This is a genomic window from Stenotrophomonas sp. LMG 10879, assembly GCF_002750935.1.
Classification (GTDB): Bacteria; Pseudomonadota; Gammaproteobacteria; order Xanthomonadales; family Xanthomonadaceae; genus Stenotrophomonas; species Stenotrophomonas lactitubi_B.
The window spans coordinates 286,139-342,980 of the sequence record NZ_PEJT01000005.1; the positions used below are offsets into that span (position 1 = coordinate 286,139).

General features: G+C 66.5%; 54 protein-coding genes (2 of these 54 cut by a window edge). 16 read left to right on the forward strand and 38 right to left on the reverse strand.

Annotation, left to right across the window (positions count from 1 at the left end):
* From CR919_RS09935 to CR919_RS10005, 16 genes are all read right to left on the reverse strand, one after another.
* Positions 1-824, reverse strand: partial view of an AMP-binding protein gene (locus CR919_RS09935; RefSeq protein ID WP_099819883.1) — the beginning only. It extends 865 nt beyond the left edge of the window; 824 of the gene's 1,689 nt are visible here — the first part of the coding sequence; its start codon is at positions 822-824; its stop codon lies beyond the left edge, outside the window.
* Positions 817-1,368: a hypothetical protein gene (locus tag CR919_RS09940; protein WP_099819884.1), complete on the reverse strand. Its 552-nt coding sequence runs from the start codon at positions 1,366-1,368 to the stop codon at positions 817-819. Before CR919_RS09940 ends, CR919_RS09935 begins: the two co-directional genes overlap by 8 nt.
* Before the next feature lie 22 nt (positions 1,369-1,390).
* On the reverse strand, positions 1,391-1,648 hold the full coding sequence (locus CR919_RS09945) for an acyl carrier protein (RefSeq protein WP_025878014.1): 258 nt from the start codon (positions 1,646-1,648) through the stop codon (positions 1,391-1,393).
* Positions 1,649-1,664: 16 nt separating this feature from the next.
* Complete coding sequence (locus CR919_RS09950; RefSeq protein ID WP_005411610.1) at positions 1,665-1,922, reverse strand: phosphopantetheine-binding protein; 258 nt, start codon at positions 1,920-1,922, stop codon at positions 1,665-1,667.
* Positions 1,909-2,706 carry a lysophospholipid acyltransferase family protein gene (locus tag CR919_RS09955; RefSeq protein ID WP_099819885.1) on the reverse strand — a complete coding sequence of 266 codons (798 nt, stop codon included), beginning with the start codon at positions 2,704-2,706 and terminating at the stop codon, positions 1,909-1,911. Before CR919_RS09955 ends, CR919_RS09950 begins: the two co-directional genes overlap by 14 nt.
* On the reverse strand, positions 2,699-3,445 hold the full coding sequence (locus tag CR919_RS09960; RefSeq protein ID WP_099819886.1) for a beta-ketoacyl synthase chain length factor: 747 nt from the start codon (positions 3,443-3,445) through the stop codon (positions 2,699-2,701). Before CR919_RS09960 ends, CR919_RS09955 begins: the two co-directional genes overlap by 8 nt.
* A gap of 229 nt (positions 3,446-3,674) precedes the next feature.
* On the reverse strand, positions 3,675-4,688 hold the full coding sequence (gene cydB / locus CR919_RS09965) for a cytochrome d ubiquinol oxidase subunit II (RefSeq protein WP_025878022.1): 1,014 nt from the start codon (positions 4,686-4,688) through the stop codon (positions 3,675-3,677).
* Position 4,689: 1 nt separating this feature from the next.
* Complete coding sequence (locus CR919_RS09970) at positions 4,690-6,087, reverse strand: cytochrome ubiquinol oxidase subunit I (protein ID WP_099819887.1); 1,398 nt, start codon at positions 6,085-6,087, stop codon at positions 4,690-4,692.
* Positions 6,088-6,219: 132 nt separating this feature from the next.
* Positions 6,220-7,419 carry an ABC transporter permease gene (locus CR919_RS09975; protein ID WP_099819888.1) on the reverse strand — a complete coding sequence of 400 codons (1,200 nt, stop codon included), beginning with the start codon at positions 7,417-7,419 and terminating at the stop codon, positions 6,220-6,222.
* 1 nt (position 7,420) lies between these two features.
* Positions 7,421-8,719, reverse strand: a complete 1,299-nt coding sequence (locus tag CR919_RS09980; RefSeq protein WP_099819889.1) for an ABC transporter permease — start codon at positions 8,717-8,719, stop codon at positions 7,421-7,423.
* 33 nt (positions 8,720-8,752) lie between these two features.
* Entirely contained in the window at positions 8,753-9,571 is an 819-nt protein-coding gene (locus CR919_RS09985; protein WP_099819890.1) for a hypothetical protein, read from the reverse strand.
* On the reverse strand, positions 9,568-10,779 hold the full coding sequence (locus CR919_RS21055; RefSeq protein ID WP_133119603.1) for a hypothetical protein: 1,212 nt from the start codon (positions 10,777-10,779) through the stop codon (positions 9,568-9,570). Before CR919_RS21055 ends, CR919_RS09985 begins: the two co-directional genes overlap by 4 nt.
* Positions 10,780-10,830: 51 nt before the next feature.
* A complete protein-coding gene (locus CR919_RS21060) occupies positions 10,831-11,142 on the reverse strand; it encodes a hypothetical protein (protein ID WP_133119604.1) in 312 nt (103 codons plus the stop codon).
* 277 nt (positions 11,143-11,419) lie between these two features.
* Entirely contained in the window at positions 11,420-11,635 is a 216-nt protein-coding gene (locus CR919_RS09995; protein ID WP_099819892.1) for a hypothetical protein, read from the reverse strand.
* Positions 11,632-12,285, reverse strand: a complete 654-nt coding sequence (locus tag CR919_RS10000) for a sigma-70 family RNA polymerase sigma factor (RefSeq protein WP_099819893.1) — start codon at positions 12,283-12,285, stop codon at positions 11,632-11,634. Before CR919_RS10000 ends, CR919_RS09995 begins: the two co-directional genes overlap by 4 nt.
* Before the next feature lie 37 nt (positions 12,286-12,322).
* The gene (locus CR919_RS10005) at positions 12,323-12,652 is read right to left on the reverse strand and encodes a hypothetical protein (protein WP_099819894.1); all 330 of its coding nucleotides are present in this window, start codon (positions 12,650-12,652) and stop codon (positions 12,323-12,325) included.
* Between the two features lie 167 nt (positions 12,653-12,819).
* On the opposite strand from CR919_RS10005, the gene CR919_RS10010 reads away from it, so the two are divergent.
* The 7 genes from CR919_RS10010 (at position 12,820) to CR919_RS10040 (ending at position 21,709) form a co-directional block, all read left to right on the forward strand.
* The gene (locus tag CR919_RS10010; protein ID WP_099819895.1) at positions 12,820-15,192 is read left to right on the forward strand and encodes a S9 family peptidase; all 2,373 of its coding nucleotides are present in this window, start codon (positions 12,820-12,822) and stop codon (positions 15,190-15,192) included.
* Positions 15,189-15,608, forward strand: coding sequence for an NUDIX domain-containing protein (locus tag CR919_RS10015; protein WP_099819896.1), 420 nt, complete (start codon positions 15,189-15,191; stop codon positions 15,606-15,608). Before CR919_RS10010 ends, CR919_RS10015 begins: the two co-directional genes overlap by 4 nt.
* Positions 15,609-15,638: 30 nt before the next feature.
* Positions 15,639-16,202, forward strand: a complete 564-nt coding sequence (locus CR919_RS10020) for a hypothetical protein (RefSeq protein ID WP_099819897.1) — start codon at positions 15,639-15,641, stop codon at positions 16,200-16,202.
* A 35-nt stretch (positions 16,203-16,237) separates the two neighbouring features.
* Positions 16,238-17,383 carry a hypothetical protein gene (locus tag CR919_RS10025; RefSeq protein ID WP_099819898.1) on the forward strand — a complete coding sequence of 382 codons (1,146 nt, stop codon included), beginning with the start codon at positions 16,238-16,240 and terminating at the stop codon, positions 17,381-17,383.
* Positions 17,384-17,522: 139 nt separating this feature from the next.
* Complete coding sequence (locus CR919_RS10030; protein ID WP_133119605.1) at positions 17,523-19,124, forward strand: hypothetical protein; 1,602 nt, start codon at positions 17,523-17,525, stop codon at positions 19,122-19,124.
* 40 nt (positions 19,125-19,164) lie between these two features.
* Positions 19,165-20,061: an oxygen-dependent coproporphyrinogen oxidase gene (gene hemF, locus CR919_RS10035; protein ID WP_099819900.1), complete on the forward strand. Its 897-nt coding sequence runs from the start codon at positions 19,165-19,167 to the stop codon at positions 20,059-20,061.
* Positions 20,062-20,188: 127 nt separating this feature from the next.
* The gene (locus CR919_RS10040) at positions 20,189-21,709 is read left to right on the forward strand and encodes a hypothetical protein (RefSeq protein ID WP_099819901.1); all 1,521 of its coding nucleotides are present in this window, start codon (positions 20,189-20,191) and stop codon (positions 21,707-21,709) included.
* A 55-nt stretch (positions 21,710-21,764) separates the two neighbouring features.
* Here CR919_RS10040 and CR919_RS10045 read toward each other — a convergent pair whose 3' ends face one another.
* Together CR919_RS10045 and polA are read right to left on the reverse strand one after the other, a co-directional pair.
* Positions 21,765-22,247, reverse strand: coding sequence for a YetF domain-containing protein (locus tag CR919_RS10045; protein ID WP_089237785.1), 483 nt, complete (start codon positions 22,245-22,247; stop codon positions 21,765-21,767).
* Between the two features lie 315 nt (positions 22,248-22,562).
* On the reverse strand, positions 22,563-25,337 hold the full coding sequence (polA, locus tag CR919_RS10050; protein WP_099819902.1) for a DNA polymerase I: 2,775 nt from the start codon (positions 25,335-25,337) through the stop codon (positions 22,563-22,565).
* Positions 25,338-25,434: 97 nt separating this feature from the next.
* Here polA and CR919_RS10055 point away from each other — a divergent pair, with 97 nt between their 5' ends.
* Positions 25,435-25,719: a DUF2782 domain-containing protein gene (locus CR919_RS10055; protein ID WP_099819903.1), complete on the forward strand. Its 285-nt coding sequence runs from the start codon at positions 25,435-25,437 to the stop codon at positions 25,717-25,719.
* Positions 25,720-25,927: 208 nt separating this feature from the next.
* Here CR919_RS10055 and CR919_RS10060 read toward each other — a convergent pair whose 3' ends face one another.
* The 4 genes from CR919_RS10060 to CR919_RS10075 all read right to left on the reverse strand — a co-directional run bounded on the left by CR919_RS10060 (position 25,928) and on the right by CR919_RS10075 (position 30,997).
* Positions 25,928-26,374, reverse strand: a complete 447-nt coding sequence (locus CR919_RS10060; protein ID WP_025878044.1) for a universal stress protein — start codon at positions 26,372-26,374, stop codon at positions 25,928-25,930.
* 219 nt (positions 26,375-26,593) lie between these two features.
* Entirely contained in the window at positions 26,594-27,610 is a 1,017-nt protein-coding gene (rtcA, locus tag CR919_RS10065) for an RNA 3'-terminal phosphate cyclase (RefSeq protein ID WP_099819904.1), read from the reverse strand.
* 82 nt (positions 27,611-27,692) lie between these two features.
* The gene (locus CR919_RS10070) at positions 27,693-28,919 is read right to left on the reverse strand and encodes an RtcB family protein (RefSeq protein ID WP_099819905.1); all 1,227 of its coding nucleotides are present in this window, start codon (positions 28,917-28,919) and stop codon (positions 27,693-27,695) included.
* Between the two features lie 530 nt (positions 28,920-29,449).
* A complete protein-coding gene (locus tag CR919_RS10075; RefSeq protein ID WP_099819906.1) occupies positions 29,450-30,997 on the reverse strand; it encodes a VWA domain-containing protein in 1,548 nt (515 codons plus the stop codon).
* A gap of 187 nt (positions 30,998-31,184) precedes the next feature.
* Between CR919_RS10075 and rtcR the strand changes: the two genes are divergently transcribed.
* A complete protein-coding gene (gene rtcR, locus CR919_RS10080) occupies positions 31,185-32,780 on the forward strand; it encodes an RNA repair transcriptional activator RtcR (RefSeq protein WP_099819907.1) in 1,596 nt (531 codons plus the stop codon).
* A 75-nt stretch (positions 32,781-32,855) separates the two neighbouring features.
* Positions 32,856-33,002 (forward strand): hypothetical protein, encoded by a 147-nt coding sequence (locus tag CR919_RS21205; RefSeq protein ID WP_165781013.1) that lies wholly within the window; start codon positions 32,856-32,858, stop codon positions 33,000-33,002.
* Positions 33,003-33,096: 94 nt separating this feature from the next.
* On the opposite strand, the gene CR919_RS10085 is transcribed toward CR919_RS21205, so the two are convergent.
* From CR919_RS10085 to dnaQ, 8 genes are all read right to left on the reverse strand, one after another.
* Positions 33,097-33,651, reverse strand: a complete 555-nt coding sequence (locus CR919_RS10085) for a hypothetical protein (RefSeq protein ID WP_099819908.1) — start codon at positions 33,649-33,651, stop codon at positions 33,097-33,099.
* A gap of 108 nt (positions 33,652-33,759) precedes the next feature.
* Positions 33,760-34,086 (reverse strand): low molecular weight protein tyrosine phosphatase family protein, encoded by a 327-nt coding sequence (locus CR919_RS10090; protein ID WP_099819909.1) that lies wholly within the window; start codon positions 34,084-34,086, stop codon positions 33,760-33,762.
* A gap of 146 nt (positions 34,087-34,232) precedes the next feature.
* Positions 34,233-36,425, reverse strand: a complete 2,193-nt coding sequence (uvrD, locus tag CR919_RS10095) for a DNA helicase II (RefSeq protein WP_099819910.1) — start codon at positions 36,423-36,425, stop codon at positions 34,233-34,235.
* A gap of 9 nt (positions 36,426-36,434) precedes the next feature.
* Positions 36,435-37,856 carry an FAD/NAD(P)-binding protein gene (locus CR919_RS10100; protein WP_099819911.1) on the reverse strand — a complete coding sequence of 474 codons (1,422 nt, stop codon included), beginning with the start codon at positions 37,854-37,856 and terminating at the stop codon, positions 36,435-36,437.
* 24 nt (positions 37,857-37,880) lie between these two features.
* Positions 37,881-39,299, reverse strand: coding sequence for a cardiolipin synthase (gene cls / locus CR919_RS10105; protein ID WP_099819912.1), 1,419 nt, complete (start codon positions 39,297-39,299; stop codon positions 37,881-37,883).
* A gap of 205 nt (positions 39,300-39,504) precedes the next feature.
* On the reverse strand, positions 39,505-39,672 hold the full coding sequence (gene rpmG / locus CR919_RS10110; RefSeq protein ID WP_170272460.1) for a 50S ribosomal protein L33: 168 nt from the start codon (positions 39,670-39,672) through the stop codon (positions 39,505-39,507).
* 10 nt (positions 39,673-39,682) lie between these two features.
* Positions 39,683-39,919: a 50S ribosomal protein L28 gene (rpmB, locus tag CR919_RS10115; protein WP_005411638.1), complete on the reverse strand. Its 237-nt coding sequence runs from the start codon at positions 39,917-39,919 to the stop codon at positions 39,683-39,685.
* Positions 39,920-40,314: 395 nt separating this feature from the next.
* Entirely contained in the window at positions 40,315-40,824 is a 510-nt protein-coding gene (gene dnaQ / locus CR919_RS10120) for a DNA polymerase III subunit epsilon (protein WP_099819913.1), read from the reverse strand.
* A 203-nt stretch (positions 40,825-41,027) separates the two neighbouring features.
* Here dnaQ and CR919_RS10125 point away from each other — a divergent pair, with 203 nt between their 5' ends.
* Positions 41,028-42,260 (forward strand): glycosyltransferase, encoded by a 1,233-nt coding sequence (locus tag CR919_RS10125; RefSeq protein ID WP_099819914.1) that lies wholly within the window; start codon positions 41,028-41,030, stop codon positions 42,258-42,260.
* Here CR919_RS10125 and CR919_RS10130 read toward each other — a convergent pair.
* A complete protein-coding gene (locus tag CR919_RS10130) occupies positions 42,229-43,122 on the reverse strand; it encodes a LysR family transcriptional regulator (RefSeq protein WP_099819915.1) in 894 nt (297 codons plus the stop codon). The two genes, CR919_RS10125 and CR919_RS10130, sit on opposite strands and share 32 nt — an antisense overlap.
* Positions 43,123-43,233: 111 nt before the next feature.
* Here CR919_RS10130 and CR919_RS10135 point away from each other — a divergent pair, with 111 nt between their 5' ends.
* The 5 genes from CR919_RS10135 to CR919_RS10155 all read left to right on the forward strand — a co-directional run bounded on the left by CR919_RS10135 (position 43,234) and on the right by CR919_RS10155 (position 49,986).
* A complete protein-coding gene (locus CR919_RS10135; RefSeq protein ID WP_099819916.1) occupies positions 43,234-43,632 on the forward strand; it encodes a RidA family protein in 399 nt (132 codons plus the stop codon).
* Positions 43,633-43,916: 284 nt separating this feature from the next.
* Positions 43,917-44,261, forward strand: coding sequence for a hypothetical protein (locus CR919_RS10140; protein ID WP_099819917.1), 345 nt, complete (start codon positions 43,917-43,919; stop codon positions 44,259-44,261).
* A 56-nt stretch (positions 44,262-44,317) separates the two neighbouring features.
* A complete protein-coding gene (locus CR919_RS10145; protein ID WP_099819918.1) occupies positions 44,318-45,571 on the forward strand; it encodes a TolC family protein in 1,254 nt (417 codons plus the stop codon).
* On the forward strand, positions 45,568-46,767 hold the full coding sequence (locus CR919_RS10150; RefSeq protein ID WP_099819919.1) for an efflux RND transporter periplasmic adaptor subunit: 1,200 nt from the start codon (positions 45,568-45,570) through the stop codon (positions 46,765-46,767). Before CR919_RS10145 ends, CR919_RS10150 begins: the two co-directional genes overlap by 4 nt.
* A gap of 9 nt (positions 46,768-46,776) precedes the next feature.
* Complete coding sequence (locus CR919_RS10155; protein WP_099819920.1) at positions 46,777-49,986, forward strand: CusA/CzcA family heavy metal efflux RND transporter; 3,210 nt, start codon at positions 46,777-46,779, stop codon at positions 49,984-49,986.
* Positions 49,987-50,085: 99 nt separating this feature from the next.
* Here CR919_RS10155 and CR919_RS10160 read toward each other — a convergent pair whose 3' ends face one another.
* The 7 genes from CR919_RS10160 to CR919_RS10190 all read right to left on the reverse strand — a co-directional run.
* Entirely contained in the window at positions 50,086-51,858 is a 1,773-nt protein-coding gene (locus tag CR919_RS10160) for a DUF885 family protein (RefSeq protein ID WP_099819921.1), read from the reverse strand.
* Positions 51,859-52,256: 398 nt separating this feature from the next.
* Positions 52,257-52,604 (reverse strand): lipid-A-disaccharide synthase N-terminal domain-containing protein, encoded by a 348-nt coding sequence (locus tag CR919_RS10165; RefSeq protein WP_025878793.1) that lies wholly within the window; start codon positions 52,602-52,604, stop codon positions 52,257-52,259.
* Entirely contained in the window at positions 52,604-53,326 is a 723-nt protein-coding gene (locus CR919_RS10170; RefSeq protein WP_099819922.1) for a glycosyltransferase family 2 protein, read from the reverse strand. Before CR919_RS10170 ends, CR919_RS10165 begins: the two co-directional genes overlap by 1 nt.
* Positions 53,327-53,416: 90 nt before the next feature.
* On the reverse strand, positions 53,417-54,382 hold the full coding sequence (locus CR919_RS10175; protein WP_099819923.1) for an NAD-dependent epimerase/dehydratase family protein: 966 nt from the start codon (positions 54,380-54,382) through the stop codon (positions 53,417-53,419).
* A 64-nt stretch (positions 54,383-54,446) separates the two neighbouring features.
* Positions 54,447-55,172: a suppressor of fused domain protein gene (locus CR919_RS10180; protein WP_099819924.1), complete on the reverse strand. Its 726-nt coding sequence runs from the start codon at positions 55,170-55,172 to the stop codon at positions 54,447-54,449.
* Positions 55,173-55,314: 142 nt separating this feature from the next.
* Positions 55,315-56,235, reverse strand: a complete 921-nt coding sequence (locus CR919_RS10185; RefSeq protein ID WP_089237881.1) for a ParB/RepB/Spo0J family partition protein — start codon at positions 56,233-56,235, stop codon at positions 55,315-55,317.
* Positions 56,235-56,842, reverse strand: partial view of a ParA family protein gene (locus tag CR919_RS10190; protein WP_032976776.1) — the 3' portion only. The gene runs 190 nt beyond the window's last position; 608 of the gene's 798 nt are visible here — the last part of the coding sequence; its start codon lies off the right edge, out of view — the gene reads right to left on this strand; it ends in the stop codon at positions 56,235-56,237. Before CR919_RS10190 ends, CR919_RS10185 begins: the two co-directional genes overlap by 1 nt.

The window sequence follows — 56,842 nt, forward strand, 5'->3', positions numbered from 1 at the left end:
TCGCTGCTGCCGTAAACCTCGGTGGGCGCCACGCCCAACCACTGGCGGACCTGGCGCGCGGCGTCCTCGGGCAGCGGGCCGCCGGAGGAAAACACCGCACGCAGGCGACCGTGCAGGCTGGCCCAGTCGAGCTGCTCGGGCAGGCGCTTGAGATGGGCCGGGGTGGCGACCAGCACCGTATCGGTACCGGCCAGCGCGCCCACCAGATCTTCGTGGAAGAAGCGCCGGGGCTGGATCGCACGGCCGGCGGCCAGCGGCCACAGCACGCGGAACAGCAGGCCATAGATATGCTGGTGGGACACGGTGCCATGCACCTGGGCGCCATCGAGCTGGGCGCCGAACGCGGCCTGCAGGGCATCGACCTCGCGCGCCAGCTGGTCCAGCCGCTTGCTGATGGCGCTGGGCTGGCCGGTGCTGCCGGAGGTGAACACGCACAGTTCGCAGGCGCGCTCGTCCAACGGCAGCAGCGCCGCATCGTCGGCAGCAGCGGCAGTGGCCTGCAAGGGCTGGTAATCGGCCGACAGGTCACCGGCAAAACCACTCACCTGCGGCTGCAGCGCCTGCAATGTCGCGGGCAGGTTGTCGGCAGCCAGGAAGACCCGCTTGCCGGCATGCCAGGCACCGAACAACGCCGCAGCGAAGGCCACGGTGTCATCGAAGTAAAGCGCCCAGTCGCGGCCTTCGGCAGTGCTGAAAGCGTCACGCCAGGCCAGCACGCGCAGGCGGAAGGCGACGTGGTCGACGGCAATGCCATCGCAGACACCGATGTCGCGGCCGGGCTGCGCCGTGATCAGCAGCCGATCCAGGGCGATCCAGTCAGCCATGCGCGTGCGCTGCCTTGACCCGACGCCGTACCAGCCATTCGCCCCCGAACAACAATCCCATCATCACGTACGCCAACAATCCGTTGTAGAGCATCCAGACCCGGTCCGACGCATACAGCGCGGTGAGCAGGGCGAGACCACCATTGAGAACGAAAAAGCCGCACCACACCTGGGTGACGCGACGGGTATAGGTCACCGCGAACGGTGGCAGGTCCGGCTCCTGCAGGCGCGCCAGGCGTTCCACCAGCGGCGGACCGAAGCGCAGGCTGGTGGCGAACACCGTCAGCATCACCACGTTCACCAGCGCCGGGTACAGCTTCAGCGGCAGGGCCTGGTTGAGCACGGTGGCCAGCCCGGCCAGCAGGCCCGCGCCGGCGGCAGCGGCCCACCACAAGGGTTGCCGGGTGCTCAGCGCGCGCAGCAGGGCCAGCGCGAACAGCAGCAGCGCCAGCCAGCGCGGCTCGAAGCGGCCCATCGCCACGTAGACCAGTACAGGATAGGCAAGCGAAATCGCTGCCACCACGACCATGCGTGCCCGTGCCATGGTCGCGGCGTCCGTGCTGCTGTCAGGCAGCGGCCTGACCGGGCAGCAGGCCGTGCACGACATCAACGATGTCCTGCACGGTGCGCACGGCCTTGAACGCTTCAGGCTGCAGGTTGCGGCCGAGCAGCGGCTTGAGCTGCACGATCAGGTCCACCGCATCGATGCTGTCGATGTCCAGGTCGTCGTACAGGCGCGACTCCGGGCTGATCCGCGCCGGCTCGATCTCGAAGCTGTCGGTCAGGATGCGGACGATGCGCTCGAACAATTCATTCTTGGTCATGGCAGTTCCTGGCGCCTTACGACTGGCGGGCGGCGACGAACTCGCCGAGCGCGCGCACGCTGGAGAAATGGCGACGGGTTTCTTCCGAGTCGGCCGAGAGGCTGACACCGTACTTCTTCTGCAGCGCCAGGCCCAGTTCCAGCGCATCGATCGAGTCCAGGCCGAGGCCTTCCACGAACAGAGGCGCGGTCGGATCGATGTCCTCCGGGGTGATGTCCTCCAGTGAAAGCGAGGAAATGATCAATTCCTTGATCTCGTGCTCAAGTGCTTGCACGGGTCGGATCTCCAGACAGGTCGAAATAACGAGTGAGGTGGTCGGTGACGCGACGGGCCGCCAGGGCATCCCCCCTTGGCGAGTCATCTTCGGCCAGGAACGGCGCGATCGGGATATCTTCGCCGATCTGCAGCTGAACGTGAAAACGACGTGAGGGTACACGATACCACTTCTGGCCCTTGGTCAACGTCGGCGGGGTGCAGGTGATGCGCACCGGGGTGATGTCCAGGTGCCCGCGCACGGCGATGTTGGCGGCGCCACGCTGCAGCCGCAGCGGCTGCCCGGGCACGCTGCGGGTGCCTTCCGGGAAGATGACCAGGGTGCCGCCGGCATGCACGGCCGCCGCGCAGTCATCGACCAGGCCGGCGCCGTCGTCATTGGAGATGTAGCCCGCCGCACGCACCGGCCCGCGCATGAACGGGTTGCAGGCCACCGCCCGCTTGACCACGCAGTCGGCGTTGGGCAGCAGGGCGATCAGGCACACCACGTCGATCAGGGTCGGGTGGTTGGCCAGCACCAGCAGGCCGTCGCGCTGCAGGCGTTCGCGCCCTTCCACCTGCAGGGTCATCACCCCCAGCCGGCACATCAGCCACACGTGGCTGGCGAAGGCGCGCTGGACCAGCCGGCGGGCCCGGCGTCGACGCGCGACCGGGTCACGCATCAGCAACAGCACCGGCATGACCAGGACGCCCAGCAACAGGCCGCCGACGCCAAACGCGGCGAAGCTGAGGCCGGTGCCGAACACCCGCCAGGCATGATCGAGGCGGCGCAGCGCCTCAGCCACGGCGGCGCCAGGACCAGCGCTGGCCTTGGGTCACGTGCTGCAGCAGCGGATCCCCGGCCAGCAGGAAGCGGTGCAGGTCCAGCGCATGCGGCAACACGCCCGGCGCGCTCGGATCGACGTCGCCGGCGACCTGCCAGGACAGCGAAAGATCGGTGCCACCGGCGGTGCCGACGGGTGCCAGACGCCAGGACCAAGCGAAGAACGGGTCGGGTTCGTCGGCGAATTCGGCGTAAACGTCGGGCAATGGCGACTCATACACTACGATCCGCACTTCACGGGCACCATCACCGAGCAGGCCGACGGCCTCCAGGCACGCCGCTTCCACCGTCGACTGGCCGGCCGACAGCGCCAGGTAGTTGCCACGGTGGCCGCGGGCGATCGAATACAGCGCGGCGATCGCGTTGTGCACCGACAGGCCGAAGCCGGTGGGCGACAGCGGCTGATCGGCCACCAGCGAGCCCAGCAGGTCCATCGAACGGGCGACATCGCCATGGCGGCTGGCGAACACCAGCGGCACCTGGCTGTCAGCGCCCTGCCCGTCCTCGCACCAGCACGCCGCCTGGATCGCCATGCGGCCCAGGCGCTCGATACGGCGGCGCTGCATGGCCGGAATCTCGGCCAGCGCCGGCGTGTCCTCGCCCTGCGGCAGGAACGGCGACCCGGCCCAGCCCATCCATTGGCTACGCTCGGTCAGGCCAGGCGCCCAGGCGGCCCAGTCGACAACGGAAAATTCGATCATTACCGGTGATGTTTCGATGGGCGAACGAGAGTCTCGAGCCATTACGGCGACACGCGGCTGCCCCCCATTCCTGCAGCCATGCATCCGTCCAGGACGTCGCCGGCTGCCCCCCTGGCTGCCGGAAAGGAGCGCACGCTAGCACGTCCGACACAGGGATGACATGTTTCACAAACCACAACGGGGAGCGGTCAGCGACCGCCCCCCGCGTGGACTGCACCAGCGAACGGAGTCAGTGGTAGCCGGCGTCGGCGCGCACCTTGCCGCGGAACACCCGGTAGGACCAGGCCGTGTAGCCCAGGATCACCGGCAGCAGCACCACCAGTCCGACCAGGGTGAAGCCCAGCGAAGAGGCCGGCGCGGCGGCCTGCCACAGCGTCATCGACGGCGGCAGCAGGTACGGCCACATGCCCAGCACCAGACCGGCGAAGCCGAGCACGAACAACGCCAGGCTGAGCAGGAACGGCGGCAGGTCGCGACGCGGATGGGTGGCACTGCGCCACAGCGCGATGGCCACCGCCAGGGTCAGCAACGGCACCGGCGACAGCCACCAGAAGTTGCCGTCGCTGAACCAGCGGTCCATCAGCCGCGACTGCAGGAACGGCAGCCAGCTGCTGACCAGGCCCATCGCCGCGATCACCGCCACCACCAGCGGGCGGGTCATCTGCCGGGCCAGCGCCTGCACACGACCTTCGGTCTTCAGGATCAGCCAGGTACTGCCCAGCAACGCGTAGCCGGCCACCAGCGCGGCACCGGTCAGCATCGCGAACGGGCTGAACCAGCCGAACGCGCCACCCTGGTACACCCCATCGACCAGCGGCAGGCCCTGCACCAGCGTGCCGAGGATCACACCCTGGGCAAAGGTGGCCAGCAGCGAGCCGAGGCCGAACGCCACGCTCCACAGCCGCCGCGAACGGTGCGCCTTGAAACGGAACTCGAAGGCCACGCCACGGAACACCAGCGCCACCACCAGCAGCAGCACCGGCAGGTACAGCGCCGACAGCAGCACCGCGTAGGCCTTCGGGAACGCCGCCATCAGGCCGGCGCCGCCGAGCACCAGCCAGGTCTCGTTGCCATCCCAGATCGGCGCGGCGGTGTTCATCATCAGGTCCAGCTGTTCCTCGTCTTCGGCGAACGGCGCGAGGATGCCGATGCCGAGCACGAAGCCGTCCAGCACCACGTACATCAGCACGCCGAAGCCGATCACCGCGAACCACGCAACCGGCAGCCAGGTCATCAGGTCCATGTCAGCGCTCCTCCAGCGGTTCGTCGGCGGCCGACAGCGGCCGCGCCGGGGTGTGGCTGCCATGGTCCAGCGACGGGCCTGCGTCGTACGGCTGTGGGCCATGGCGCAGGATCTTCACCAGGTACCAGATGCCCCAGCCGAACACGAAGGCGTAGCCGACCACGTACACCGTCAGCGACAGTGCGGTCATCCATGCACTCTGCGGGCCCACCGCATCGGCGGTGCGCAGCACACCGTAGACGACCCACGGCTGCCGTCCCATCTCGGTGACGAACCAGCCCGATATCAGCGCGATGAAGCCACTGGGCAACATCCAGTTCCAGCCGCGCAGCAGCCACGGCGAATCCAGCAGCTTCTTCCGCCACAGCTGGAAGGCCGAGACCCAGGCCAGCACCAGCATCAGCGTGCCCAGCCCGACCATGATGCGGAAGGCGAAGAACACCGGCGTCACCGGCGGCCGCTCGCTGGCCGGCACCGAGGTCAGCGGATCGAAGGTGCCGTCCAGGCTGTGGGTGAGGATCACGCTGCCGAGCTTCGGGATGGCCACTTCGAAGTCGTTGCGCCCTTCCTTCTCGTTGGGCAGTGCGAATACCACCAGCGGCACGCCCTCGCCCTCCTTGGTCTCATGCCAGTGCGCTTCCATCGCCGCGATCTTCATCGGCTGGTGCTTGAGCGTGTTCAGGCCATGCATGTCGCCAACGAAGATCTGCACCGGCACGGTCAGCGCGGCGAACGCGACGGCGGCGATCAACATGCGTCGGCCCGCTTCCACGTGCTGGCCACGACGCAGGTACCAAGCACCCACGCCACCGATCACGAAACAGGTGGTGATGAACGAACCCAGCGCCATGTGCGCCAACCGGTACGGGAAGGACGGGTTGAACACCACCTGCCACCAGTCCACGGGATGGACGATGCCGTTGACCATCTCGTAGCCGGCCGGCGTATGCAGCCAGCTGTTGGACGAGAGAATCCAGAAGGTGGAGAACAGCGTGCCCAGCGCCACCATGCAGGTGGACAGGAAATGCAGGCGCGGCGACACCCGGCCCCAGCCGAACATCATCACGCCGAGGAAGCTGGCTTCGAGGAAGAACGCGGTCAGCACTTCGTAGGTCAGCAGCGGGCCGATGACCGTACCGGCCACTTCGCTCAGCCGCGGCCAATTGGTGCCGAACTGGAAGGCCATCACGATGCCGCTGACCACGCCCATGCCGAACGACACCGCGAAGATCTTCTGCCAGAAGAAATACAGTTCGCGCCATACGGGCAGCTTCGTGCGCAGCCAGCGCCATTCGATGAAGGCCAGCCAGCTGGCCGTGCCGATGGTGAAGGCCGGGAACAGTACGTGGAAACTGATGACGAATCCGAATTGGATCCGCGACAACAACAACGCGTCCAAGGGACGCCTCCTGCCAGGAGCCGGTGGGATACCAGACCACTTTAGGGGGATATCGTTAAGCCGGGATGCGACAGGGTGACGCGCTGCTTCACTTTGTCGCAGGTGGAGGTGGGTGAAGGGAGGGATGAATGGCTAGAAGGGCTTCAGCAAGGTCAACGGCTGCTCTTTGGCGATTCGCAGGGCCCTGGGCACCAAGGCAGCGAAACAGGCCGACATCACCAGCGCTGCAGCGATCAATCCCAGGACCCATGGTGAACCAGGAACGTCGTCCTGTGACGACCACACCCACGGCAACGTCATCGCGCCGAGCACAGCGCCAAACGTTGTAAACAGTGAAACCTCGAACATGATTTCTGCAAAGATCACGGACCCGCGAGCACCCAATGTGCGTCGGATCCCGATGGAGTGCCGACGTCGATCAAGCCACGCGCCTACGACTCCGGAAACACCGGCCATCAGCACACCGAGAACAACGGCCGTCATGATTGCGAGCACGGACGTAGCGAAGCGATCAGCTTTGACGTACGCGTCGCGATATCCCGCCAGCGTATCGATACCGGCCGGATTCACGATCCGATATGGCCGCTGCAGTACGTCGACAACGCGATCAAGCGATGACCGATCGACCTCCGACATCCACTTCGCCAGATAATAGCGACTCGCGCCCACGGGAAGTCCCGGAAGCAGCGCCCACTGCGAGTCTCGCTCATTGCCTACTGGTGCCGGCCCGGAAACAGATGCGAATACGCCCACGACGACCCGACTGCTGCCGGGGCCGAAATGCAGGTGCCGGCCAACGGCACTCTCCGTTCCGAACAGACTGGCAGCCAGTGCTTCACTGATCAGAACCACCTTGGCACCTTCAACCATGTCGTCCTCTGTGACAGCCCTTCCCAGGACGATTCCCGCGCCCAGCATCGACAGCAAGCCAGAGCTGGCAGTTACCACGGGAATGCGATCACATCCAGCAACGTCTGTCGTGCCCGCGTTCATCGAGTACGCCATAGCGGATTCACTGGTGCACACGCCGTATCGATTGGCTCTTCCTCCGAACGGAACAGAGTCGCTCACAACCGTGTCCTGTACACCGGGCAGCCGGATGGCGGACAGGTCTGCTCGTAACACTGCAGCATCCACGCCCTCTTCGGCATCCGAGACCCTGACCACACCAATCGATGCTGCCTCCCGGATGTTCCGAGTGTTCAATCTGGAGAAGCTGTCCAAAGCGGACTGCAGTGCGAATGCACATGCCAGGCTTGCAAGCCCTGTTTGTACTGCTAGAAGCGCGGCGCTCCCCATGTGCCGTCGGGTCTCCCTCATCGATTCGAACATTTCAGGCAGCCCCTTTCGCGAAGGTACTCGACAATGAGCTACCCCTGCAGATCTCAAACGATGGGAACAATGAACAGAGCAACGTCGTGGCGACCCCCAGGCCCGCCGCCGTCAGCATTGCCCCAGCATGCATCGACGTTATCGCACTGGGCAGAACGTCTCCCGAAGCAACCAGAAGGATTCCCAGCGTATAAGTGACCACAGCGAGCGCACTGCTTGCGAGTCCCGCTGCGATGGACTCCCACATGAGCTGGATGAACACGTCTCGGCGTCGCGCTCCCAGTGCACGTCGTATCGCGAGCTCCCGCCGACGACGACCCAGACTGAAGCTCAGCAACGCCGCAGCGTTGACAATGCACACGCAGAGAAGGATCAGTGACAGTCGGAGCTGCATCCTCGCCCGCTCCGGAACCAATCCCAGCCTGTCCAGCCAATCCATCAACGGCCAGAGTGCAACCTGCTTGGTGCCTGGCTCGATCCCAAGCCCCTTCTCCCTCGCATAGGCGTTCAGACTCGCGCTGTAAGCGGCGACATCGTGTGCGGTGGGCAGCCACACCCACAGTTGAAGCCAGGAAACGTTGGGCCCTGCGGGATCTGTGTCCTGATCACCTCCCCAGATCGTCGTTCCATCCACAACGGTCAGCTCGTCCGCGATTGCGGTTTCGACCGGCAGATAGATCTCATCGGGTCCCACAAAGGGTCGGCGTGTCAGATCTCCCTGAAACATGGGCACCGGATGCCAGTCCTCCGCGACACCCACCACGGTATAGGTGCGCATGTTCAGTTCCAACTGATGGCCCATGCAGTCACGCGCGCACTCCCGCTCTGCAAGCGCGCGTGAAAGGACCACCGTTCTGCTCGCGGCATGCCCCTCCTCGGCGGACCATGCCCGCCCTTGAACAACGGCAATGCCCAGGACACTGAAGACGTCGGATGTAGCGAACCTCGCGCGCAGTCTTGCGCTGGATTCTCCGGGCCGGGAAAGCGTTACCGCGCCTCCCGCCATAGCTGCCTGCTTCCACGTCCGGCCCTGGTTCAGAAGCGCCTTCGCGTCTGGCCAGGTCAATGCCTGCCCAGGATCCGGGGAGGCATTGCGCAGGGCATCTGGACGTGCGTCAAGATACGGGCGGAACAATGCGGAGCTCCGCTCTGGAACGGGATCCGAAGATGCCTGAAGAACAATGGAGAGCATCACAGTCGTGATCCCTACTCCGACACCCAGCATGAGAGCGATTGCGAGATGTGTGCCGATTCGTTGCTTGAATCGAATCAACGACATCTTGATGTAGTAACCGTGCACCTACCCTCCTTGGCCTTTGCAGAGCCCTCAACCTCAATTCGAAGGAACTCCCCGTAGAAGAAGTTGCTTCCCTTCTCTCAGCTCACCTACTCCTGCCATGTAAGGACTGCAGGCGCAGAAGGTCAGGATTTCATCCTCTTGGTACACCAGTATCTCGCCCATCCTGCTGTCGAACAGTTCCCGGCATGCGGATACGAGACCAGGAAAAGCCCCAAGATCCACCTCAGGCCATCCTCTCGGAAAACTCAGTGCGAACGCCTCTCCGTGATAGCTACACACGATTGGGATGCCCTGCGGCTGCTCGACGAAGAATGGATGCCACTGCTGCTCATCTTCTGCGACGTCAGAATCGCCATTCCACCGAAAGTAGGACCAGACCGACTTCTGCACGAATTTTTCCAGATGCGAGATATCGGGCATTCGATGACCGAACCCAAAGGCGAACTGTGGCGTCTTGATGCCAGGGATACGCCCGGAAAGAAGCTTCCATTGCACGTTCAAGGGGAGAAGCGATCTACTCACGCCGCGAGGACCAATACCGTGTGCCAGCGCGTGCGCTCGCGCCAGAACAGAGCCCAAAGCTGCGTGCGCCCAGTTCTCATGCAGACCAAATGCTCGAAGACGCAAGCCAATCTCGGTGCGAGAGAGCTCGAAGACCCTGTTGATGATGTAGGCAGAGCACAGGCTCGGAATCGACTGTTCCAGTACCGGTTCAATTACCTCAGCCTCCCGAACGCACCAGCTTCGAGTCAGCTCGTCCAGATGAATTACACTCACGCCCTGAACATCCCCAAGCAAGGCTGCGACAACGTCTTCCGGATCGGAGTGGATGACAATGGTTGGCGTCTTCATGCCACGTTCTCCAGCTTGTACTTCGGCATTCTTTGGCTGTACTCAGTCCTGATCTTCTCCTGAATTTCATTCACGACCGCCATCAGCTGCGGCGAAGCGGGTGACTCCAGTACGAATAGCGTGGAGATCTTCCGTTCGATGCAGAATCCGCCTGCAACGTGCATCAGTCGTCGCTTCATTCTCTTGCCGGCTTCTTCTCCAATGCCAGCTCCGATATCAACCAATATCCCGAGGAGCTGATGTATGGCGTAGTAGACAAAAACCGCGTGTGCCAGTGAATGGTTTGGAATGAAGTTGCCAGACCATGGTGAAACCGGGCGAACCCTGATTGCGCCTGACATGAACTTCCCGTGCACCTCTTCGTAGGCGGAAAGGTACGAGTGGATGGACTCATGCAGAATTGCCTCTGCGCAGAGATCCACGGTCATTTCTGGCCTATGGACATTGAGGATTCGGATGCAACCTGCATGAATCGGCCGATACTCGGACCCAAGATTCAGAGGTGAAACCTGATCACCCGGCTGGATCGACTTCCTCACAAGCACACGCCTTGTGAATGTTCGAATCAGGAGACCTAGATGTGGAGTGGCTTCGTCCACAAGCCCTATGGCTGCTTCCAGCTTCTCCTGGATTACGACAAGCTCTTCTGATGAGATACTCAGGAATGGATTGCAGAACGTTCCACTCTCTGGCTCGTTTCGACGCGCCAGCCCACTATCCACGTCCAGAGCGATCACACCTCCCACTTTTGCGCGCTCAACTTTTTCAAATCCGGATTCATGCCGTCTGAGCACCCACTCCCCCAGCGGGCTTTCGACTCCCCTCCCTTGGTGCAATTTTCCCATTCCGTCATTGATGGGAGCAACTAGAAACTCGGCCGTTGCGGCGAGGTGAAGCGCTTCGATGGTTGAGACAGACCGTCCATCTGGATCTTCATGAGAAACTCCATCTGGATCATCCATGAATCCGGAGACCCAAGGGGAGCCAAGCAATCTTCTTCTCGCCGCGGGATCCAACTGTTTGAACGTTTTTTCAAAGTTTTCCACACGCCCTTGATTCTCAATCCGCTTATCTCTGAATCTAGAAAGAGCCTCACTCAAACGACGCGGAGTGACTTCAAGCCACGCATCCAGCAGCACTGAGCAAACGTCAACCGTTCTATGCGGATCTTCAATCGCTCTCCTAAGATCCTCTATGGAAGTTCTCATCAACTTCTCCTTGGTGACGGACGGCCACCCCATGGGCGACCGTCCGCGTTCTTAGACGTTGAACTTCTGGACTTCAGGAACAACATGAGCGAACTGGAGCTCTTCTGCGTCGCCTGACGAATAGTGACCGCAGTGAGTGCCACCACTTGAGTAGTTGGTGCATTGAACACCTGCGATCTCGTTATCGCCGATTCCTTCTTTCAACTCCGTTCCGCTGACGAGATTGATGTCCAGCACAGGGACGTTGTGGTTCTGCGCGAGTTCATTTGGTGCACTTTCATGCGCAGCAGATGCGATGCCAGATAGACCAAGCATTGCAATGAGTGCCGGAGGGAGAAGCACGGACTTGCCGATCTTCGACATTATTCAGCTCCTTTGATGTTGATACTGCTGGATATAGCCGTGAGCTTGCACAGCTCCCGGCCAGCGTCAGCGACTGCCGACGATTTAGGTTTTTCCAGCAGAATCATCGGCATCAACAGAAGAGGATTCCTTTGCAACTATCCTCAGCACAGGGCCTTTCACTTAGCGTCTGAAGATGACGCGATCCGTCGGACGCGGGGGATTTTCCGAAATTTAATGTTGGAGTGGCGGAAGAAAATTCACGCCGGATGCGACTGACGTCTTATCAATCAGCCTCTCAGCGCCAAAAGTACCAGACGCCCCCAGCCACAAGCGCCCCCAGCAACACCACCTGCACCACGACATAGCCCACGCCGCTATCGCGCGATTCGGAGACAATGCGCTTCCGCAGCGCCTCACTCACATCCGGTGTCTCTTCCTGCTGCGCCTGCTCACGCAACGCCTCTGCCAGCGCGCGCTCTTCCGCATCACGGGAATCGGTCGGTCGGTTCACAGCAGCTCTCCGGCGGTGGCGTGCCGCACCAGTTCCTGCTTCAGGACCTGGCGCGCACGGTACAGGTGGCTCTTGATGGTACCGCGGGCCAGGCCGGTCACCTGTTCGATCTCGGCCAGATCGAAATCCTCCAGATAGTGCAGGCCTACGATCAGGCGCTGCGGCGCACTCAATCGTTCCAGCGCCGCGCCGAGGTGGCGGCCGGCCTGCAATGTCTCGCTGATTTCCGCCGGGCCAGGCCCGTCGTCACCAACCCCCAGTTCCTCGGGCGCTTCCACCGCCACCATCCACTGCGCTTCCAGTCGCCGCCGCCGCAGGTACTGCAGCGCGGTGGTGTAGGCCACGCGCGAAATCCAGGTACGCAGCGAGGATTCGAAACGGAACCGGTGCAGCTGGCGGAATACCGCCAGGAACGTTTCCTGCAGCAGGTCGGCCACCTGGTCGCGGTCGCCGACCATGCGTCCGATCACATGCGCGCAGGTGCGCTGATGTGTTTCCACCAGCTGCGCGAAGGCCGGTTGCGAGCCGTCGATGATGGCGCGCACCAGCGCCTGGTCCGCATCCAGCGGCTCGGCAGGGGTGGTCGCGGCCGCGGCATCCTGTCGATGCCGCCCCCGCAATGCGGCCAGCGCTTCCCCCAGCAGGCTCATGCGTGGGGCTCCTCCTGTGCCCGCAACATGCGCCGGCTCAGCCCTTGCGTGCTGCGGGGCGGGTGAAGTACCAGGCCAGCAGCTGACCCAGGCCGGCGCTGCCGACCATCGCGGCGGCGGCGCCGAACGTCAGGTCGCGTGCACCGATCGCCTCCAGCAGCGCCATGGCCAGTGCCAGGCACACCAGGCTGATGCCCCAGCGCAGCGCGCCCTGGCGGCGGCGCTCCTCTTCCAATACCGCCAGCGAGCGGATCACCTCTTCCGGCACGTGCGGCGCCACCAGCTTGCTGCGCGCACGCGCATCGGCGATGGCATGGATCGCATAGGCGGTGCAGATGAAGAGAGTGATCGGGATGAGTTCCTGCATGGTCGTGCTCCTGTCCGCTGGATGATGCGGGTTCAGGAGATTGGATGCGCGACCCTGCCGACCGGTTGCACCGCTTTGCCGATCCCGCTGCCATGACCTGTGGCCCCCTCCCCCGGCCCTTGCGGCTGCTACGCTTGCCCGGTTTCCTCTTCTGGTGCTGTCCGCCCATGTCCCGAGTGCTGCCCCTGTCCCTCCTGCTGTCTGCCGTGCTGGCCGCTCCGGCCGTGCATGCCGCGCCCACGCCGATCACCATCGAACAGGCCATGGCCGACCCGGACTGGATCGGTCCGCCGGTGGAGAAGGCCTGGTGGTCGTGGAACAGCCAGCAGGTGGAGTACCAGCTCAAGCGCAACGGCAGCCCGGTGCGCGACACCTTCCGCCAGCCGGTGGCCGGTGGCGTGGCCGCGCAGGTGGCCGATGACCAGCGCGGCAGCCTCGACGTAGCCGATCCGGTGTACGACCGCAGCCGCACCCGCAGCGCCTTCGTGCGCAACGGCGATGTGTTCGTGCGCGACCTGCGCAGCGGCGCGCTGACCCAGCTGACCCGCAGCAACGAACGCGCCGCCGGCGTGAACTTCGCCGCCGACAACGGGGTGATCTGGCGTGTCGGCCAGAACTGGTTCCACTGGACCGCCGCCAGCGGCGTGCAGCAGGTGGCCAGCCTGAAGGCCGACAAGGATCCGAGCACGCCGCCGAAGGCCGACGTGCTGCGCGACCAGCAGCTGCGCACGCTGGAAACCCTGCGCCGCGACCGCGAGCAGCGCGAGGCGCTGAAGGACCAGGACCAGCGCTGGCGCCAGGCCGACCCGACCCGCGCACCGGGCCCGGTGTTCCTGGGCGCCGACGTGGAGATCGTCGACAGCGTGCTGTCGCCGGACCTGGGCCACCTGATCGTGACCACCAAGCCGAAGGACTTCGATGACGGCCGCGGCGGCAAGATGCCGCTGTACGTGACCGAGTCGGGCTACGAGGAAACCGAGGACACCCGCACCCGCGTCGGCCGCAACGGCTTCGAGCCGCACACCCTGTGGTTCGTGGATGTACGCAGCGGCAAGGCCGAGAAGCTGTCGCTGTCCAGCCTGCCGGGCATCGGCACCGATCCGCTGGCCGAGCTGCGCCGCAAGGCCGGCAAGGACGCGCTGAAGGGCGACCGCAGCGTGCAGGTGATGAGCGACTTCATGGGCGGTGGCATCCGCTGGAGCGCTGATGGCCAGCAGGCCGCGGTGATGCTGCGTGCCAACGACAACAAGGACCGCTGGATCGTCAGCGTTGCCGCTGCCGACGGCCGCGTGCAGAACCGCCACCGGCTGACCGACAACGCCTGGATCAACTGGGGCTTCAACGATTTCGGCTGGATGGCCGATGGCCGCACGCTGTGGCTGCTGTCCGAGGAATCGGGCTTCTCGCACCTGTACACCCAGGCCGGTGGCAGCAAGCCGCAGGCGTTGACCAGTGGCAAGTGGGAGACCTCGGCGCCGGTGCTGTCGGCGGACGGCAAGGGCTTCTACTTCCTGTGCAACCAGCAGGCCCCGCATGACTACGAAGTCTGCGCGGTCGATACCGCCGCCCGCCAGGTGCGCGAGCTGACCAACCTCAATGGCGTGGAAGACTTCTCGCTGTCGCCGGACGGCCAGCAGCTGCTGGTGCGCTACTCCGGTGCCTACCTGCCGGCGCAGCTGGCAGTGGTGCCCAGTACCGGTGCTGGCCAGGCGCGCGTGCTGACCGATACCCGCACCGCCGAGTACAAGGCGCGCCAGTGGGTCCAGCCGAAGCTGGTGGCGGTGCCGTCCAAGCACGGCGCCGGCGTGGTCTGGGCCAAGTACTACGAGCCGGAAAACAAGGAACCGGGGAAGAAGTACCCGATCGTGATGTTCGTGCACGGTGCCGGCTACCTGCAGAACGTGCACCAGCGTTACCCGGCCTACTTCCGCGAGCAGATGTTCCACAACCTGCTGGTGCAGAAGGGCTACATCGTGCTGGACATGGACTACCGCGGCAGCGAGGGCTACGGCCGCGACTGGCGCACGGCCATCTACCGCAACATGGGCCACCCGGAGCTGGAAGACTACAAGGACGGCCTGGACTGGCTGGTCGATACCCAGCAGGGCGACCGTGACCATGCCGGTATCTACGGCGGTTCCTACGGCGGCTTCATGACCTTCATGGCGCTGTTCCGCTCGCCGGGCACGTTCAAGGCCGGCGCCGCGCTGCGCCCGGTGGTCGACTGGCACCAGTACAACCACGGCTACACCAGCAACATCCTCAACACCCCGGACATCGACCCGGAGGCGTACCGCGTGTCGTCGCCGATCGAGTACGCGCAGAACCTGCAGGACAACCTGCTGATCGCCCACGGCATGATGGACGACAACGTGTTCTTCCAGGATTCGGTGAACCTGACCCAGCGCCTGATCGAGCTGCACAAGGACAACTGGTCGATCGCGCCGTACCCGCTGGAGCGCCACGGCTACGTGCGTGCCGACTCCTGGCTGGACCAGTACAAGCGCATCCTCAAGCTGTTCGAGCAGAACCTGAAGTGAGTGCTGCCGCGGCCACGATCCACATCGTGGCCGCGGTCATCCTCGATGATCGCGGCCGGGCGCTGGTGGTGCGCAAGCACGGTGCCAGCCGCTTCATCCAGCCGGGCGGCAAGCCCGACCCGGGCGAGGCGCCGCTGCAGGCACTGGCACGCGAACTGCACGAGGAACTGGGCGTGCGGTTGGATGCCGCCTCGGCGCTGCCGTTGGGCACGTTCGAGGACTGGGCGGTGAACGAGCCCGGCCACCGCGTGCAGGCACAGGCCTGGCGGGTGTGGATCGAAGGTGAGCCGTGCGCACGTGCGGAGATCGCCGAACTGGCCTGGGTACCGCTGCAGCCGCCGCACGGCCGGCCCTTGGCACCCTTGAGCGAACACCATATCCTGCCGGCGGTCGCTGCCCTGGCGACGGCCCGCTGACGAGGCGGGCATCGCTCACCCGGACAACGGATGTCAGCCTCGATTCCCCCGATTCCCGCGCCCACCCCACCGCCACCCAACAACTGGGTCGCCGCGGTGGCGCAGGGCTCGTTCTGGCTGTGCCTGCTGGTCACCCTCTACTTCCTCGCGCAGGCGCTGATGGCCGCTGCACTGGCCCGCACCGAGTTCTGGATGACGCTGGTAACAGTGGCGTGGGAGCAGCAGCTCGACGGCAGCCTGTGGTGGATGCTGAAACACCCGGCGGCCACCTCGCTGCTTGTTGCCCTGCTCTGCCTGGTCTCGACCCTGGCCAGCTGGGGCCTGTGGCGCGGGCGACGATGGGGCCTGTGGGCCTACGTGTGGATGCTGGGCCTGAGTGCGTTGGCCAACTTCGTGATCGCCTGGTGGATGGACCGCCTGCTGCTGGTATTCATCGCGCTGCTCGCCAGCGACCCGACAGCGCAGCATGAGCTGCAGGTGCAGCGCGTGCTGTTCACCCTGACACTGGTCGGCACCTCGGTCTTGTTCGCGGGGCTGCAGGGTTGGCTGGGCTGGCGCCTGCTGCGGCCGGATATCCGCGCGCGTTTCCGCTGAGCCCTATCTCTTTCCCGCACGACAAGGACCGTCGCATGCGTTTGTTGAACTTCCTGCCCACCCTGTTCCTGCTCATCGCACTGCCTGCCGGTGCCGATGCGCTGCGGTGTGGCGAATACCGCAGTACCGATGGCGGCATGGCGCTTGTGTTCACCACGCCCAGTACCGGCTACCGCCACAACCACATCAGTGAGCCGGAGCCGCTGTGGGTCGATCGCAGTGCGGCGCGGACCCGGCTGGTCATGCTCGACGATGGCGTGGCGGAGCCGATCCGGATCAGTGCCGATGGGCAGCGCATCGAGGACGACGTCGTCACGGTCTACACCCTGCGCCAGGCGCGCGCCTGCGCCATCGAACCCACCGCGATGGACGGCAGCTGCCGCGCCGCCGGCAGCCACTGCATCGCGCAGCTGCCCACGGCCTCGCCCGGCCAGGCCAAACGCGCGTGCAGCGAAGGCGTTGGCGCGGGCTGCTCGACGGTGCTGCGACAGCTGCGCGATGCAGTGACTGCGGTGGGAAGCGACGACATCGGCCCCGCGCGCTTCGAGCGCCCGCCCGTCTGCCGCGAACACACGCCCGGGCATGACCCACGGGCGTGCGAGGCGCTGACCGATGATGCGCTGGTTGCCGCCATGCAGCGGGTAGGTGAACGCCTGCAGCAGGAAGACGAAGACACACTGGATTCGCGCCTTGGGGCCGCTGCACGCGATCACCTGCAGCAGCTGTGCCTGCAGCACCGCAGTGGCCGCTTCTGCGTCGAAGTGGCCGAACAACAGTTGATTGCGCTGGAACCTGCGCTGGCGGTGCAGGCCCTGCAGGTGGTCTGCGATGCGGGGCGCGTCAGCGCCTGCGAACGTACCGCACCATTGCGTGAACTCGGTGCCGATCTACGCCTGGTGCCGCTCCTGCAGGTGCCGTGCGGCCGCTATCAGGCCGATGGTGGCAGCCTGGACACGCTCACGTTCGACGATGCCGGGCGGGCCAGGGTCGATACGCAGGACGTGCGCGCGCTGCTGCTGGACGGCACCCTTCACATACGCCACGACAATGGCGCCGATTACGTGCTGGGCCTGCTGGCCAATGGCGATCTGCTGGGGCTGGACGCGTTTACCGGGTACCAGCGTTACCGACGTCCTCCGGGCGCCCCGCAGTTTTGTCGCGAACGACCCGCCCGGCGCTGAAGCCGCGACGGCAGGTCCTGCGTTCTGGCGGATTTGATTGCGGATCGGGATGGGCTGGCTATCGTGGCCCGCGTCTTTCTGCTGTGGCCTCGACATGTCTGCTTACGCTCCGCGCAACCGGCTTCCGCGCTGCATCGCGTTGCTGTCCCTGCTGCTTTGCGCCCAACAGGCCGCCGCATCCGGCCTGCCACGCTGCGGCGTTTTCGAGGCCGAAGGCGGCGGCAACCAGCTGCGCGTGGATGGGCCTGACCGCGGGGTCGAGAAAGGCAGCTACATCTCCGATCGGCCCTTCGTTGTCCAGCGCAGCGAAGGCACCCTCAATCTGGTTGATCTCACCTTCGGCCTCGTCTCTGAACTGGAGGTCCAGCGCGATGGTCGCGCCCTGCATAGGGACGGCAAACGCTACCGCCTGATCCAGCCGGCCGCGTGCCTGCCCCCGGTCGAACATACGCCCGGCAGCTGCCTGGCCGACGCCCGGCAGTGCCTCTACAACCACCATGAGCTGAGCCTTCCGGCACTGGAATCGGGCTGCGCCGAAGGCGTTCCGCTACTCTGCCAGCGCCTGCCCGATCGCTATCGCAAGGCCGACCAGGCCCCCGGCAGCGATACGCCGACCGAAGCACAGATCGCGGTGATACAGGCCACCATGGAAAAGGCGATGGCCGAGATGGATTTCCCCCGCCAGTGCCGCGACGATGACCCTGCTGCCGACGCCGAGGCCTGCATGGCCATTCTGGAAGAGCGGCCCGGGCTCGTCGAGGCAGTCGACACCGCCATTCGCACGGCCTCGATGGCGGCCAGCATGGTTGAAGTGTTTTCGCCTGCAGTCAAGCCCACACTGTCGGATACTCGGCTGCAACGCCTGCAGGGGCTCTGCACGAAGGTGGGCGAAAGTGGCTTCTGCGAGGATGTCGCCAAGCTGCAGTGGACCGCCGGCAATTTTCAGCAAGGCCGGGCGGCCTTGCAGGTGGCCTGCGACGGCGGCGACGAGCGATCGTGCCGTCAGGCGTCCGCGTTGCTGCAGCTGGGCGAAGCGCTGGTGCAGCACCCCGCCGCCGCCGTGCCCTGTGGCCACTATGCGGCCTCCGGCGGGCTGATGGACGAACTGACTTTCGGCGACGGTGGCATGGTGGAGGTTGGCTTCGGCTCGCGAGTACGCGCGCGCGTACAGGACGGCCAGATCCGCATGCGCCACGAGCGTGGGGCTGACTATGTACTGCAGCCGTTGGCCAACGGCGACTTGCTGGGGCTGGACGATTCGACGCGTTTCCAGCGGTTCCAGCGGCAACCGGGCAATGCACAGTGCAGCGCGCCACTGGTGTTCGACGAAACTCCGTTCCCGCAGGACTGCCCGCGCGCGCCCATCGACGGTGAAGCCGAAGCCTGCTGCGCCGCCGGCAGGATGCAGGGCTGCCACGTGCTGGGCAGTCGCGCCGCGCTGAACGGGAAGTGGGTGGAGGCCAGCCAGCATTACCAGAAGGTCTGCCAGGCCGGTATCCGCGAGGGCTGTGAGAACCTGGTCAGCGTCATGGAGAACAGCAGCAGGGTAGACGCCCGCCCCATGCTTGAGGCCATCTGCGAGGCCGATGGTAGTGGCCGCCATGTAGCCTGCGACGTGCTGGCGACGCGCAACTGGGGGTTGCTGGAGTTCGGCCAGGCTCTGGACCGCGCGGTCCAGGAACAGTCCGCGCACGAGGATCGGACCAGACCGGCCCCACGCACCCCCAACCACAAGCAGTGAGGGAGCTTGCCTGGCCGGGCCCTGCGGTAAAGTACGCGCCATGAACGAATTCGAGCGCGTGCGCGCCTACCTCACCGACCTGCAGGACCGCATCTGTGCAGCGATCGAGTCCACCGATGGCCGCGCACGCTTCCAGGAAGACCTGTGGCAGCGTGCCGAGGGCGGCGGTGGCCGCACCCGCGTGCTGCGCGATGGCGCGGTGTTCGAACAGGCCGGCATCGGCTTCTCCGACGTGGCCGGCAGCCGCCTGCCGCCGTCTGCCTCGGCCAACCGACCGGAACTGGCCGGCGCCTCATGGCGCGCCACCGGTGTGTCGCTGGTGTTCCACCCGCTCAATCCCCATGTGCCGACCACCCATGCCAACGTGCGCTTCTTCCAGGCGCAGCGCGATGGCGAAGTGGTGGCCAGCTGGTTCGGCGGTGGTTTCGACCTGACCCCGTTCTATCCGTTCGACGAGGATGTGCAGCACTGGCACCGGGTGGCGCGCGATCTGTGCGCGCCGTTCGGTGAAGAGCGCTACGCCGCGCACAAGCGCTGGTGCGATGAGTATTTCTTCCTGCGCCACCGCAACGAAACACGCGGCGTTGGCGGTCTGTTCTTCGACGATCTGCACGGCGATTTCGAGCGTGACTTCGCCTACCTGCGCGCGGTCGGCGATGGCTTCCTCGATGCGTATCTGCCAATCGTGCAGCAGCGCAAGGACACGCCGTACGGCGAACGCGAACGCGAGTTCCAGTTGTACCGCCGTGGCCGCTACGTCGAGTTCAACCTGGTCTACGACCGCGGCACGCTGTTCGGCCTGCAGAGCGGCGGCCGCAGCGAGAGCATCCTGATGAGCCTGCCCCCGCGCGTGCGCTGGGAGTACGGGTTTACCCCGGAAGACGGCAGCGCCGAAGCGCGCTTGGCCGATTACCTGGTGCCACGCGACTGGCTGTAGGCGCTTCGGGTACCGGACGCTGCACGCGTTGCCGCTGCGCAATCCGGGCAGTTGTGTGAACCGCCGCCCGCGCTGCGGCGTGCTCCGCTTCATTTCCCCCTCTTGTCTTGAATCAAGGAAGACCGTGATGCCCGTTGTTGTTTCCCCACGCCGCCGGATGACCACCTGGCGCCTCATGCTGCTGCTCGCGCTGGCCGTGCCCAGCCTGCCGGTGGCCGCGCAGTCCATGGCCTGCGGCACCTACCTGCAGGACGATGGCAATGCCAGCCTGACCATCGAAAGCGAAGCCCACGGCTTCCTTTCGGGCCCCTACCAGGCCACGGAGCGGCTGCGGCTGGTACGCCAGGACAACCTGCTGGGCACCGGCAACCTGTCCACCGGTCGCCTGGAGAACTGGGAGTTCAGCGACAACGACCGCACGGTCACCGGCGGGTACCACACGTTCCACCTGAAAGCAGCGGCCGCCTGCAAGCCGGTACCGGAGATGGTCGAAGGCAGCTGCATGGCCGACACCAGTGACTGCCTGGAGGCACTGCCCGAGGCCGCGCCCACGCAGCTGCACGCCTGGTGCCGCGAGGGCGTGGAGGTGGCCTGCACCCAGTTGCAGGAGACCTACCAGCGCCAGGCCACGGAGGCGCAACCGCAGCGTGCCCGGGCCGAGCCGCAGATGCCGCCCTACTGCCGCGATGACGCGTCGCCCGAGGAGGGGGAAGCCTGCATGGCCGTCATGAAGGCCATGGCCGGCGAGCTGATGGGCAGGGCGGTGATGGGCCTGGAGCAGACCCTGGACGCACCGCTGCCAGCAGCGCAGCTGGATGAACTGGCGGCGCTGTGCGCGCAGCAGCAGGGCGAATCGTTCTGCAGCAACGTGGCCGAGGCGCTGTGGAACGGCGGACGCCTGCAGCAGGCGCAGCAGGCCCTGCAGCGCTCGTGCGCACAGCGCGAGGGCACCTACGCCTGCGGCCCGGCCAAGGGCCTGGCGATGCTGGCCCCGCTGGCGCCGTCGGCGCTGACCCCGGTCGCAGCTACCGCGCTTCCCTGCGGCCGCTTCGAGGCCGAGCTTGGCCTGCTGTCGTCGCTGCGGTTCCTGGATGCCGGCCTGGTCGAAGTGGAGGGTGTCGGCACCCGCCTGCGCGCACGCGTGCAGGACGGCAGGATCCTGATCCGTCGTGACGTGGGCAGCGATTTCGTACTGCAGCCACTGAGCAACGGAACCCTGGCCGGGATGGACAAGGACAACCGCTACGGCTACTACCAGCGCATGGACAAGTCCGCGACGAGCTGCCAGCCGCCACCGGCATTCGTGGAGATCCCGCAGCCGCTGGACTGCCCGACCCTCGCCCGCAAGGGCGGCGCCGCGTCATGCTGCAACGACGGCAAGCTGCTTGGCTGCAAGGTCGCGGGTGAGGAACTGCACAGCGCGGAGAAGTGGGCGCAGGCCCAGCCGTATTTCATCAAGCTGTGCAGCGCCGGCGTGCGCGATGGCTGCCTGGGGCTCGCCGCAGGCTATGCACACACCGCCGACCCCAAGGTACCGCAGACGATGGCGGCGATCTGCGCCAAGGACGGCAAGGGCACGCATGTAGCCTGCGATGTGGACGCCACACGTGACTGGGCAGGCATGAAGGCGCAGGCGGCCGAACAGTAAACCGTGTCAGCGTGGGTCGCAGGAGTACTGCCTCCGGCCCACGCTGTGGCGCGCGTCAATCGTCCTTGCGCTTGGGAATGATGGTGATGTGGCCGTTGGTTTCCAGCAGTGCCAGTTCCACCTCTTCCACGCCGATGCAGCTCTGCTGGCGCATGGCGACCTCGAAATCGGCGCGGCTGACCAGCTCGCGCCGCAGCACGCTGTCGAAGAGCTTGCCGTTGCGCGCGATCACTACCGGTTCGCCCTCGATCAACCGTTCCATGCGGCGGCTGCGGGCGGTGATCCAGCCCACGCCGTAGTTCAGCAGGATCAGCGTGGCGGCCAGCAGCAGGCCACCGGCCAGCGACGTATCGGTGCCCAGCAACGCGTTCTGCACCGCGTTGCCGAGCAGCACGATCAGCAGCACGTCGAACGGCGTGACCTGCCCCAGCGCGCGCTTGCCGCTGAGCCGGACCATGCCCAGTACCACGGCATAGACCACCACCGCGCGCAGGATGAATTCCCACCAAGGCATCGCCAGGGCGAACAGATCGGGCATTGCGGGTTCCCCTGCTGAGCGATGGCCCAGCGTGGCGCAGCTGCGCCCAAATAAAAAGCCCCGCTGACCAGGGGGAGGTCAACGGGGCCGGGGAACGGGTGCTTGGGGAGGAGCCCCCGTTCCGAGATCTGCTCCAGGGGATGGGAGAGATCCACAACAGGCGTTGCGCCTGTCGGGAGTTATAGAAGCACTCCGAACACTAACGGTTCGTGAAGGGGCCCAATTTAATAAGCACCCCTCAGGGAAACATTCATGTTCGAGTCAGAAATATCACGCAAATGAACGAATTCACGGCGTTTTCGGCCTGAATGCGACTCAGTGCGCCTCATCCCAGTTACTGCCGGTGCCGGTATCAACCACCAGCGGCACGCGCAATTGTGCCGCTTGCGACATGTGCTGCACGACGTTGCTGCGCAGCTCTTCAATGAATCCGGTCTCGGCTTCGAACACCAGTTCATCGTGCACCTGCAGGATCATCCGCGCCGGGGCGCCGCTGTCACGCAGCCATTGGTCAACCGCGACCATGGCGCGCTTGATGATGTCGGCGGCGGTGCCCTGCATCGGCGCATTGATGGCCGCACGTTCAGCGCCGGCACGCAGGCCCTGGTTACGTGCATGAATGTCGTTCAGGTACAGGCGGCGACCGAACAGGGTCTCCACGTAGCCCTGCTCCCGGGCCTGCTCGCGCATGCGCTCCATGAAGTCGCGCACGCCCGGGTAGCGGCTGAAGTACAGCGCCACGTAGTCCTGCGCCTGACCACGGTCGATGCCGAGGTTGCGGGCCAGCCCGAACGCGCTCATGCCGTACATCAGGCCGAAGTTGATCGCCTTGGCCGCGCGACGCTCGTTGCTGGTCACTTCTTCCAGGGTGCGGCCGAACACCTCGGCGGCGGTGGCGCGATGCACGTCGGCGCCCTGCTCGAAGGCGCGCACCAGGCCCGGGTCTCCGGACAGGTGGGCCATGATCCGCAGTTCGATCTGCGAATAGTCGGCCGCCAGCAGCTGGAAACCTTCCGGGGCGATGAACGCGCGGCGGATGCGGCGGCCATCCTCGGTGCGGATCGGGATGTTCTGCAGGTTCGGATCGGACGAGGACAGGCGGCCGGTGGCGGCGCCGGACTGGTGGTAGCTGGTGTGCACCCGGCCGGTGTCCGGGTTGACCATCTCCGGCAGCTTGTCGGTATAGGTGCTGCGCAGCTTGGCCAGGCCCCGGTAGTCGAGGATCACCCGCGGCAGCTCGTGCTGCTCGGCAATCGCCTCCAGCGCCTCTTCATTGGTGCTGGGCTGGCCCTTGGGGGTCTTCACCACCGCCGGCAGCTTCAGCTCGTCGAACAGCACCGCTTGCAGCTGCTTGGGCGAATCCAGGTTGAAGCTGCGCCCGGCCAGCTCGGTGGCCTTCTGCTGCGCGGCCAGCATGCGCGAGGACAGGTCCTGGCTCTGCCGGCGCAGTTCGTCGGTGTCGATCCGCACGCCGTTGGCTTCGATGCTGGTCAGCACCGGCACCAGCGGCATCTCGATGCTGCGGTACACGCTGTCCAGGGTCGGTTCGGCCAGTAGCTGCGGCTGCAGCGCGTGGTGCAGGCGCAGGGTGATGTCGGCGTCTTCGGCGGCGTAGCGGCTGGCCTCGTCGATGCCCACCTGCGAGAACGAGATCTGCTTGGCGCCCTTGCCGGCCACCTCCTCGAACTTGATGGTGTTGTAGCCCAGGTAACGCAGGGCCAGCGAATCCATGTCGTGGCGGGTGGCGGTGGAATTGAGCACGAAGCTCTCGAGCATGGTGTCGTCGTGGTAGCCCTGCACGTCCACGCCATGGCGGCGCAGCACGTGCAGGTCGTACTTGCCATGCTGGCCCAGCTTCTTCTTCGCCGGGTCCTGCAGCACCGGCCGCAGCGCGTCGAGCACCTGCGCCAGCGGCAGCTGTGCCGGCGCGCCCGGATAGTCATGGCCGACCGGGATGTAGGCGGCCTTGCCCGGCTCCACCGCCAGGCTGATGCCCACCAACCGCGCGCGCATCGCATCCAGCGCATCGGTCTCGGTATCGAAGCTGATCAGATCGGCCTGCTGCACGCGTGCGACCCAGGCCTGCAGCTGCTCGGTGGTCAGCACGGTCTCGTACTCGCCAGGCGCCGACAGCGCCGGATCGAGTTCGCCCGCCGGCGGCGCTTCGGCGCTGCCACGGGCAAAACCGGCCGCGGTGCCACGCAGGCTCGGCGTCGCGTCGTTGGCCACCGCAGGCGCTGGTACCGGCCCACCCAGTTCCTTCAATGCCTGGGTGAAGCCGTAACGCAGGTACAGCTCGCCCAGCGTGGGCACGTCCGGATCACGCAGGGCCAGCGTGGTCGGGCTGGCGTCCAGCGCGACGTCGGTACGGATGGTCACCAGCTCCTTGTTCAGCGGCAGGCGCTCCAGCGCGGCGCGCAGGTTCTCGCCGATCTTGCCCTTCATGGTTGGCGCGGCCGCGATCACCCCGTCCAGGTGCTGGTATTCGGCCAGCCACTTGGCCGCCGTCTTCGGCCCGCACTTCTCGACCCCGGGCACGTTGTCCACGGTGTCGCCCATCAGCGCCAGCAGGTCGACGATCTGGTCGGCACGCACGCCGAACTTGTCCATCACCGCCGCATCCGAATCCATGCGGCTGCCGGTCATGGTGTTGACCAGTTCGATGCCCGGCCGGACCAGCTGGGCGAAATCCTTGTCGCCGGTCGAGATGGTGACCTTCAGGTCCTGTGCGACGCCCTGCAGGGCCAGGGTGCCGATCACATCGTCGGCCTCCACGCCATCGATGCGCAGGATGCTGATGCCCAGCGCTTCGACGATGCGGCACATCGGCTCGACCTGGCTGCGCAGTTCGTCGGGCATCGGCGGGCGGTTGGCCTTGTACTGGTCGTACAGGTCGTCACGGAAGGTCTTGCCGGGGGCATCGACGACGAACGCGACGTAGGCCGGGCGTTCCTTCAGCGTCGAGCGCAGCATGTTGACCACGCCGAACAGCGCGCCGGTGGGCTCACCCTGTGCATTGGACAGGGGCGGCAGCGCGTGGAACGCGCGGTACAGGTAACTGGACCCGTCGATCAGGACTAATCTGCTCATGCGACGATTCTACGCGCCCGCGCCTGCACCGAGGCGACACGGCAGTGACGCGGCGATGGGGCATAATCAAGGCTCTTTCCAGGCAAAGGCCCCGCCGATGAAAACCCTGATGCTGGCTTCCGTGCTCCTGCTCGCTGGCTGCGCCAGCATGGGCGGCGCCGGCGCGCCCCCGGTGGACGTCAAGGGCGCCGATGTCTCCAAGCGCACCATGGACAACGGTGACACCATCGAGGAGTACCGGGTGTCCGGCCAGCTGCGCATGGTCAAGGTGACGCCGGCACGCGGCGCCCCGTTCTACATGTACGACAAGAACGGCGATGGCCGCTTCGACAACGACAAGGACGGTGTGTCGCCGGTGTACTGGAAGCTGTACAGCTGGTGATGCGACCGGGGTCGGATCCCTTTCCGCAGGAAAGGGCTCTGACCCCATCAAGGCGATCGGCAAGGCCCATCCACGCATGGCGTGGATCTACTGGGCATTTCGGTGGCCCTATCCACGCATGGCGTGGATCTACTGGGCGCCGGAAAAAACAACGCCGGCGCGCATCCTGCGGCCGGCGTCGGGTCCCCTCCCCGGGAACGCTTCTGTATCAGCGGATGACCAGCACCGGCAGCGTGCTGCGCGCCAGCACCTCGGCGGTCTGGCTGCCCAGCAGCACGCGGGTGACACCGCGACGGCCGTGCGAGGTCATCACGATCAGGTCGCTGTTGCGCTGGCCCGCCGTCTCGATGATGCCGTCGGCCGCGTAGCGGTCCAGCACATGCACCGGATTGGCGGTGATGCCCTGCTCGGCGGCCTTGGCCAGCGCAGGCTGCAGCACCTTCTGCGCGCCTTCCTCGCGGTCGGCCTTGTACTCCGGGCTGTTCATGTAACCCACGCTCCAGCCCATGGCGTCGTACATGCCGACGGCCCATGGCTCGGAGACGGTGACGATGTCGACCTCGGCGTTGAGGTCCTTGGCCAGCTCCAGGCCCTTGGCCAGGCCCTTGTCGGCCAGCTCCGAACCGTCGGTGGCGATCAGGATGCGCTTGTACATGGTGGGGCTCCGCGGTGATCTACCCAGTGGGAACGACACCATTACATACCCGATGTGGAGATCGTGCCTTGCGCAGGATCAATCCGGCAGCGCGCAGCGATGCCTGCGCAGCGCGGGTTGATCGGCCGATGCGCGGCCGGGCATCGCCCGGCGCAACATGCCCAGGATCGACACGCGGCTGGGATGCTCCGGTAGCGCCGGGCCTTCCCCGGCGGGCGCTCAGGCCTGCACCGTGATCCGCCAGCCACCCTCGTGCGGTTGCCAGTCGAATTCCACCGGCAGGAACTTCTCGATCAACCGCGCATTGCTGACCAGGTGATCGCTCAGCACATGGGTGGTGAACGCACCGCCGCCCGCCAGCGCCATCGGCAGCAGCAACTGGTCGGACAGGTACTCGCCAACGGCACCCGCGCCGTCCAGGTACTGCTTCACCTGCCCCGCCAGGCGCGCGCCGACCTGCTCGGCGGAGACACTGCGCTCGCCATGCCCGCTGAACACCTCCACGTGGTCGCCATGCCGCACGCGCACCAGGGCAACATTGCCCGGTCCCAGCGCCGGCCGTATCGACTGCACGTTGCGCGGATGGGGGTCCACGCCCAGCGTCTCGGCCAGTACCTGCAGTTCGCGCAGGCCGATGCCGGTGGACAGTCCGGACATCAGTACCTGTGCCTCGATTCCCTGCAACGGCGCACGCACCTCCAGCGACGGCGGCTGCAGCGCTGCGCACGGCTGCACCTGCACCTCCATCACGCCACCGCCTGCCGGATGGAAGCCGTGCTGCAGCAGCTGCATCGACGCCTGCACGCCCATCCGTTGCAGCGCCGGCAGATAGCTTTCGGCGATGAAGTCCGCACTGGGCGCCAGCGGGTTGTGGGTACCGCCTTCCAGGCGCAGCTGCGACGCCCCCTGCGCGCGCCACAGTGCCGGCAGCACGGTCTGCAGCACCAGCGTTGCCGAGCCGCTGCTGCCGGTCGCGAAATGATAGTCGCCAGCGCTCACCGCACCCGGCTCGAAGCGCAGCGAGGTAGCGCCCAGTTCCGCACCGTGCACACACGCGTTGCCGACCCGCGCCGCGGCGTTCACCGCGGTCAGGTGCTGGCGCATCAATCCCGGCTTGCGCCGGATCGCGCGGATGTTGTGCAGCGTGAAGCCGGTGCCGGTGCACAGGCTCAATGTCAGTGCCGAGCGCAGCAGCTGTCCGCCACCCTGCCCGCCATCCAGTTCAATCATGTCCATCTGTCTGTTCCTCCATGCCCGTTGTGTCGATGCCGGGCCCTGCTGCCGTGCGCGGCGCAGTGTACGCCGCGCACGGGTCGCTTCATCCCTTCACGCACACCACCTGGCGCAGCGTGTGCACGATCTCGACCAGATCGCGCTGGGCCTCCATTACCGCCTCGATCGGCTTGTAGGCCGCCGGCGATTCATCCACCACCTCCGCATCCTTGCGGCATTCCACGTGCGCGGTGGCCTTGGCGTGGTCATCCACGGTGATCAGCTTGCGCGCCTGGGTACGGCTCATCACGCGGCCGGCACCGTGGCTGCAGCTGTGGAAGCTGTCCTCGTTGCCGAGGCCACGCACGATGAAGCTCTTGGCTCCCATGCTGCCCGGAATGATGCCCAGTTCGCCCTTGCGCGCACTCACCGCGCCCTTGCGGGTCAGCATCACGTCCTTGCCGAAGTGGGTCTCGCGGCTCACGTAGTTGTGGTGGCAGTTCACCGCCTCGGCCTCGGCCTCGAACGGCTTGCTGATCACCGTGCGCACCGCAGCCACCACGTTGCGCATCATCACCTCGCGGTTCATGCGTGCGAAACGCTGCGCCCAGTCCACTGCGAACACGTAGTCGCCGTAGTGCTGGCTGCCCTCGGGCAGGTAGGCCAGGTCCTGGTCGGGCAGGTTGATCATCCAGCGGCGCATTTCCTGCTTGGCCAGCTCGATGAAGTAGGTGCCGATGGCATTGCCCACGCCACGCGAACCGGAGTGCAGCATGAACCACACGCGCTGCTCCTGGTCCAGGCACACCTCGACGAAGTGGTTGCCGGTACCCAGCGTTCCCAGGTGCTTGAGGTTGTTGGTGTTCTTCAGGCGTGGATGACGCTCGCAGATCAATGCGAAGTCATCCACCAGCTGCGCCCAGCCTTCCACCGCCAGTTCGGGCGGCGTGTCCCAGCTGCCCTTGTCGCGGCCACCGCGGGTCACGCTGCGGCCGTGCGGCACCGCCCGCTCGATCGCGCTGCGCACGGCCGACAGGTTGTCCGGCAGGTCGCTGGCAACCAGCGTGGTGCGCACCGCGATCATGCCGCAGCCGATGTCCACGCCGACCGCCGCAGGAATGATCGCACCGATGGTCGGCACCACCGAACCCACGGTCGCGCCCTTGCCCAGGTGCACGTCGGGCATCACCGAGATCCACTTGTGGATGAAGGGCAGCCTGGCGATGTTCTGCAGCTGCTCGCGCGCCTGGTCTTCCAGCGGCACGCCGCGGGTCCACAGCTTGATCGGTACAGCACCCGGCTGCTGGATCACGTCGTAATTGAGGGTGGTCATGGTGATGTTTCCTTTCATCCAAAGTAAAAACAAAGAAGGTGCGGTGACAAAGGTGGTGGAACATTCCGTCGCCCACGTTGCCGTGGAGGACGGCCGGGACTTGAACCCGACCCCGAAGGGCTTCCGATGTAGTTCCACCTGCATTCCCCGCGCAACGAAAGCGAAGGTGCCGGCAGCACGACAAGAATCTGGAGGAACATCCTGCTCTACCACTGAGCTACCGCCGCGTTGCCGCGGCAGGCGGGAGTCGAACCCGCGACCTGGAGCTTAAGAGGCTGTAGTTCCTCCGGCATTCGCACGGCCGGCGGTGAAGCATCGGCGCCGTTGCCGGTGCCGTTTGAAAAGGTGCGGTGACAAGGGAAGTGGAACGTCTGCTTCCTCACGACAGGCAGGAAACGCGGGACTCGAACCCGACCCCGAAGGGACAACCAATGTAGTTCCACCAGCATTCACCGCAAAAAACGAATTCCTGGCCCTGCCCGGCTGGCCCCATTGCCAGCCGGGCGGTCCGTTGCGGCCTCCCTGCCGCCTTACAACGCCATGTCCTGGATGCGCTGGACCCAGCTGCTGCCGTCCTCGGCCGCAGCGGCGTACTGCGCGATCAGGTCGAACACCGCATCGCTGAAGCCTCCGATGTGCAGCACGTCGCCGCGCTGCACGGTCTGGCTGCTGGCCACCGGCTGCAGGTCGATGCACACCAGCCGAGCCTGTGGGCAGCGACGCTTCAGTGCGTCCCACTGCAGCATCGTCGCGGTCTGGCCGCCGGTGCGGGTGTCACGCCAACTCTCGTTGTCCGACACCATCACCACCAGGTCCACCGGCTCGCGCCGCAGGTTGAGGTAGTGCAACGGCGCGCTGACCGACGTACCGCCGCCGTTGATCGCCAGCTGGCGGGCCAACGTCATCACGCTGTCGCGCGGGTTCAACCGCACGTGGCGCACCTCGGTATCGAACGGCAATACCTTGGCCTGCGGCTGACCGCGCAGCACGCAGGCTGCAACCAGCGCCGCCACGTCCACACAGCGTGCTGCGGTGCTGGCGCCCTTGCGGTAGCCGGTCACCGGCGACTGCATGGAACCGGATACGTCCACCGCCACCACCACCCGCCCCGGCAATGCCGGTGCCGACGCCGTGGCGATCTCCATCGCATCCTGCAGCGCTTCCAGGATCGGCGACGGCAAGCCAGCACCCGCGTGGAAGGCCATCAGCAGCTGGTACGGCAGTACACGGGCACGACGCACCTGCTGCGGATCACGCAGGCGATCTGCGATCACCTGCACCATCGCCGGATCATCGAACACGCCGTTGCGGGCGAACGTGTTGAGGTTCATCCGCATCGACTGCCACGATGCATTGCGGGCCAGTGCCGACCACTGCGCCGCATCCAGCGGCAGGGTGCTGTAGTACTGGAACGGCAGGTCCGGCGGCAGCCCGCGCGGATCACGCTTGAACGCTTCGTAGGCCTGCACCACCGCCGGCAGCTGCGCCTCGTCGTACGCACGACCGATGATCCAGGCATACAGCGCCTTGCGCTCGGCGTTGGCCGGCTTCGGGTGCACCATGCGGATCACATCGGCCAGCGACGGCTGCTGGCCGATCGCCGCACGCACCAGCGTTTCCGCCGACGCCTGCTGGATCCACTCACGCACCCTGTGCTTGGGCAGCGAGCCCAGCGAACGGCGCCCCACCTGGCCGCTGCGCATGATCTGCACGAAGGTGCGCAGCTGGCGGCCGTTGTCGATCACCCGCGGAAACGCAAGAGCGAACGCCTCCGGGTCACGCAGGCTGAGCACCGCCAGCAGCAGTGCCGGCATGTCCTTCATGTGTGCGACCTGGCGGGCGTACAGCGCGGTGCGGGCGATGAAGCGCGGCTCGACCTGCGCGGTCAGCGCCAGCACCTGCTGCAGCTGCGCTTCGGCGTCGCTGTAGAAAGTGTTGTTCAGGCACCCGGTGGCCGCATACAGCGCCAGCGCTGCACGCGGGTCGCGGCGGTAAGCCAGGCCACCGGCTTCATTGACGGTGTCTGCCTGCGGCGGCTGCGGCGTGCGCATCCAGGAGAAGAGCGAAAGGTTGGCCATGCTGATGTCCTCGGCGGGAACAGCCCGCGTCGTGTCTAGCTGGATATAGAGCAATGGCCGTGCCAACTTTTGCTCGAAGTACCCATGCAATTGATTTTCATGAAGTTTCTTGTTGATCGAGCTATTTTGACCAGCGAGCCGTGGCGAAAAGATATATATTTCTGGCGCATCTTTTATAGGAATGGATATGGCGCGTCGGCAGGTGGTCTTTGGCATGCTCGGCACCCAGCTCGACGCGGGCGAGGGCCCGGGGCGCTGGCAGAAGTGGCGCCCTACGGTGTCGCTGGGCATGCATGAGGATTTCCTGCCCGACCGCATCGAGCTGCTGCTGGATGAGCGCCGCTACAGCAAGCTGGCGCGGGTGGTCTGCGAGGATCTGGTGCAGGCGGCGCCGGGCATCAGCGTGCAGCGACACGACACCTACCTGGCAGATCCGTGGGAATTCGAGGGGGTCTACGCCACCCTGCATGACTTCCTCGCCAGCTATCCGTTCCAGCCGGAGGAGGAGGACTACTACGTCCACATCACCACCGGCACGCACGTCGCGCAGATCTGCTGGTTCCTGCTGACCGAGAGCCGGCACTTCCCCGGGCGCCTGTTGCAGACCTCGCCGCCGCGCAAGCAGGACGGCGCCGCCGGCACGTACGCGGTCATCGACCTCGATCTATCGCGCTACGACCATATCGCCCAGCGCTTCGCCCAGCAGCAGCTGCAGGACCGCGACCTGCTGAAGGGCGGCATAGCCACCCGCAACGCCGCCTTCAACCGCATGATCGAACAGATCGAAACAGTGGCCACGCGCTCGCGCGCACCGATGCTGCTGATGGGGCCGACCGGTGCAGGCAAGAGCCAGCTGGCCAAGCGTGTGTTCGAGCTGAAGAAGCTCAAGCACCAGTTGCCGGGTCGCTTCGTCGAGGTGAACTGCGCGACGCTGCGCGGCGACGGTGCGATGAGCACCCTGTTCGGCCATACCAAGGGCGCCTATACCGGTGCTTCCAGCGACCGTGCCGGCCTGCTGCGCTCAGCCCACCAGGGCCTGCTGTTCCTGGACGAGATCGGCGAACTCGGCCAGGACGAACAGGCGATGCTGCTGCGGGCGCTGGAAGAGAAGCGGTTCCTGCCGGTAGGCAGCGACCGCGAAGTGGAGAGCGACTTCCAGCTGATCGCCGGCACCAACCGCGACCTGCAGCAGTCGGTGCTGGAAGGCCGCTTCCGCGAAGACCTGCTGGCCCGCCTCAACCTGTGGACCTACCGCCTGCCGGGTCTGGCCCAGCGCATGGAGGACATCGAACCGAACATCGAGTTCGAGCTGGAACGCTGGTCGCAGGACCAGCATGCGCGGGTACGTTTCAACGTCGAGGCACGCACGCGTTATCTGGCATTCGCCACCAGCCCGGAAGCCGCGTGGCGCGGCAACTTCCGCGATCTGGGCGCGTCGATCATGCGCCTGGCCACCTTGGCGAGTGCCGGGCGCATCCAGATCGAGGGCGTGGAGGACGAGATCGCGCGCCTGCGGTCACAGTGGCGCGGCGGCGATGCGCCGTCACCGCTGGATGCACTGTTGGGCGATGCCGTGGACACGCTGGACCGTTTCGATCGCGTGCAGCTGGAAGAAGTGGTGCGGGTCTGTGCACGCTCGAAGTCGCTGTCCGCTGCCGGGCGCGAGCTGTTTGCGGTCTCGCGCACGCAGCGCGCCAGCACCAACGACGCCGACCGCCTGTGCAAATACCTGGCGAAGTTCGGGCTGGACTGGGAGCAGGTGCGGGGTCCGGTCACACCGTAGCGCCGGGCTTGCCCGGCTGCCACGCACGGCGCATGCTGGCTGCGCGGCACGCTGCCGCCTCCAAGGATGACAGGCATGCAAAACAACAGACCACCCGTCTGGAGCTCCCAGAAGTCCATCCTGATCGCCGCGATCATCGCATTGGCGGTGCTGTTCGGTGCCTACCAAGTCGGCAAGGACATGGCGCTGCGCGACAACGCCCGCGGCGCCGCAAGTCGGTAGCGCCCTTCTGTAGAGCCGAGCCATGCTCGGCTGCTCTCCGCGACCGACGACATCGTGCCAACCAAGGTTGGCACCTACCGGTAGAGGCCTACGCTCAGGCGATCTGCACCACGCGTGCGTTCTGGCACAGCGGGTAGCTGCCAACGAATTCAGCGATCGCATCACGCATCGCCTCGAACGACTGGCCATACATGTACAACGCGGTCTCGCTCGGCCCCTGCCACCAGCTGCAGATCTCGCCCAGGCCATCGATGCGCTCGGACAGCTGTTCGAACACATGGTTCGAATCGCACTGCTCGTACACCTCGTCCGGCAAGGTCAGGCCGTCGAGGTAGATGCCCAGGCCCTCGGTCACGCCGAAGCTGCGATCGGCCTCGCCTGCGCCCTGTATCTGCGAACCCTTCGGTGCACCCAGCTGCTCCAGCAGGTCGATCAGCTTCGGCACGCCCGCGGCATCGACCAGTGCCACTTCGATATCACCGTATTCGACTTCGCCTTCGTCGGACATCGCGGTACCGCCACCGGTGATCCCGCCCAGGTCGGCCGCCTGCAGCAGCGCATCGAGCGGATCCTCGAACAGCTCATGGCGATGCTCGGGCTGCAGCCTGGCGTTCAATTTCACGGTGACATGCAGCGTGGGTTCGGTCATGAGGGCATTCCTGGGAGATGTGGCCGCTATTGTAGAGCCGAGCCCATGCTCGGCTGCTCTTTCCCACCAGAAGCAGCCGAGCATGGGCTCGGCTCTACAAGACCGCAGTCAGCGCAGGAACGGCGGCACTTTCCGTTTCAGCAGCTCCACCAGCACCGGGTCCATGTACTCGTAGTCGTCCGGGATATCCAGGCAGATCACGCGTTTTCCCTTCAGCCACGGTTTGTAGCGGCTGGAGAGGCGGTTGCGGTGGGCGCGCTCCATCACGAACACCAGGTCCGCCCACTGCAGCAGCTCGGGGCTGAGGATCTCCTCGGCGTCGGCGAGCAACCCGGCCGAGGCGGTCTCGATGCCCGGCCACTCGGCGAACACCTGCTCGGCCGTCGGGCTGCGCAGGCGGTTCTGGCTGCAGAGGAAGAGCACGTTGCGGGTCATGACCGCAGCGTATCGGGGTCGGATCCCTTTTCCAACGGAAAAGGGCTCTGACCCAGCGGGGGCATGGAGCAATTCGCCACCGGTTGATGCTGTGCCGTAGTGGGGTCAGAGCCCTCCCTTCGGGAGGGATCCGACCCCGGCAGCGATCAGATCACCGTCAGGTTGGCATACGCCATCACCAGCCACTTGCTGCCGGCGTCGGCGAACTCGATCTGCACGCGTGCGTGGGCGCCGTTGCCTTCGTAGTCGGTCACCATGCCTTCGCCGAACTTGGGATGGTTGACCAGCGCGCCCAGCTTGATCGGCGGCGCTTCGATGGCGGCGTGACCCATCACCCGGCTTGCGCCCATCGAGGCCGGTCGCGAGACCTGCACCTTCGGCCGCACTTCATGCAGCAGCTCGCGCGGAATCTCGCGCAGGAAACGCGACGGCAGGCTGTAGTTGTCCTGGCCATGGATGCGCCGCGATTCGGCGTAGCTCAGCACCAGCTTCTGTCGTGCACGGGTGATGCCGACGTAGGCCAGCCGACGCTCTTCTTCCAGCCGCCCGCTTTCCTCCAGCGACCGTGCGCTGGGGAACAGGCCCTCTTCCACGCCGGCCAGGAACACCAGCGGGAATTCCAGGCCCTTGGCCGAGTGCAGCGTCATCAGCTGCACGCCCTCCTCGCCCGCCTGCGCCTGGCCTTCACCAGCTTCCAGCGCGGCATAGGCCAGGAACGCGACCAGCTCGTCCATGTCCTCGCCCACTTCCTCGATGTCGTCGGCACGGCGCACGAAGCGCGAGGCCACCGACACCAGTTCGTCGAGGTTGTCGGTACGCGATTCCGAATCCAGCGCGTTGCGGCTTTCCTTGCTCCAGTGCTCGCGCAGCTGCGAACGCACCAGGACATGGTCCACGCGCTCGGCCAGGGTCATCTGCAGGGTCTGTGCCTGCAGTTCATTGACCAGCACCAGGAAGCCGGCCAGCGCGTTGCGCGCACGCGCCGCCAATGCACTGCCCTGGGTCACCAGCATGGTGGCTTCCCACAGCGAGATGCCCTGGGCGCGTGCTTCGCGGCGGACTTCGTCCAGCGTGCGGTCACCGATGCCACGCGTGGGCGTGTTTACCGCGCGCTCGAATGCAGCGTCGTCGTTGCGGTTGGACAACAGGCGCAGGTACGCCAGCGCATCCTTCACTTCGGCGCGCTCGAAGAAGCGCATGCCCCCGTACACGCGGTACGGCACCTGTTCGCTCAGCAGCGCTTCTTCCAGCGCGCGCGACTGCGCGTTGCTGCGGTAGAGCACGGCCACTTCGGTATAGCTGCCACCGTCGCGCACCCACTGCCGCGCGCGCTCGACGATGTAGCGCGCCTCGTCCATCTCGTTGTACGCCGCGTACAGGTCGATCGGGTCGCCGTCGCCGCTGTCGGTCCACAGCTGCTTGCCAATGCGGTCCGGGTTGTGCGCGATCACCGCGTTGGCGGCGTTGAGGATGTTGGCGGTGGAACGGTAGTTCTGTTCCAGGCGGATGGTCTGCGCGCCCGGGAAATCGCGCAGGAAGCCCTGCACGTTCTCGACCTTGGCGCCGCGCCAGCCATAGATGGCCTGGTCATCGTCACCGACCACGAACACGTGGCCCTCATGCCCGGCCAGTACACGCACGAAGGCGTACTGGATGGCGTTGGTATCCTGGAATTCGTCCACCAGGATCTCGCGGAACCGTGCGCGGTAATGCGACAGCAACGGCGGATTGTCGCGCAGCAGTTCGTGCGCGCGCAGCAGCAGCTCGGCGAAATCGACCAGGCCGGCACGGTCGCAGCGCGCCTGGTACTCGGCGTAAGCCTGGCGCATGGTTTCCAGCCACGCATCGTTCGGCTCGGGCTGGATGTGCTGCGGGCGGCGGCCTTCATCCTTCTGCGCGTTGATCCACCAGGCAATCTGCTTGGGCGGGTACTTGCCGTCATCCAGCTCCAGCGCCTGTACCACGCGCTTGACCAGCCGCAGCTGATCGTCCGAATCCATCACCTGGAAGCTTTCCGGCAGCTTGGCGTCCTGCCAGTGCAGGCGCAGCAGGCGGTTGGCCAGGCCGTGGAAGGTGCCGATCCACATGCCGCGGCTGCCATGCGGCAGCTGTGCGTCGATGCGATGGCGCATCTCACCAGCGGCCTTGTTGGTGAAGGTCACCGCGAAAATGCCATGCGTCGGCACGCCTTCGACTTCATGCAGCCAGGCAATGCGGTGGGTGAGTACGCGCGTCTTGCCCGACCCGGCACCGGCCAGCACCAGGTGGTGACCGAGGGGAGCGGAGACGGCTTCGCGCTGGGCCGGGTTCAGGCCATCAAGCAAGTGGGAGACATCCATGCCTCCATTTTACGGCATCGACGTCGCAGCTCCTGCGATCACCTGCACGGCCAGTGCCTGCGCCTGCTGACGCAGTTCAGGCACCGCCAGGCTTTCCCACAGGCTGCCGATGCGCAGGCTGCCGAGTACGCCCAGGCGCGCCTGCGGCTGACCACCCGCTGCGCACAGCCGGTCGCCAGGCACGCTGCTGTCCAGGCCCAGCCCATGCGGACCGGGACGGGCCAGTCCATCGGCCTGCAGCTGCTGCAACAAGGGGGTGCGCAGCGCCGAGGCGCGGGTTTCCACGCCCGTGGCGTTGACCACCGCACCGATCATCCATTGCACATTGCCACCGCCCGCCTCGCGACCCGACAGCCGCAGGGCATCCCCGTCGCGCCACACGCGTTGCAGGCGGGCGCGGTGGACGCGCAGCTGGCCGCTGGCCTGCAGCGCCTGCAGCTGCTCGGCCACTGGTTCAGCGATGCGATGTCGGTGTACGTCCCAGTAGCGCACCACGTGGCGCAGGAAGCGACGCTGGTCGGCGGCGTCCAGGCTGCACCAGAGCGCTTGCCCATGCGGGCGGATGCGATCCATCACGCCCTGCCACGGGATGCCATCGGCCTGTGCCTGCCGTGCGTGCTGGCGCAGTGCACGCAGGCGCTGGCGCAGGGTCATCGGCAGCAGCTCCTGCGGGTCGAACGTCGGTAGGCCACCGTGTGCGTGCGGCAACGGCAGCAGGCCATGGCGCGAGATCACGTGCAGCGGCCCGCTGTGACCTGCGGCCGCCAGCGCCAGTACGGTGTCGGCCATGCTCAGCCCGGAGCCGACGATGGCCACGGCATGGTCACCGGCCAGCGTACGCACGCCGTCGTAATCCCAGGCTTCGACCACGTCATCGGCGGGCAGCGCATCGGCGCCGTCCACCGGCAGCGGCCGCATGCTGTTGCCGGTGGCGATCACCGCCTGCGCTGCATGCAGCGTTCGGCCATCGCCCAGCTGCAGCTGGTAACCGTGGTCATCGGCATGCAGCGCCAGCACCGGTTGGGCGATGACCTGCAATCGCGCCGCGCTGGTCGCTTCGGCCTCGCGCAGGCGCTGCTGCAGGTAAGCGGCGAAGTATTGGCGACACACGTAACGTTCGCCCAGCACCTCGCGCGCCTCGCCCGGGTAGGCGTTGGCCGTCTGCAGGAAATCAAGAAAGTCGCCGGGCTGGTCAGGGAAGGCGCTCATCTTCGCCGCCGGCACGTTCAGCAGGTGCTCCGGCCACGGCGTGGCATAGGCGATGCCCTGTGCCAGCTGCGAGGCCGGCTCGAAGATGGCCAGCGCCAGCGGCGCCCGGGCCTGGCGCAACACCTGGATCGCCACCAGCACCCCGGCCGCACCACCACCGATGATCGCCAGGTCCAGTTCGCCATTACGCGGTGAATCAGTCATACGCCGATTGTAGGCCATCGCCCCTGCCCGGCTGGTGCTGGCCTACATCAACGCATCGGCCAGGCGTGCGATACCCTCTCGGCTGCGCAGCCACGCGGGGCGCTTGCGCCACTGCTCCAGGTCCAGCAGGCGCGACTGGCGCAGATAGTCATCCTCGATGGCGGTCAGCTGCGTGACCAGTTGACGGTCGTAACAGATCAGGCCGATTTCGGCATTCAGCGCGAACGAGCGGATATCCATGTTGATCGACCCGAGCACGGCGATGTCCTCGTCCACGCTCATGTGCTTGGCATGCAGGAACTGCGGCTCGTACAGCGCGATCTGCACCCCGCAGCGCAGCAGCTCATCGTAGTAGGCCTCCTGCGCCCACGAGGTCAGCCGCTGGTTGTTGCTGGCCGACAGGATCAGCTGCACCTGCACGCCGGACAATGCAGCGATGCGCAGTGCACTCAGGGTTGCCTCGTCGGGCACGAAGTACGGCGTCACCATCACCAGCCGGCGCCGGGCAAGATGGATCAGCGCGGCCACCGCATCGCGTGCGTTGCTGTAGGGGTAGGCCGGGCCGCTGGGCAGCAGCTGGGTGGCGATGTCCTCGCTGCACACCGGCACGTCGGCGATGACGTCCAGGCGCTGCCCGGTTTCGATGTACCAGTCGCTGGCGAACACCGCTTCAAGGTGCGCCACCGCCGGCCCGCGCACGCGCGCCACCAGCTCGCGGTTGGGGTGGCCGGCAACGAATTCAGGCCGCGCCAGGTTCTGCGAACCGACATAGCCCACTTCGTTGTCGATCACCGCGATCTTGCGATGGTTGCGCAGGTCCATGCGTCCGCTGCGGCGCCAGCGCAGGCCGCCGGGCAGCATCGCGCGCACTTCGACGTCACGTGACCGCAGCCGCTTGCTGTACGCACGCAGGCCACGCTTGGCGCCCACCGCATCCAGCAGCACGCGGCACTGCACGCCACGCGCTGCGGCACGCTGCAGGGCTTCGACGATGGCCTCGCCTACGGTGTCATCGAACATCAGGTAGTACAGCAGGTGCACCCGGTCCTGGGCCTGGTCGATATCGGCGATCAGGTTGTGCAGTGATTCGTCGTAGTCGGTCAGCAGGTCGACCGCGTTGCCATGCACCGGCATGAAATCGCCCTGGCGCTGCACCAGCGGCACCACTTCGGCACTGGCCGAGTCGGGCTGTGGCGTCCAGCGCAGTCGGCGCTGCAGCGCCTGCTCCTCGCGGATCACCTGCGAGGCCTCGGCCTGCCGGCGGATGCGTTCGCGCGACAGCCACGGGTGGCCAAACAGCAGGTACAGCGGCAGGCCCAGCAGCGGCACGAAGCCGACCAGCAGCAGCCAGCTGCGCGCCGCGCCCGGCGTGGTGCGGGTGGGGATCCAGCACAGCGCCACCAGCCGGATCAGCCAGTCGATCAGCAGCAGATACGAACCCAGCAACCACTCGAACAGCATCAGGCGCGCCCGTCGGGAGGGTGATGGGCCATTCTGCCCAGCGGGGTGGGTGGAGTCGAGCCGCGCCAAGCGTGCCGACCAACGGTCGGCACCCACCGGGGTCGGAACGTGTCGACCGAGGTCGACACCTACCGGGGGCGGGGGGCCACAAAAAAACCCGCCACGAGGGCGGGTTTCTTCGGAGGCAATCAGCAATCCTTGCGGATTACTTGATCTTGCCTTCCTTGTACGGGACGTGCTTGCGCACGACCGGATCGTACTTGGAGAATTCCATCTTCCCCGGGGTGTTCTTCTTGTTCTTGTCGGTCGTGTAGAAGTGACCGGTACCAGCGGTCGAAATCATACGGACCTTATCGCGCTTGCCTGCCATGATCGTCTACTCCTCAGACCTTTTCGCCGCGCGCACGCAGCTCAGCCAGAACGGAATCGATACCGTTCTTGTCGATGGTGCGCAGTGCATGCGCGGAAACACGAAGCTTCACCCAGCGGTTCTCGCTGGCAACCCAGAAGCGGCGCTCGTGCAGATTCGGCAGGAAACGACGACGGGTCTTGTTGTTGGCGTGCGAGACGTTGTTACCCGTCTGCACTCGCTTGCCGGAAACCTGGCATACGCGGGACATGGCGCACCTCGATAGTAAGTTGTGTCAGCCCGTAGCCCGGGAGACGGCGGCCTCGATGGTTGCCCACCACACGTCAAGAGAATCAAAGGGTTACGCTGGCGTTGGGCGGCCGGGGACGTGCTCCCGGGGGCGCCGCCCGGTACGAAACCGGACACAGCGAGCCGCGCATTATGCACGCAATCAAGACCTTGCGCAAGTTACCCACAGGGCACGGCTGAACACGGCGACGGTGGCCCTTGTAGAACCGAAGGTAGCGGCAGGAGCCGCTGCCAACGTCGCTTGCGACGGCCCGTAGGGTGACGGTCAGGACGACCGGCATAGCCCACGCTCGGCTGGGTCATACAGGGAGAAGCAGCCGAGCGTCGGCTCGGCTCTACAACAGCGACAGGGCCAGCTCAACGCAGGTGCGGCACCACCTGGGCCAGCAGGTGCGCATCCTTCAGTGCGCCATGCAGGCCGCGGGTGCCGGGAATACGCAGGCGCTGCAGCACATCGTCGAGCTTGTTGGGCATGCCCGGCCAACGGTTGCGGGCCAGCTTCAGGCTGCAGGTCACGCGGCAGTGCTGGGCCAGCCCTTCGGCGATGCCGGCCAGGCGCAGCTCGTTGTCGAGGAAGCCGACATCGAAAGTGGCGTTGTGCGCGACCATCTCGCTGCCACCCAGGAACTCCAGCAGCTCGGCGGCCTTGCTCGCGAACAGCGGCTTGCCCACCAGCATCGCATCGCTGATGCCGTGCACGCGCTGCGCGCCCCAGTCCACTTTGCGCTGCGGCTGCAGATAGGTGTGGAACTGGCGGCCGCTGAGCTGCCCATCGATCAGTTCCACCGCCCCGATTTCAATCACCCGGTGGCCCAGACGATGCGAGATGCCGGTGGTTTCGGTATCCAGCGCAACGACGCGGCTCATGCCGCACACCTGTGAGCAGCAACGCGCAGGCAGGAGACAAGGGACGGTAGTGAAGGGAGTGCGGTCATGCGGTGCTGGATCCTGGTGCGCGCGCCCGTGCAGCGTGGGCAGGTGATGCGGGATTGTCCCATGCGGCGCGCCAGCGGGTAGGCGGGACGAACACTGCGATACCGGCATACTGCCGTTTCACTGCGGAGGCTCCAATGCGATTGCTGGCCCTCACCTACGGCACCGAAGGCGATACGCGCCCGCTGGTCATGCTCTGCCACGGGCTGATCGCGGCCGGCAACGAGGTCATGCTGTTGGCCGACGGCGGCACTCTGGGCAGCGCGAAAACAATGGGCGTCCCGCACGCGGCGCTGGAAGGCGACATCCACGATGAAGTGGTGGCGCTGGTCTCGCGCGGCAACGGCGTGGCCGCCGCCAGCACCGGGCTGGCACGGATGGCGCTGCAGCACGTCGCCGGCTGGATGCGCCAGGCCGATGCTGCAGCCGAGGGCTGCGATGCGATCATGACCGGCGGCCTGGCGGCGTTCGTCGGCATGAGCGTTGGCGAACGTCGTGGTCTTCCGGTGATCGGCGCCGGCATGATTCCGCTGACGCCAACGCGCGCATTCCGCTCGCCCTTCCTGCCACCCGGGCGCTCGCCGGGATGGTTGAACCGGGCCAGCTACGGGCTGGTCAACGGCCTGATCTGGCGGCAGTTCCGCGGCCCGATCAACGCGGCCCGCCAGCACGCCGGGCAGCCGCCACGACGCTCGCTGTGGACCGGCCTGCCGATGCTGTACGGCGTCTCGCCACAGCTGTTGCCGCCGCCTTCGGACTGGCCGGCCGATCACCTCGTGTGCGGCCAATGGTCGGCACCCGCAGCGCCGTGGCAGCCGTCAGCCGAACTACAGGCCTTCCTCAATGCAGGGCCACCGCCGGTCTACCTGGGCTTTGGCAGCATGACCGGCTTCGACCGCGAACGCGTGTTGCCGGCGCTGTTGGCAGCGCTGGCACCGCGCCGCGTGCTGCTGTTCCCCGGTTGGGTCGGCGTGCCCGACATGGCGCTGCCCGACACGGTGCTGGTGATCGGGCCCACCCCGCATGAAGCCTTGCTGCCGCGCTGCGCGCTGGCGATCCATCATGGTGGCAGCGGCACCACGCATTCGGCCTGTCGCGCCGGCATACCGTCGATGGTGATGCCGTTCGCCGCCGACCAGTTCTTCTGGGCCGATCGCCTTCAGCGGCTGGGTGTAGCGCCTGCGCCGCTGTCACCGAAACGGTTGCAGGCGCAGGCGTTGGCCGATGCACTGGCGTTCGCCGAGCAGGCGGATACGCGCGCGCGTGCAGCCGCGCTGGGCGCTGCGATGGCGAACGAGGACGGAGTGGCATGCGGCGTGGCGGCGATCGAGCGGTCGCTCAGCCCAACGTTTCCACCACCCAATCAATGAACACCCGCAGCCGCTGGCTCATGTGCCGGTTCGGCGGGAACATCACGTGCATCGGCATCGGCGGCAGCTGCCAAGCCTGCAGCACCGGCAGCAGCTCACCGCGCGCCACGTGCGGTTCGGCCATGTAGCTGGGCAACGCGACCACGCCGAGGCCGGCCAGACCCGCTGCCAGATAGGCGTTGCCATCATCGAAGCCGATGGAATAACGCCCCTGCACCTCGAAGCGCTCGGCGCCGCGCTTCGCGCTGAACACGCGGGCGCGGCCACTGCGCGGGCTGAGGAAACCGACCGTGTGGTGGTCCGGCCCTTGCAGCGCGCGCGGGTGTTCCGGCATACCGAACTGCTGCACATAGCCCGGGCTGGCATGGAAGCCGATCGGCAGGCTCGCCAACGGCCGCGCCACCAACGCCGGGTCGGCCGGGGTGCCGCCACGGATCACGCAGTCGACGTTGTCGGCGATGACATCAACCTCGCGGTCGCTGACCCCCACCTCCAGCTGGATCTCCGGATAGCGCGCCTGGAAACCGGGCAGCGCCGGCACCAGCCGCAGCCGCGCGTACGGGCCGGGCACATCGATGCGCAGGCGACCGCGCGGTTGTGCGGCGGCATCGCCCAGGCCGCCCTCCACCTCTTCCAGCTCGGCCAGCAGACGCACGATGCGCGGGTAATACGCCGCGCCATCGGCGGTGACACTGACCCGGCGCGTGGTGCGGTTGAGCAGCCGCAGCCGCAGATGTGCCTCCAGCTGCTGCACCAGCTGGGTGACCGTGGTGCGGCTGAGCTGCAGCGTATGCGCGGCGCGGGTGAAGCTGCCGGTCTCCACCACCCGGGCGAAGGCCCGCATCGCCTCGAAGCGGTCCATGTCAGCGGCCCTGATTATTTGGAATTACCAATCAATCTAGGCGCATCATCGCGGTTTATCCAGACAGCGGCAGCGGGGAGGATGGTCTTCTCCCCCTCTGGAATCCGTCTTATGTCCCACCGTGATGTCGTCTTTCCCGCCGGCCGGCAGGCGCTGTACGAGCGCAATCGTTACTCACCGGCGATCCGGTCCAATGGCTTCCTGTTCGTCTCCGGCCAGGTCGGCAGCCGCGAGGACGGCTCACCCGAGCCAGACTTCGAGACCCAGGTGCGTCGCGCCTTCGACAATCTCAACGCGGTGCTGGCCGCGGCCGGCTGCACGTTCGACGACGTGATCGACGTGACCGTGTTCCTGGTCGACCCGGAAACCAACTTCGAAAAGGCCTGGGCGATCGTGCCGGAGTACTGGGGCGAAGCGCCGCACCCGACCCTGACCGGCATCGGCGTGACCTGGCTGTATGGCTTCCAGTTCGAGATCAAGGTGATCGCGGAGCTGCCTGCAGACCGGTAGTGCCAGCCGCTGGCCGGCAATGTGTCGGGGGTCAAAAAGCGTGTCGACCAAGGTCGACACCTACCGGGGCGGCTGGTCGCGCGAAAGCAGCCGAGCATGGGTTCGGCTCTACAGAAGTGCATCCCGGTGTCGCACCCCACGGACCGAAAGGCGTGCCGACCAAGGTCGGCACCTACCAGAGCAGCAGTCCCGTGCGCGGCGCACCTGAACGGCAGGTTCCGACGAATTCCCGAGGTGGCCATTGATATTGTATCCACCGAAAACCGCTTGCTAGCCTCCCCTCCATGCGCCGGATCGCCCGCCACCTTCGTTCGACCCTGCTGATGCTGCTGATGGCGGCGTTCGTGGTCGTACCGGTGGCCGATGTTCTGGCGTGTGCGGTGGAACCGCACGACAGCACCGTGGTGCATGTGGAGCCGGCTGCCGAAGAGCCCGACGGTGACAGTGACAACGACGGCAAGCACACCGGTGCCTGCAGTCATAACCACTGCCACCACTCCAACCTGAGCCTGCCGGCGAGCACCTTCGCCGCCTTTGGCACGCCGCAACCGGCGCGCTGGATGAATGCAGGCGACGCGGCGACCTATGCGGTCGCCCAGGACGAACTGGCACGTCCCCCCCGGGCGTGAGTTGAGCGCGTCCCGCAATCGCGGGCTCCCGTTTCACTCACAACCGGAATCCCCCTATGTCGATCCTGACACGTCGGTCGCCGCGCGCGGCCGGGCTGGTCGTCGCCGTGCTGCTGGGCCTGATCCCCGCCGCACAGGTCGCCGCACAAGCCGCACCTTCGTATGACACCCTGCTAGAACGTCTCGACCAGCTGCCCGGCACCCGCGTCGGCGCGGCATTGGCCGAGGCGGCCGACGCCCGCGCCGACCAGGCCCGGGCGCTGCCCAACCCCTCCCTTTCCTGGTCCGCCGAAAACGCCTGGGGCACGGGCTCCTACGGCGGCATGGGCAGGGCCGACACCGTGCTTACCCTGTCCCAGCCTTTGGAGGTCTGGGGCCAGCGTGGCGCGCGCGTCCGCGCCGCCCGCGCCGAGGCACAGGCCGCTGCCCTGCGTGGTTCGCAGAGCCGCAGCGATGTCGCCAGCCAACTGGCGGCGATCTACGCACAGGCGGAAAGCGCCCTGCGTCGTTACACCCTGGCCGACGAAGCGCTGACCCTCACCCGCGACGATGCGGCGGCGGTCACCGCCATGGTCAAGCATGGCCGCGAGCCGCAGTTGCGCGCCGTGCAGGCACAAAGCGAAGTGGCCAATGCCAGCGCCGCGCTGGATGAGGCGCAGGCCTTCCGCGATGCCGCACTGGCCCGCCTGGCTGGTGCGGCCCTGCTGGATGCACCGGTGCAGACCATCGACGACAGCCTGCTCGACCGCGCACCGCCGGCACCGCGCGGCTCCACCGATGTGGCACTGGCCGTGCGCGTCGCCGAAGCCGAGGTGGACGCAGCCGGTCGCCTGGTCGATGTGGAGCGCAAGCGTGCCCTGCCCGACCTCAGCGTCACGGCCGCGCAGACGCGTTTCCGCGAGGACCGCGAGCAGGCCTACACGCTCGGCGTCAGCCTCTCGATCCCGTTGTTCGACCGCAACCGTGGTGGCATCCGCGCCGCCAGTGCCGAACAGCGCGCGGCCGAGGCGCGGCTGGACCAGCAGCGCCGTGACAGCGAAGCGGAACGGTTGTCGGCGGTGGCGGGCCTGAAGGCCGCCGGCAGCCGTACCCGTGCAGCCGACGAAAGCGTGTTCGCCGCCGAGGAAGCGTATCGGCTGGCCCGCATCGGCTTCGACGCCGGACGCATCTCGCAGCTGGAGCTGCGCAGCACCCGCAGTGCACTCATCGCCGCCCGCGGCACCGCCGTGGACGCGCGCTTGTCGCGCGTCGGCGCGGAAATCGATCTCGCCCGCCTCGAAGGGCGCGCACCTTTTGTGGAGGCCCGATGAACCTGTCCCGTTCTTTCCCCCTGGTTGGTGGCCTGCTGCTGACCGTAGTGCTGGCTGGCTGCTCCGGCAACGCACAGAACCCGGACGCATCGGATGCCGCCCGCAAGGCAGCAGCCGACGATGGCCATGGCCACGCCGCTGACAGTACCGAAGCCAAGGCCGAAACACGCAAGGTGCCCGACGCCGATGAAGGCGTGGTGCAGCTGACGCCCGAGCAGATCAAGGCTTCCGGCATCGACGTGGTCGCCGTCGGCCGCGGCGGCGGCGGTTCGACGCGGCTGTCCGGCCGGGTCGAACCTTCGATCGGTGCGCGTGCATCGGTCGCCTCAACCGTGACCGGGCGTGTGGAGCGCGTGCTGGTCGCACCCGGCACCGCAGTGAAGCAGAACCAGGCGCTGGCGATCGTGGTCAGCGGCGAAGCGGCGGTGTTCCGCGCCAATGCGGTTGCCGCCGCTGCGGAAGCCGAGGCGGCGCGCCTGGCCCATGGCCGCGACAAGGCGCTGGTCGAGCAGGGCGTGGTCGCCCGGCAGGAACTGGAAACCTCACGCGCGCGCTCGCTGGCGGCGCAGGCGCAGGCCGCGGCCGCACAGGCACAGGCCGCCGCCAACGGTTCACCCGACAGCAGCGGCCGCGTGCGCATCACCAGCCCGGTGGCCGGCATCGTCGGCAACGTGCAGGTCACGCCGGGTGGCGTGGTGGCGGCCGGCAGCCCGGTGGCCGACGTCGCCGATCCGTCGATGAACGAGCTGGTGTTCACCGCACCGCCGGCGCTGGCCGCGCAGGTCAGCCCGGGCATGACGCTGGAAGTGAGCGTGCCGGGCGGCAGCTTCAGTGCCACCGTCACCGGTTCGGCCGCCGATGTGCGTCAGCAGGGCGGCGTAGCGGTAATCCGTGCCACGCCGGTCAATGCCGCATTGCCGCCAGCTGGTTCGCCGGTGTCTGCAGTAGTGGTCACCGACGGCAAGGATGGCGCGTTGAGCGTGCCGGCCGATGCCGTGCAGAACGTGGATGGCAGCAGCGCGGTATTCGTCGCGGTCGAGGGCGGCTTCAAGATGCAGCCGGTGCTGGTTGGCCGACGTGCCGGCGACCGCATCGAGATCCTCGGTGGCCTGAGCGGCAGCGAACGCATCGTCGGCGCCAACGCCTTCCTGCTCAAGGCCGAACTGGCCAAGGGCGAAGCCGAGCACGGGCACTGAGGGCCTTCCATGTTCAAGCTCATCATTGAAACCGCGGTACGCCACCGCTGGCTGGTCGTGGCCCTGGCTGCACTCGTTGCCGCGGTGGGCCTGTTCCAGCTCGGCAAGCTGCCGATCGATGCGGTACCGGACATCACCAACCGCCAGGTGCAGATCAACACCGTGGCTCCGGCACTGACGCCCGAGCAGATCGAGCGGCAGGTGACCTATCCGCTGGAAACCGCGCTGGCCGGCATCCCCGGCCTGACCACCACCCGTTCGCTGTCGCGCAATGGCTTCTCGCAGGTCACCGCGATCTTCACCGATGCCACCGACATCTACTTCGCCCGCCAGCAGGTGGCCGAGCGCATGCGCGAAGCCGCCGAAGCGCTGCCCGAGGGTGCCTCGCCGATGCTGTCGCCGGTCACCACCGGCCTCGGCGAGGTGTTGATGTGGACGGTGGACTTCACCGCGTTCGACCCTGCGAAGCTGGCCAAGCCCGGTGAAGCCGGCTGGCAGGCCGGTGAGGTCTACCGCACGCCGGAAGGCAATCTGCTGCGCACGCCGGAAGAACGCGCCACCTACCTGCGCACCGTGCAGGACTGGATCATCGCGCCGCAGATGCGTTCCAGCCCCGGGCTGGCCGGCGTGGACACCGTCGGTGGCTACGTCAAGGAATACGGCGTGCATCCGGACAGCGCACGGTTGGCCGCGCATGGCCTCGGCCTGGCGGACCTGGTGACGGCCCTGCAGCGCTCCAACGTGCAGGCCGGTGCCGGCTTCGTACAGCGTGCCGGCGAAGGCCTGGTGGTGCGTGCCGATGGCCTGGCGCTGACCACCGACGATCTGGCACAAGCGCCGGTGGCCACCCGCAACGGCGTGGTGGTACGGGTGTCCGATGTGGCCGAGGTCGAACTGAGCCGCGCACCGCGCCTGGGTGCGGCCAGCCGCAACGGCCATGAAGCCGTGCTGGGTACCGCGCTGATGATCGCCGGTGGCAACAGCCGCACCGTGGCCCAGGCCGCCGCCGCGCGCCTGGAACAAGTGAACAAATCGCTGCCGGCCGACATCGTGGCAGCGCCGGTGCTGGACCGCAGCGTGCTGGTCAATTCCACCATCAAGACCGTGGCCAAGAACCTCACCGAGGGCGCGCTGCTGGTGGTGGTGGTGCTGTTCCTGCTGCTCGGCAACCTGCGCGCGGCGGCGATCACCGCACTGGTGATCCCGCTGTCGTTCCTGTTCGCAGTGATCGGCATGAACCGCTTCGGCATCAGCGGCAACCTGATGAGCCTGGGTGCGCTGGACTTCGGCATTCTGGTGGACGGCGCGGTGATCGTGATCGAATCAACGCTGCTGATGCTGGGCCAGCGTCGTGCCGAACTGGGCCGCGCGTTGACCACGATGGAACGCCTGCGTGTCGCGGCTGATTCGGCGCGCAAAATGGCACGACCGGCAGCGTTCGGCCAGCTGATCATCCTGCTGGTGTTCGCGCCGATCCTCACTCTGGAAGGCGTGGAGGGCAAGACGTTCCACCCGATGGCGGCGACCTTCATGCTGGCGCTGGTGGGTGCCTTCATCTTCTCCTTCACCTTCGTGCCGGCGATGGCCGCACTGCTGGTGCGCGAGCCGAAGCTGAAGGACGGCGAGGCGCACCGCGATGATGGCGAGCACGAAACGAAGCTGATCCGCGTGCTGCGTGGGCGCATCGAGCCGATCATCCGCCAGGCCGTCGCGCGGCCACGGTCGGTGGTGGCGGGTGCGGGCCTGATGCTGCTGGTGGGTATTGGTTCGTTCGGCCTGCTCGGCCGCGAGTTCATGCCTACCCTGGATGAAGGCAACGTGGCGATGCAGGCACTGCGCGTGCCGTCGACCTCGCTGGAGCAGTCGCTGGCGATGCAGCTGGCGCTGGAAAAGGCGATTGCCCAGCAACCGGAAGTGGAAACGGTGTTCTCGCGTACCGGTACCGCCGAAGCGGCGATCGACCCGATGCCGACCAACATTTCCGACAGTGTGATCGTGCTCAAGCCACGTGCGGACTGGCCCGACCCGAAGCTGGGCAAGGAAGCACTGGTGGCCCGCTTCGAAAAGCTGGCTGGCCAGCAGCTGGGCAACAGCTTCGAGTTCAGCCAGCCGATCGAGCTGCGCTTCAACGAGCTGATTTCCGGCGTGCGGACCGATCTGGCGGTGATGATCTTCGGCGATGACTTCAGCCAGCTGCAGAAGGTGGCCGACCAGGTGGCGCTGAAACTGCGTGCGGTGGAAGGCGCGGCCGATGTGCGCGTGGAGCAGATTTCCGGCCTGCCCACGCTCAACGTCAAGATCGACCATGTGGCAGCGGCGCAGTACGGGCTGACCGCCGCGGACGTCAGCGATGCGCTGTCTACCGGCATCGGCGGCACGGCGGCGGGCAAGATCTTCGAGGGCGACCGTCGCTTCGATGTAGTTGTGCGGCTGGACGACAGCGCACGCAACGACCCGGATCAGCTGGCCTCGCTGCCGATCGCCACGCCGGCCGGCGTGGTGATTCCGCTGTCCTCGGTCGCGCGCATCAGCGTCAGCGAAGGGCCGAACCAGATCAGCCGCAACAACGGCAGCCGCCGGGTGGTGGTGCAGGCCAACGTGCGTGGCCGCGATCTCGGCGGCTTCGTTGGTGAGGCGCAGACCGCCGTCGCCGAGGTGGCGCTGCCGCCCGGTGCGTACCTGACCTGGGGTGGCCAGTTCGAGAACCTGCAGCGTGCGGAAAAGCGCCTGGCCACGGTGGTGCCGGTGGTGTTCCTGCTGATCGGCAGCCTGCTGTTCATGGCCCTGCGCAGTGGCAAGGAAGCCATCCTGGTGTTCAGCTGCGTGCCGCTGGCGCTGGTCGGCGGCATCCTCGCCCTGCTGCTGCGCGGCATGCCGTTCTCGGTGTCGGCAGCGGTGGGCTTCATCGCGGTGTCCGGCGTGGCCACGCTCAATGGCCTGGTGCTGATGCAGGCGATCCGCGAGCGCCTGGACGCCGGTGACGTGCCGATGATGGCCGCGATCAATGGTGCGTCCAGCCGTATCCGCGCGGTGCTGACCACCGCGCTGGTGGCCATCGTCGGCTTCATCCCGATGGCGATCGCCAGTGGTTCCGGTGCGGAAGTGCAGAAGCCGCTGGCGACGGTGGTGATCGGTGGCTTGATCACCGCCACGGTGCTGACCCTGCTGGTGCTGCCGACCTTCGCCGCGCGCGTGGCGAAGGTGCGGACGGTGGGGTGAGGTGGGAGGGGTCGGAGCCCTTTCCACAGGAAAGGGATCCGAGCCCGAGCCCGGGTCGGATCCCCGCCACCGCGGGGCTCCGACCCGACCACACGGCGGTCAGGCCTTCTTGCGTTCGACGATGTACGCCTGGATCTGCTGTTCCAGTACCGGCAACGGCACCGAGCCCTGCTTCAGCAGCGTGTCGTGGAAGCCTTTGATGTCGAACTTGTCACCCAGTTCCTTCTCCGCCTGCGCGCGCAGGCGCACGATGGCGATCTCGCCGAGCTTGTAGCTCAACGCCTGACCAGGCCAGGAAATGTAGCGGTCCACTTCGGTGGTCACTTCGTGCTCGCTCAGCGCCGTGTGGTCACGCAGGTAGGCCAGCGCCTGCTCGCGGCTCCAGCCCTTGCTGTGCACGCCGGTGTCGATCACCAGGCGCGTGGCGCGCCACATCTCGTAGGTCAGGCGACCGAAATCCTCGTACGGGGTTTCGTAGATGCCCATTTCCACGCCCAGCTTCTCGCAGTACAGCGCCCAGCCTTCGCCATAGGCGGAGATGTAGGCATTGCGGCGGAACTCCGGCAGGTTCTTCTGCTCGGCGGCGATGGCACCCTGCAGTGCATGGCCCGGATCGGATTCGTGCAGGGTCAACGCCGGCAGGTTGTACAGCGGGCGCGACGGCAGGTTGTAGGTGTTGAGCCAATAGGTGCCCATGCCACCCCGGCCGGCGGTCCAGAACGGCGCGATGTCCGGCGGCACCGGCACGATGGTGAAGCGCGCACGCGGCAATGTCATGTACTTGCCGAGCTGGCCATCGGCCCGCTTGGAGATCCATGCGGCACGCGACAGCAGTTCTTCCGGCGTCCTGGCATAGAACTGCGGGTCGGTACGCAGGAAGGTCAGGAACTCGGCAAAGCTGCCCTTGAACTTCACCTGCTTGATGATGTCGTTCATTTCCTTCTGGATGCGTGCCACTTCATCCAGGCCGATGCGGTGGATCTCGTCCGGCGACAGGTCCAGCGTGGTGTATTCGTGGATCTGCTGCTTGTAGTACGCCTTGCCGTCGGGCATCGCTTCGGCGGCCAGGGTGGTACGCGCCTGCGGCACGTATTCGTTGACGAAGAAGGTGCGCAGCTGCTGGAACGCCGGCACCACCTTGCCGCTGATCGCCGCGCGCGCCTGTGCCTGCAGCTTGGCCCGCTCGGCCGCCGGGACGGTGTTGGGCAGCTTCTTGAACGGCGCGTACAACGGCGATTCGGTCGGATCCTTCAGTTCGGCGACGGTGGCGATGGACACCTCGCGACCATCGAGCACCGCACGCGGCACGCTGAAGCCGCGCTTCAGGCCGGCACGCATGTTGTCGGTCTGCTGGTCGAAGTAGCGCGGCACATCATTCAGGCGCGCGATGTAGTTCTGGTAGTCCTGCACGGTCTTCATCTCGCGCCGGGCCATGAAGGACAGGTTCGACCAGAACGAGGAGTCGGCGTTGAACGGCATCTCGTAGCCGCGCAGGCGCACTTCTTCGGCCAGGTTGAACACCTGGTCGCGGTAGATCGCGTAGTTGACCTGGTTGTCGGGCGACAGGGTCTTCGGGTCGATCTTCTTCAGCGCGGCCAGGGTTTCGTCCCATACCTTCAGGCGTGCCTGCTGCGCGGCCGGGCCGACGTCGGGCATGCGGGTGGCGTTGGCCGGGGCGTCTTCGTCCTCGCTGGCCTCGCCGCCGCCGTCCTGGCGCCACTTCCATTCCTTCTCGTACAGCGCGCGGAAGGCAGCATCGGCGGGCGATTCAGTGGCCACGCTGGCCGGCGCGGTGGCGGTGGGCGGGGCGGCCAGGGCCACGGCAGGGGCAGACAGGGCGATCAGCAGGGCTACGGCAAGACGGGTTTTCACGAGCACAGGTTCCCGGGAAGGCAGACCCCGATCATGGCACCCCGCACCGCGCATGGCATGGGACGAAGGTCCTGCCTGCAACGCAGGCAGGGCCGGGAACCGGCCGCAGGCCGGGACCCCAGCGCCGAAGGCGCGCGGTAGCGCGGGGCCATGCCCCGCGAGCGCGCAGCGCGGCCGACGTTGGCCACCATCCCACAGCCGCCGGGCATGGCCCGGCGCTACCGATGCACTACCCAGGCCAGGCCGGGACCCCAGCGCCGAAGGCGCGCGGTAGCGCGGGGCCATGCCCCGCGAGCGCGCAGCGCGGCCGACGTTGGCCGCCATCCCACAGCCGCCGGGCATGGCCCGGCGCTACCGATGCACAGCGGTGCCGACCAAGGTCGGCGTCTACCCGAGCTTCAGTGGCTGGCCTTGTCCCGCTTCCAGCCGCGGTGCTTGATGTCCAGCTGCAGGCTGTACAACGCGGTGAACGCCGGGAACAGGTTCTGCAGCACGCCCACCGAATCCTGCTTGGCCGAGAACAGGAAGTAGCTCAGCGTCATCAGGCTGCCGACCACGCTCATGTACCAGAACAGGCGCGGGATCACCGGCTTGCCGGCGCGCTTGGAGGCGACGAACTGGACCAGCCAGCGGCCGCCAAACATCAACGCGCCGGTGTAGCCGATCAGCTTCCAACCGGTCACATGCAGGCCGGTCCAGTACAACCACGTCAGCGGCTGGTCCAGCCAGTGAAGCTCCAGATCCATCAACGCTCCTCCACCGCGGTGCGCTTGCTGCGGGTGATCAGCCAAGCCACGCCACGCAGGTCGCGGATGCCGACCAGCGCGCGACCGAGATTGTTGTACTTGGACACGCCGGCAGTGCGGTGGCGATGGTTGACCGGCACACTGATGGTCTTCCAGCCGGCACGCTGCATCAGCGCCGGCAGGTAGCGATGCATGTGATCGAAGTACGGCAGATCGAGGAAGGCGTTGCGCTCGAACAGCTTGATGCCGCAGCCGGTATCGGGGGTGTCATCGCGCAGCATGCGCGCGCGGATGGCGTTGGCCCACTTGCTGGCCCAGCGCTTGCTGCCGCTGTCCTGGCGGTTGACGCGCCAGCCGGCGAACAGCTTCACCTGGGCATCGGCGGCACCGCGGGCCTGCAGCAGCTTGGGGATGTCGGCCGGATCGTTCTGGCCATCACCGTCGAGGGTGGCGATCCACGGTGCACGCGCATGCTTGACGCCGGTACGTACCGCGGTGCTCTGCCCGCTCTGCGAAACGTGGTGCAGCACCCGCAGTTCCGGCGTGGTGGCCTTCAGGCCCTGCAGCACGGCCAGGGTGTCATCGCGCGAATGATCGTCGATGTAGACGATCTCGAACGGCAGCCGGCCGCGCAGTGCAGCGGTGATTTCGGCCACCAGGGGCGCGACGTTGTCGCGCTCGTTGAATACTGGGACGACGACGGACAGCTCGGGTTGGCTCATGGGGGGACTCGGCCAAGGAGGGACAAAGACCGCGCATTTTCCGACGCCGAGGTTATCCGAAGATGAATCCGGCAGTGTGAGGATGCGTTCTCACGCGCGATCAGCAAAATACTCGCGGCACCACTGCACCACCGGTGGCAGGCCCTGTTCGATGGGCATGGCCGGTTCGTAGCCAAATGCGTCATGTGCGCGCCGGGTATCGGCCATCGTGCGCACCATGTCGCCCGGCTGCATCGGCTTGTAGACCTTCTGCGCGGGGCGACCGGCGGCCTGCTCGATCACGCCGATGAAGCGCTCCAGCTCGACCGGCGTGTGGTTGCCGAGGTTGAACACCCGGTGCGGCACCGGACCATCAGCCGGATGCGCGAGGGCGCCGAGAATACCGGCCACGATGTCGGAGACATGTGTGAAGTCGCGCTGCATGCGGCCTTCGTTGAACACATCGATCGAACGACCGGCCAGCACCGCGCGCGAGAACAGCAGCGGCGCCATGTCCGGCCGGCCCCACGGGCCGTACACGGTGAAGAAGCGCAGGCCGGTGGCATGCAGGCCATACAGCTGCGCGTAGGTATAGGCCATCAGTTCATTGGCGGCCTTGGTTGCGGCGTACAGCGAGCGCGGCTGGTCCACGCGCTGGTCTTCGGAAAACGGCGGCGTAGCCGAATCGCCGTACACCGAACTGCTGGACGCATACACCAGGTGCTGCACGGCACGGTGGCGGCACAGCTCGAGCATGTTGACGAAGCCGACCAGGTTGCTGTCGACGTAGGCGTGCGGGTTTTCCAGCGAATAGCGCACGCCGGCCTGCGCGGCCAGGTGGATCACCGCCGTCGGCTGTATTTCGTCGAACAGTGCGGCCAGTCCGTCGCGGTCGGTCAGGTCCAGGGTGCGCAGGTCCAGCGTCGGGCACAGCGCGGCCACGCGGTCGCGCTTGATCTGCGGGTCGTAGTAATCGTTGAAGTTGTCCAGGCCGACCACCGACTGGCCCGCATCAAGCAGGGCGCGGGCGGTGTAGGCACCGATGAAGCCGGCTGCGCCGGTGAGCAGGATGGTCATTGCGGTGGGCCTGGAATCCAGCGGTCAATTCAGTGGTTACAAAGTCTGATGGTACGCGCAGGGCCTAGAACAGGCCGAAACGCTTCTTGGCCACATTGGTGCGCCCCGGCTGGATGACATCCTGGATGTTCTTCGCATCGAAGCGGTCCAGCAGGGTTTCCGAATCCTTCTTCAGCTTCAGGTCCATCTCTTCCGGGTACAGCGGCACGATCGCCATGAACTCAATGGTGGTGCCGTCTTCCAGCGCCAACGTGCCGAAGTCGTCCGGAGTGGTGACCGGCGGCAGCACGATGGCGCCATCGAATCCCACGCCCGGTGCATAGGGCTCGGACGGATGGCCGTTGGGAATGGTGTGGCCGAAGCCCAGCCAGGTGTCGTACTCATGCGGCAATCGCGCCAGGGTCTTCAGCATGCGCACCGGCCAGTAGTTGCGCTCGTCCTTGAAGGCGTCCTCGCTGATCGGCCAATCCGCCGGCAGGGTCACCATCAGTTCCATGTGCCGGGGGGCGTCCACCTCATCGGGCACGGACATCGGCAGGTCGCTCATGCCGGAGGTGACCAGACGCAGGTACGGGCACGCATCGGTGGCGGGCACCACATGCACGTCGATGTGCACGATATCGGAGATGATTTCGTGGAAGACGCCGGAGATCGGCCCCAGATGGCGCTCGATGTACGCGCTGATCGCCTCGATGTGTTCTTCGCCGTGGGCCGGGGTGAAGTCCTTCTCGCGGCTGTGCACGAGAATCGGGCTGCCGCCCGGGCTGACGTCGTCTACTTCAATGGTCATGTCCTGCTCCCTGGATGAGCCACGGGGCGGAGCGGCCCACCTGCGGTGGACAACGCGGCCTCCGGCACGCGCGGCGGTGCGTTCCCTGCAATCGACGGCACACGGCAGGAACAGGCCGTGCGCTCATGAAACTGCGCCGGGGTCAGCCCTGGCGCGTGCGCAGCCGCTCCAGCACGCCATCGAGCGTGTCCAGGTTGGCGTAATGGATGATCAGCTTGCCCTTGCCACCGCGGCCATGGTTGATCGCAACGGAGGTGCCCAGCACTTCGGACAGCTCCGTCTCCAGCGAGGCGATGTCGGCCTGCTGCACCTTGGCCACCGGCTGCGGACGGTTGCTCGGCACCTTGCCGGCGGCGAAGGCCTGCGCACGACGCTCGACCTCGCGCACCGACCAGCCCTCATCGGCCGCTTCCTGGGCCAGCTTGCTGGCCAGTTCCGGGGCCAGGGTCAGCAGCGCGCGGGCGTGCCCCATCTCCAGCCGGCGGGTTTCCAGCAGCAGGCGGATGGCGATCGGCAGCTCCAGCAGGCGCAGCAGGTTGGACACCGCCGCGCGCGAGCGGCCGACGGCCTCGGCGGCCTCGGCATGGGTCAGGGTGAATTCGCTGATGAGGCGCTGCAGCGCTTCGGCTTCTTCCAGCGGGTTGAGGTCTTCGCGCTGGATGTTCTCGATCAGCGCCATCGCGATGACGGTGCGGTCTTCCAGCTCGCGCACCACCACCGGCACTTCGTCGAGGCCAGCCAGCTGCGAGGCGCGCCAGCGACGTTCACCGGCGACGATCTCGAAGTTGCCTGCCGGCAGCTGGCGCACCAGGATCGGCTGGATCACGCCCTGCGACTTGATCGAGTCGGCCAGTTCGGACAGCTTGCCCTGGTCCATCTCGCGACGCGGCTGGTACTTGCCCGGCTGCAGCTGGCCTACCGGCAGCTTGCGCAGCACTTCACCGGGCAGCGGCTCGATCACCGCCGTGCTGGCCTGCACCTGGCTGACCGCGCCCTTGGGCCCCAGCAGGGCGTCCAGGCCGCGGCCGAGGCCACGCTTCTTGGCGGCAGGCTTGCTGGTCATCAGACGGTCTCCACGGCCTTGCTGGCCTTGTTGCGTTCGTTGTTGCGGCGGATGATCTCGCCGGCCAGGCCGAGGTAGGCCACGCCGCCACGCGAAGCACGATCGTAGCCGACGATGCTCTGGCCATGGCTGGGCGCCTCGGCCAGGCGCACGTTTCGCGGCACGATGGTGCGGAACACGCGGTCGCCGAAATGCTCGGTCAGCTCGGCCGACACGGCGTTGGCCAGGTTGTTGCGCACATCGAACATGGTGCGCAGCACGCCTTCGATCTCCAGCGCCGGGTTGAGGTTGGCGCGCAGCGCTTCGATGGTTTCCACCAGCGCGCTCAGGCCTTCCAGCGCGTAGTACTCGCACTGCATCGGCACGATCACCGAATCGGCGGCCGCCAAGGCGTTCAGGGTCAGCAGCGAGAGCGCCGGCGGGCAGTCGATCAGAATGTAGTCGTACTCGTCGCGGATCGGCGCCAGCGCGCGCTTCAGGCGCTGCTCGCGCTCGCTCTGCGCCATCAGCTGGATCTCGGCCGCGGTCAGGTCGATGTTGCCCGGCAGCAGGTCATAGCCTTCGGCGGTCTGCACGCGCACGTCGGCAGCGCTGGACTCGCCCAGCA

What these genes read in the sequence shown, in the direction of transcription:
- CR919_RS09940 (WP_099819884.1), bottom strand. Translation starts at nt 1,368, where the DNA reads ATGGCACGGGCACGCATGGTCGTGGTGGCAGCGATTTCGCTTGCCTAT.
- CR919_RS09945 (WP_025878014.1), bottom strand. Translation starts at nt 1,648, where the DNA reads ATGACCAAGAATGAATTGTTCGAGCGCATCGTCCGCATCCTGACCGAC.
- CR919_RS09960 (WP_099819886.1), bottom strand. Translation starts at nt 3,445, where the DNA reads ATGATCGAATTTTCCGTTGTCGACTGGGCCGCCTGGGCGCCTGGCCTG.
- cydB (WP_025878022.1), bottom strand. Translation starts at nt 4,688, where the DNA reads ATGGACCTGATGACCTGGCTGCCGGTTGCGTGGTTCGCGGTGATCGGC.
- CR919_RS09975 (WP_099819888.1), bottom strand. Translation starts at nt 7,419, where the DNA reads ATGTTCGAATCGATGAGGGAGACCCGACGGCACATGGGGAGCGCCGCG.
- CR919_RS09985 (WP_099819890.1), bottom strand. Translation starts at nt 9,571, where the DNA reads ATGAAGACGCCAACCATTGTCATCCACTCCGATCCGGAAGACGTTGTC.
- CR919_RS21055 (WP_133119603.1), bottom strand. Translation starts at nt 10,779, where the DNA reads ATGAGAACTTCCATAGAGGATCTTAGGAGAGCGATTGAAGATCCGCAT.
- CR919_RS21060 (WP_133119604.1), bottom strand. Translation starts at nt 11,142, where the DNA reads ATGTCGAAGATCGGCAAGTCCGTGCTTCTCCCTCCGGCACTCATTGCA.
- CR919_RS10000 (WP_099819893.1), bottom strand. Translation starts at nt 12,285, where the DNA reads ATGAGCCTGCTGGGGGAAGCGCTGGCCGCATTGCGGGGGCGGCATCGA.
- CR919_RS10005 (WP_099819894.1), bottom strand. Translation starts at nt 12,652, where the DNA reads ATGCAGGAACTCATCCCGATCACTCTCTTCATCTGCACCGCCTATGCG.
- CR919_RS10010 (WP_099819895.1), top strand. Translation starts at nt 12,820, where the DNA reads ATGTCCCGAGTGCTGCCCCTGTCCCTCCTGCTGTCTGCCGTGCTGGCC.
- CR919_RS10020 (WP_099819897.1), top strand. Translation starts at nt 15,639, where the DNA reads ATGTCAGCCTCGATTCCCCCGATTCCCGCGCCCACCCCACCGCCACCC.
- CR919_RS10025 (WP_099819898.1), top strand. Translation starts at nt 16,238, where the DNA reads ATGCGTTTGTTGAACTTCCTGCCCACCCTGTTCCTGCTCATCGCACTG.
- hemF (WP_099819900.1), top strand. Translation starts at nt 19,165, where the DNA reads ATGAACGAATTCGAGCGCGTGCGCGCCTACCTCACCGACCTGCAGGAC.
- CR919_RS10040 (WP_099819901.1), top strand. Translation starts at nt 20,189, where the DNA reads ATGCCCGTTGTTGTTTCCCCACGCCGCCGGATGACCACCTGGCGCCTC.
- CR919_RS10045 (WP_089237785.1), bottom strand. Translation starts at nt 22,247, where the DNA reads ATGCCCGATCTGTTCGCCCTGGCGATGCCTTGGTGGGAATTCATCCTG.
- polA (WP_099819902.1), bottom strand. Translation starts at nt 25,337, where the DNA reads ATGAGCAGATTAGTCCTGATCGACGGGTCCAGTTACCTGTACCGCGCG.
- CR919_RS10055 (WP_099819903.1), top strand. Translation starts at nt 25,435, where the DNA reads ATGAAAACCCTGATGCTGGCTTCCGTGCTCCTGCTCGCTGGCTGCGCC.
- CR919_RS10060 (WP_025878044.1), bottom strand. Translation starts at nt 26,374, where the DNA reads ATGTACAAGCGCATCCTGATCGCCACCGACGGTTCGGAGCTGGCCGAC.
- rtcA (WP_099819904.1), bottom strand. Translation starts at nt 27,610, where the DNA reads ATGGACATGATTGAACTGGATGGCGGGCAGGGTGGCGGACAGCTGCTG.
- CR919_RS10070 (WP_099819905.1), bottom strand. Translation starts at nt 28,919, where the DNA reads ATGACCACCCTCAATTACGACGTGATCCAGCAGCCGGGTGCTGTACCG.
- CR919_RS10075 (WP_099819906.1), bottom strand. Translation starts at nt 30,997, where the DNA reads ATGGCCAACCTTTCGCTCTTCTCCTGGATGCGCACGCCGCAGCCGCCG.
- rtcR (WP_099819907.1), top strand. Translation starts at nt 31,185, where the DNA reads ATGGCGCGTCGGCAGGTGGTCTTTGGCATGCTCGGCACCCAGCTCGAC.
- CR919_RS21205 (WP_165781013.1), top strand. Translation starts at nt 32,856, where the DNA reads ATGCAAAACAACAGACCACCCGTCTGGAGCTCCCAGAAGTCCATCCTG.
- CR919_RS10085 (WP_099819908.1), bottom strand. Translation starts at nt 33,651, where the DNA reads ATGACCGAACCCACGCTGCATGTCACCGTGAAATTGAACGCCAGGCTG.
- CR919_RS10090 (WP_099819909.1), bottom strand. Translation starts at nt 34,086, where the DNA reads ATGACCCGCAACGTGCTCTTCCTCTGCAGCCAGAACCGCCTGCGCAGC.
- uvrD (WP_099819910.1), bottom strand. Translation starts at nt 36,425, where the DNA reads ATGGATGTCTCCCACTTGCTTGATGGCCTGAACCCGGCCCAGCGCGAA.
- CR919_RS10100 (WP_099819911.1), bottom strand. Translation starts at nt 37,856, where the DNA reads ATGGCCTACAATCGGCGTATGACTGATTCACCGCGTAATGGCGAACTG.
- cls (WP_099819912.1), bottom strand. Translation starts at nt 39,299, where the DNA reads ATGCTGTTCGAGTGGTTGCTGGGTTCGTATCTGCTGCTGATCGACTGG.
- rpmB (WP_005411638.1), bottom strand. Translation starts at nt 39,919, where the DNA reads ATGTCCCGCGTATGCCAGGTTTCCGGCAAGCGAGTGCAGACGGGTAAC.
- dnaQ (WP_099819913.1), bottom strand. Translation starts at nt 40,824, where the DNA reads ATGAGCCGCGTCGTTGCGCTGGATACCGAAACCACCGGCATCTCGCAT.
- CR919_RS10125 (WP_099819914.1), top strand. Translation starts at nt 41,028, where the DNA reads ATGCGATTGCTGGCCCTCACCTACGGCACCGAAGGCGATACGCGCCCG.
- CR919_RS10130 (WP_099819915.1), bottom strand. Translation starts at nt 43,122, where the DNA reads ATGGACCGCTTCGAGGCGATGCGGGCCTTCGCCCGGGTGGTGGAGACC.
- CR919_RS10135 (WP_099819916.1), top strand. Translation starts at nt 43,234, where the DNA reads ATGTCCCACCGTGATGTCGTCTTTCCCGCCGGCCGGCAGGCGCTGTAC.
- CR919_RS10140 (WP_099819917.1), top strand. Translation starts at nt 43,917, where the DNA reads ATGCGCCGGATCGCCCGCCACCTTCGTTCGACCCTGCTGATGCTGCTG.
- CR919_RS10145 (WP_099819918.1), top strand. Translation starts at nt 44,318, where the DNA reads ATGTCGATCCTGACACGTCGGTCGCCGCGCGCGGCCGGGCTGGTCGTC.
- CR919_RS10150 (WP_099819919.1), top strand. Translation starts at nt 45,568, where the DNA reads ATGAACCTGTCCCGTTCTTTCCCCCTGGTTGGTGGCCTGCTGCTGACC.
- CR919_RS10155 (WP_099819920.1), top strand. Translation starts at nt 46,777, where the DNA reads ATGTTCAAGCTCATCATTGAAACCGCGGTACGCCACCGCTGGCTGGTC.
- CR919_RS10165 (WP_025878793.1), bottom strand. Translation starts at nt 52,604, where the DNA reads ATGGATCTGGAGCTTCACTGGCTGGACCAGCCGCTGACGTGGTTGTAC.
- CR919_RS10170 (WP_099819922.1), bottom strand. Translation starts at nt 53,326, where the DNA reads ATGAGCCAACCCGAGCTGTCCGTCGTCGTCCCAGTATTCAACGAGCGC.
- CR919_RS10175 (WP_099819923.1), bottom strand. Translation starts at nt 54,382, where the DNA reads ATGACCATCCTGCTCACCGGCGCAGCCGGCTTCATCGGTGCCTACACC.
- CR919_RS10180 (WP_099819924.1), bottom strand. Translation starts at nt 55,172, where the DNA reads ATGACCATTGAAGTAGACGACGTCAGCCCGGGCGGCAGCCCGATTCTC.
- CR919_RS10185 (WP_089237881.1), bottom strand. Translation starts at nt 56,235, where the DNA reads ATGACCAGCAAGCCTGCCGCCAAGAAGCGTGGCCTCGGCCGCGGCCTG.